General features: G+C 64.9%; 58 protein-coding genes and 1 other RNA gene (1 of these 59 running past the window's edge). 20 read left to right on the forward strand and 39 right to left on the reverse strand.

From position 1 onward, the window contains the following. On the forward strand, positions 1 to 566 hold the 3' portion of the coding sequence (locus AO684_RS00735) for an adenosylcobinamide-GDP ribazoletransferase (RefSeq protein ID WP_054300820.1). 199 nt of this gene lie to the left of the window's left edge; 566 of the gene's 765 nt are visible here — the last part of the coding sequence; its start codon lies beyond the left edge, outside the window; its stop codon occupies positions 564 to 566. 48 nt (positions 567 to 614) lie between these two features. Here the strand turns inward: AO684_RS00735 and AO684_RS00740 are convergent, their stop codons facing one another. From AO684_RS00740 to AO684_RS00760, 5 genes are all read right to left on the reverse strand, one after another. Beyond that, on the reverse strand, positions 615 to 1,124 hold the full coding sequence (locus tag AO684_RS00740) for a CarD family transcriptional regulator (RefSeq protein WP_054300821.1): 510 nt from the start codon (positions 1,122 to 1,124) through the stop codon (positions 615 to 617). 294 nt (positions 1,125 to 1,418) lie between these two features. Continuing rightward, the gene (gene fdxA, locus AO684_RS00745) at positions 1,419 to 1,757 is read right to left on the reverse strand and encodes a ferredoxin FdxA (RefSeq protein WP_054300822.1); all 339 of its coding nucleotides are present in this window, start codon (positions 1,755 to 1,757) and stop codon (positions 1,419 to 1,421) included. Positions 1,758 to 1,812: 55 nt separating this feature from the next. Beyond that, positions 1,813 to 2,178, reverse strand: a complete 366-nt coding sequence (locus tag AO684_RS00750) for an RNA-binding S4 domain-containing protein (protein ID WP_235451184.1) — start codon at positions 2,176 to 2,178, stop codon at positions 1,813 to 1,815. After that, the gene (locus AO684_RS00755; protein ID WP_054300823.1) at positions 2,179 to 5,061 is read right to left on the reverse strand and encodes a helicase-related protein; all 2,883 of its coding nucleotides are present in this window, start codon (positions 5,059 to 5,061) and stop codon (positions 2,179 to 2,181) included. It lies immediately after the preceding gene. A gap of 12 nt (positions 5,062 to 5,073) precedes the next feature. Beyond that, on the reverse strand, positions 5,074 to 5,646 hold the full coding sequence (locus AO684_RS00760; RefSeq protein WP_108128841.1) for a tetratricopeptide repeat protein: 573 nt from the start codon (positions 5,644 to 5,646) through the stop codon (positions 5,074 to 5,076). Positions 5,647 to 5,728: 82 nt separating this feature from the next. Between AO684_RS00760 and AO684_RS00765 the strand changes: the two genes are divergently transcribed. Then, positions 5,729 to 6,013, forward strand: a complete 285-nt coding sequence (locus AO684_RS00765; protein WP_054300824.1) for an SCP2 sterol-binding domain-containing protein — start codon at positions 5,729 to 5,731, stop codon at positions 6,011 to 6,013. A gap of 2 nt (positions 6,014 to 6,015) precedes the next feature. After that, positions 6,016 to 6,954 carry an alpha/beta hydrolase gene (locus AO684_RS00770; protein WP_054300825.1) on the forward strand — a complete coding sequence of 313 codons (939 nt, stop codon included), beginning with the start codon at positions 6,016 to 6,018 and terminating at the stop codon, positions 6,952 to 6,954. Here AO684_RS00770 and AO684_RS00775 read toward each other — a convergent pair. Continuing rightward, positions 6,951 to 7,847, reverse strand: a complete 897-nt coding sequence (locus tag AO684_RS00775) for a ketopantoate reductase family protein (protein ID WP_054300826.1) — start codon at positions 7,845 to 7,847, stop codon at positions 6,951 to 6,953. The two genes, AO684_RS00770 and AO684_RS00775, sit on opposite strands and share 4 nt — an antisense overlap. A 57-nt stretch (positions 7,848 to 7,904) precedes the next feature. Continuing rightward, entirely contained in the window at positions 7,905 to 8,648 is a 744-nt protein-coding gene (locus tag AO684_RS00780) for a DUF1013 domain-containing protein (protein ID WP_054300827.1), read from the reverse strand. A 127-nt stretch (positions 8,649 to 8,775) separates the two neighbouring features. On the opposite strand from AO684_RS00780, the gene AO684_RS00785 reads away from it, so the two are divergent. After that, a complete protein-coding gene (locus tag AO684_RS00785) occupies positions 8,776 to 9,414 on the forward strand; it encodes a ribonuclease T2 (protein ID WP_054300828.1) in 639 nt (212 codons plus the stop codon). 239 nt (positions 9,415 to 9,653) lie between these two features. Here AO684_RS00785 and AO684_RS00790 read toward each other — a convergent pair whose 3' ends face one another. Then, a complete protein-coding gene (locus AO684_RS00790; protein WP_054300829.1) occupies positions 9,654 to 10,646 on the reverse strand; it encodes an adenosine kinase in 993 nt (330 codons plus the stop codon). Further along, positions 10,643 to 11,287, reverse strand: coding sequence for an endonuclease III (gene nth, locus AO684_RS00795; protein ID WP_054300830.1), 645 nt, complete (start codon positions 11,285 to 11,287; stop codon positions 10,643 to 10,645). The genes AO684_RS00790 and nth overlap by 4 nt, the downstream gene beginning before the upstream one ends. Positions 11,288 to 11,396: 109 nt before the next feature. Here nth and AO684_RS00800 point away from each other — a divergent pair, with 109 nt between their 5' ends. From AO684_RS00800 to AO684_RS00810, 3 genes are all read left to right on the forward strand, one after another. Then, positions 11,397 to 12,275 (forward strand): methylated-DNA--[protein]-cysteine S-methyltransferase, encoded by an 879-nt coding sequence (locus AO684_RS00800; RefSeq protein ID WP_054300831.1) that lies wholly within the window; start codon positions 11,397 to 11,399, stop codon positions 12,273 to 12,275. A 106-nt stretch (positions 12,276 to 12,381) separates the two neighbouring features. Then, on the forward strand, positions 12,382 to 13,032 hold the full coding sequence (locus AO684_RS00805; protein ID WP_054300832.1) for an OmpA family protein: 651 nt from the start codon (positions 12,382 to 12,384) through the stop codon (positions 13,030 to 13,032). A gap of 95 nt (positions 13,033 to 13,127) precedes the next feature. Next, positions 13,128 to 13,895 (forward strand): FadR/GntR family transcriptional regulator, encoded by a 768-nt coding sequence (locus tag AO684_RS00810; RefSeq protein ID WP_054300833.1) that lies wholly within the window; start codon positions 13,128 to 13,130, stop codon positions 13,893 to 13,895. 53 nt (positions 13,896 to 13,948) lie between these two features. On the opposite strand, the gene AO684_RS00815 is transcribed toward AO684_RS00810, so the two are convergent. The 5 genes from AO684_RS00815 to AO684_RS00835 all read right to left on the reverse strand — a co-directional run bounded on the left by AO684_RS00815 (position 13,949) and on the right by AO684_RS00835 (position 16,522). Beyond that, positions 13,949 to 14,506, reverse strand: a complete 558-nt coding sequence (locus AO684_RS00815) for a F0F1 ATP synthase subunit B (protein ID WP_054300834.1) — start codon at positions 14,504 to 14,506, stop codon at positions 13,949 to 13,951. Positions 14,507 to 14,510: 4 nt separating this feature from the next. After that, positions 14,511 to 15,044 carry a F0F1 ATP synthase subunit B' gene (locus AO684_RS00820; RefSeq protein ID WP_054300835.1) on the reverse strand — a complete coding sequence of 178 codons (534 nt, stop codon included), beginning with the start codon at positions 15,042 to 15,044 and terminating at the stop codon, positions 14,511 to 14,513. A gap of 77 nt (positions 15,045 to 15,121) precedes the next feature. Next, positions 15,122 to 15,355, reverse strand: a complete 234-nt coding sequence (locus tag AO684_RS00825; protein ID WP_054300836.1) for a F0F1 ATP synthase subunit C — start codon at positions 15,353 to 15,355, stop codon at positions 15,122 to 15,124. Between the two features lie 49 nt (positions 15,356 to 15,404). Beyond that, positions 15,405 to 16,175: a F0F1 ATP synthase subunit A gene (locus tag AO684_RS00830; protein ID WP_255349790.1), complete on the reverse strand. Its 771-nt coding sequence runs from the start codon at positions 16,173 to 16,175 to the stop codon at positions 15,405 to 15,407. Continuing rightward, on the reverse strand, positions 16,172 to 16,522 hold the full coding sequence (locus AO684_RS00835) for an AtpZ/AtpI family protein (RefSeq protein WP_054300837.1): 351 nt from the start codon (positions 16,520 to 16,522) through the stop codon (positions 16,172 to 16,174). Before AO684_RS00835 ends, AO684_RS00830 begins: the two co-directional genes overlap by 4 nt. A 204-nt stretch (positions 16,523 to 16,726) precedes the next feature. Here AO684_RS00835 and AO684_RS00840 point away from each other — a divergent pair, with 204 nt between their 5' ends. After that, a complete protein-coding gene (locus AO684_RS00840) occupies positions 16,727 to 17,092 on the forward strand; it encodes a metalloregulator ArsR/SmtB family transcription factor (RefSeq protein ID WP_054300838.1) in 366 nt (121 codons plus the stop codon). Positions 17,093 to 17,269: 177 nt separating this feature from the next. Here AO684_RS00840 and AO684_RS00845 read toward each other — a convergent pair whose 3' ends face one another. Continuing rightward, positions 17,270 to 18,778 (reverse strand): malonyl-CoA synthase, encoded by a 1,509-nt coding sequence (locus AO684_RS00845; RefSeq protein ID WP_054300839.1) that lies wholly within the window; start codon positions 18,776 to 18,778, stop codon positions 17,270 to 17,272. Positions 18,779 to 18,962: 184 nt separating this feature from the next. Here AO684_RS00845 and AO684_RS21700 point away from each other — a divergent pair, with 184 nt between their 5' ends. After that, the gene (locus tag AO684_RS21700; RefSeq protein WP_161805970.1) at positions 18,963 to 19,130 is read left to right on the forward strand and encodes a hypothetical protein; all 168 of its coding nucleotides are present in this window, start codon (positions 18,963 to 18,965) and stop codon (positions 19,128 to 19,130) included. Here the strand turns inward: AO684_RS21700 and AO684_RS00850 are convergent. The 12 genes from AO684_RS00850 to ffh all read right to left on the reverse strand — a co-directional run bounded on the left by AO684_RS00850 (position 19,099) and on the right by ffh (position 27,640). After that, positions 19,099 to 19,908 (reverse strand): division plane positioning ATPase MipZ, encoded by an 810-nt coding sequence (locus AO684_RS00850; RefSeq protein WP_054300840.1) that lies wholly within the window; start codon positions 19,906 to 19,908, stop codon positions 19,099 to 19,101. The genes AO684_RS21700 and AO684_RS00850 overlap by 32 nt on opposite strands. A gap of 219 nt (positions 19,909 to 20,127) precedes the next feature. Beyond that, positions 20,128 to 20,349, reverse strand: coding sequence for a 50S ribosomal protein L31 (rpmE, locus tag AO684_RS00855; protein WP_054300841.1), 222 nt, complete (start codon positions 20,347 to 20,349; stop codon positions 20,128 to 20,130). Between the two features lie 11 nt (positions 20,350 to 20,360). Beyond that, entirely contained in the window at positions 20,361 to 20,735 is a 375-nt protein-coding gene (gene rplS / locus AO684_RS00860; RefSeq protein ID WP_054300842.1) for a 50S ribosomal protein L19, read from the reverse strand. A 254-nt stretch (positions 20,736 to 20,989) separates the two neighbouring features. Continuing rightward, positions 20,990 to 21,808 carry a tRNA (guanosine(37)-N1)-methyltransferase TrmD gene (gene trmD, locus AO684_RS00865; RefSeq protein WP_082400619.1) on the reverse strand — a complete coding sequence of 273 codons (819 nt, stop codon included), beginning with the start codon at positions 21,806 to 21,808 and terminating at the stop codon, positions 20,990 to 20,992. Positions 21,809 to 21,850: 42 nt separating this feature from the next. Then, on the reverse strand, positions 21,851 to 22,690 hold the full coding sequence (locus tag AO684_RS00870) for a sulfotransferase (protein ID WP_054300843.1): 840 nt from the start codon (positions 22,688 to 22,690) through the stop codon (positions 21,851 to 21,853). Continuing rightward, positions 22,662 to 23,570, reverse strand: a complete 909-nt coding sequence (locus tag AO684_RS00875) for a hypothetical protein (RefSeq protein ID WP_054300844.1) — start codon at positions 23,568 to 23,570, stop codon at positions 22,662 to 22,664. Before AO684_RS00875 ends, AO684_RS00870 begins: the two co-directional genes overlap by 29 nt. A gap of 96 nt (positions 23,571 to 23,666) precedes the next feature. Beyond that, positions 23,667 to 24,179, reverse strand: coding sequence for a ribosome maturation factor RimM (gene rimM / locus AO684_RS00880; protein WP_054300845.1), 513 nt, complete (start codon positions 24,177 to 24,179; stop codon positions 23,667 to 23,669). A 1-nt stretch (position 24,180) separates the two neighbouring features. Next, on the reverse strand, positions 24,181 to 24,813 hold the full coding sequence (bluB, locus tag AO684_RS00885) for a 5,6-dimethylbenzimidazole synthase (RefSeq protein ID WP_054300846.1): 633 nt from the start codon (positions 24,811 to 24,813) through the stop codon (positions 24,181 to 24,183). A 10-nt stretch (positions 24,814 to 24,823) separates the two neighbouring features. Next, positions 24,824 to 25,177 (reverse strand): 30S ribosomal protein S16, encoded by a 354-nt coding sequence (gene rpsP, locus AO684_RS00890; protein ID WP_054300847.1) that lies wholly within the window; start codon positions 25,175 to 25,177, stop codon positions 24,824 to 24,826. A gap of 57 nt (positions 25,178 to 25,234) precedes the next feature. Further along, a complete protein-coding gene (locus AO684_RS00895) occupies positions 25,235 to 25,534 on the reverse strand; it encodes a chorismate mutase (RefSeq protein WP_054300848.1) in 300 nt (99 codons plus the stop codon). Next, positions 25,531 to 26,085: a GNAT family N-acetyltransferase gene (locus AO684_RS00900; RefSeq protein WP_054300849.1), complete on the reverse strand. Its 555-nt coding sequence runs from the start codon at positions 26,083 to 26,085 to the stop codon at positions 25,531 to 25,533. The genes AO684_RS00895 and AO684_RS00900 overlap by 4 nt, the downstream gene beginning before the upstream one ends. A 52-nt stretch (positions 26,086 to 26,137) precedes the next feature. Further along, complete coding sequence (ffh, locus tag AO684_RS00905) at positions 26,138 to 27,640, reverse strand: signal recognition particle protein (RefSeq protein WP_054300850.1); 1,503 nt, start codon at positions 27,638 to 27,640, stop codon at positions 26,138 to 26,140. 388 nt (positions 27,641 to 28,028) lie between these two features. Here ffh and AO684_RS00910 point away from each other — a divergent pair, with 388 nt between their 5' ends. The 3 genes from AO684_RS00910 to AO684_RS00920 all read left to right on the forward strand — a co-directional run bounded on the left by AO684_RS00910 (position 28,029) and on the right by AO684_RS00920 (position 30,944). Further along, positions 28,029 to 28,910, forward strand: a complete 882-nt coding sequence (locus tag AO684_RS00910; RefSeq protein ID WP_054300851.1) for a LysR family transcriptional regulator — start codon at positions 28,029 to 28,031, stop codon at positions 28,908 to 28,910. Then, entirely contained in the window at positions 28,907 to 29,815 is a 909-nt protein-coding gene (locus AO684_RS00915; RefSeq protein WP_054300852.1) for a DMT family transporter, read from the forward strand. The genes AO684_RS00910 and AO684_RS00915 overlap by 4 nt, the downstream gene beginning before the upstream one ends. Before the next feature lie 103 nt (positions 29,816 to 29,918). Next, positions 29,919 to 30,944, forward strand: coding sequence for an LLM class flavin-dependent oxidoreductase (locus tag AO684_RS00920; RefSeq protein ID WP_054300853.1), 1,026 nt, complete (start codon positions 29,919 to 29,921; stop codon positions 30,942 to 30,944). A 52-nt stretch (positions 30,945 to 30,996) separates the two neighbouring features. On the opposite strand, the gene AO684_RS00925 is transcribed toward AO684_RS00920, so the two are convergent. Further along, positions 30,997 to 31,845: a LysR family transcriptional regulator gene (locus tag AO684_RS00925; protein ID WP_054300891.1), complete on the reverse strand. Its 849-nt coding sequence runs from the start codon at positions 31,843 to 31,845 to the stop codon at positions 30,997 to 30,999. 118 nt (positions 31,846 to 31,963) lie between these two features. Here AO684_RS00925 and AO684_RS00930 point away from each other — a divergent pair, with 118 nt between their 5' ends. Beyond that, on the forward strand, positions 31,964 to 32,182 hold the full coding sequence (locus AO684_RS00930) for a DUF1127 domain-containing protein (protein ID WP_054300854.1): 219 nt from the start codon (positions 31,964 to 31,966) through the stop codon (positions 32,180 to 32,182). A 119-nt stretch (positions 32,183 to 32,301) separates the two neighbouring features. Next, on the forward strand, positions 32,302 to 33,081 hold the full coding sequence (locus tag AO684_RS00935) for a Bax inhibitor-1/YccA family protein (RefSeq protein WP_054300855.1): 780 nt from the start codon (positions 32,302 to 32,304) through the stop codon (positions 33,079 to 33,081). Between the two features lie 20 nt (positions 33,082 to 33,101). Here AO684_RS00935 and AO684_RS00940 read toward each other — a convergent pair whose 3' ends face one another. The 9 genes from AO684_RS00940 to AO684_RS00975 all read right to left on the reverse strand — a co-directional run bounded on the left by AO684_RS00940 (position 33,102) and on the right by AO684_RS00975 (position 39,375). Next, the gene (locus AO684_RS00940; RefSeq protein ID WP_054300856.1) at positions 33,102 to 33,644 is read right to left on the reverse strand and encodes an AAA family ATPase; all 543 of its coding nucleotides are present in this window, start codon (positions 33,642 to 33,644) and stop codon (positions 33,102 to 33,104) included. 70 nt (positions 33,645 to 33,714) lie between these two features. Beyond that, positions 33,715 to 33,882 carry a 50S ribosomal protein L33 gene (rpmG, locus tag AO684_RS00945; RefSeq protein ID WP_011750518.1) on the reverse strand — a complete coding sequence of 56 codons (168 nt, stop codon included), beginning with the start codon at positions 33,880 to 33,882 and terminating at the stop codon, positions 33,715 to 33,717. Positions 33,883 to 34,004: 122 nt separating this feature from the next. After that, positions 34,005 to 34,715: a DUF533 domain-containing protein gene (locus AO684_RS00950; protein WP_054300857.1), complete on the reverse strand. Its 711-nt coding sequence runs from the start codon at positions 34,713 to 34,715 to the stop codon at positions 34,005 to 34,007. 90 nt (positions 34,716 to 34,805) lie between these two features. Continuing rightward, positions 34,806 to 35,216, reverse strand: an RNA gene (rnpB, locus tag AO684_RS01020) — RNase P RNA component class A. A gap of 12 nt (positions 35,217 to 35,228) precedes the next feature. Beyond that, positions 35,229 to 35,918 (reverse strand): N-acetylmuramoyl-L-alanine amidase, encoded by a 690-nt coding sequence (locus tag AO684_RS00955; RefSeq protein WP_054300858.1) that lies wholly within the window; start codon positions 35,916 to 35,918, stop codon positions 35,229 to 35,231. Positions 35,919 to 35,922: 4 nt separating this feature from the next. Then, on the reverse strand, positions 35,923 to 36,582 hold the full coding sequence (locus tag AO684_RS00960) for a hypothetical protein (RefSeq protein WP_054300859.1): 660 nt from the start codon (positions 36,580 to 36,582) through the stop codon (positions 35,923 to 35,925). Between the two features lie 61 nt (positions 36,583 to 36,643). Further along, on the reverse strand, positions 36,644 to 38,125 hold the full coding sequence (gene gatA, locus AO684_RS00965; protein ID WP_054300860.1) for an Asp-tRNA(Asn)/Glu-tRNA(Gln) amidotransferase subunit GatA: 1,482 nt from the start codon (positions 38,123 to 38,125) through the stop codon (positions 36,644 to 36,646). Continuing rightward, positions 38,122 to 38,409, reverse strand: a complete 288-nt coding sequence (gene gatC, locus AO684_RS00970; RefSeq protein ID WP_054300861.1) for an Asp-tRNA(Asn)/Glu-tRNA(Gln) amidotransferase subunit GatC — start codon at positions 38,407 to 38,409, stop codon at positions 38,122 to 38,124. The genes gatA and gatC overlap by 4 nt, the downstream gene beginning before the upstream one ends. Positions 38,410 to 38,478: 69 nt before the next feature. Further along, the gene (locus AO684_RS00975) at positions 38,479 to 39,375 is read right to left on the reverse strand and encodes a hypothetical protein (RefSeq protein ID WP_054300862.1); all 897 of its coding nucleotides are present in this window, start codon (positions 39,373 to 39,375) and stop codon (positions 38,479 to 38,481) included. 131 nt (positions 39,376 to 39,506) lie between these two features. Here AO684_RS00975 and AO684_RS00980 point away from each other — a divergent pair, with 131 nt between their 5' ends. Next, positions 39,507 to 40,202, forward strand: coding sequence for a metal-dependent hydrolase (locus tag AO684_RS00980; RefSeq protein WP_054300863.1), 696 nt, complete (start codon positions 39,507 to 39,509; stop codon positions 40,200 to 40,202). Between the two features lie 30 nt (positions 40,203 to 40,232). Here AO684_RS00980 and AO684_RS00985 read toward each other — a convergent pair whose 3' ends face one another. Both AO684_RS00985 and AO684_RS00990 read right to left on the reverse strand, forming a co-directional pair. Continuing rightward, positions 40,233 to 40,691 (reverse strand): DsrE family protein, encoded by a 459-nt coding sequence (locus AO684_RS00985; RefSeq protein ID WP_108128861.1) that lies wholly within the window; start codon positions 40,689 to 40,691, stop codon positions 40,233 to 40,235. Positions 40,692 to 40,760: 69 nt separating this feature from the next. Further along, positions 40,761 to 41,201: a nucleoside deaminase gene (locus AO684_RS00990; RefSeq protein ID WP_054300864.1), complete on the reverse strand. Its 441-nt coding sequence runs from the start codon at positions 41,199 to 41,201 to the stop codon at positions 40,761 to 40,763. A 140-nt stretch (positions 41,202 to 41,341) separates the two neighbouring features. On the opposite strand from AO684_RS00990, the gene AO684_RS00995 reads away from it, so the two are divergent. The 5 genes from AO684_RS00995 to AO684_RS01015 all read left to right on the forward strand — a co-directional run. After that, positions 41,342 to 42,472, forward strand: a complete 1,131-nt coding sequence (locus AO684_RS00995) for a pseudouridine synthase (RefSeq protein WP_082400620.1) — start codon at positions 41,342 to 41,344, stop codon at positions 42,470 to 42,472. Between the two features lie 205 nt (positions 42,473 to 42,677). Then, complete coding sequence (locus tag AO684_RS01000) at positions 42,678 to 43,586, forward strand: 5-bromo-4-chloroindolyl phosphate hydrolysis family protein (protein ID WP_054300865.1); 909 nt, start codon at positions 42,678 to 42,680, stop codon at positions 43,584 to 43,586. An 84-nt stretch (positions 43,587 to 43,670) separates the two neighbouring features. After that, positions 43,671 to 44,855, forward strand: a complete 1,185-nt coding sequence (locus AO684_RS01005; RefSeq protein ID WP_054300866.1) for a toxic anion resistance protein — start codon at positions 43,671 to 43,673, stop codon at positions 44,853 to 44,855. Positions 44,856 to 44,864: 9 nt separating this feature from the next. After that, complete coding sequence (locus tag AO684_RS01010) at positions 44,865 to 45,830, forward strand: DUF2927 domain-containing protein (protein ID WP_054300867.1); 966 nt, start codon at positions 44,865 to 44,867, stop codon at positions 45,828 to 45,830. Between the two features lie 144 nt (positions 45,831 to 45,974). Beyond that, positions 45,975 to 46,911, forward strand: a 937-nt coding sequence (locus AO684_RS01015; protein WP_054300868.1) for an SPFH domain-containing protein, incomplete at its 3' end; no start/stop codon positions are given.

Consider the following 46,911-nt stretch of genomic DNA (forward strand, 5'->3'; position numbering starts at 1 on the left):
TGCCCGCCAGCCTTGCAGCAGCTGTCTTCCTCGGGCTGGGCACGCTGATGACGGGCGCGCTGCACGAGGACGGGCTGGCCGACAGTTGTGACGGGCTCTGGGGCGGCTGGACGCGCGAACGGCGGCTGGAAATCATGAAGGACAGCCATATCGGCAGTTATGGCGTCATGGGGCTGGTGCTGGTGACGCTGGCCCGGTGGAGTGCAGTCACCGCGCTGATCAGCACCGGGGCCTGGGGCGCGATGATCGCCGCCGCCATCCTGTCACGGGCGCCGATGGTGGCCCTGATCAGCTTTTTGCCCAATGCGCGTGGCAGCGGGTTGAGCCAGTCCGTCGGTCGCCCCGATGCCACGGCGGCCCTGCTGGCCATGCTCGTCGCATTCGTTCTGGCGCTGGGGGTGGCCGGGGGCCAGGCCCTGATCATGGCACTTTGGGTCGTGGCCATGACACTCGCGCTGGCCGTTCTGGCCTGGCGCAAGATCGGCGGGCAAACCGGCGATATTCTGGGGGCCAGTCAGCAACTGGGGGAGCTGGCCGCGCTGGCCGCCGCCTGCACACTGCTGTAACGCAAAAGGCCGCGCATCAGCGCGGCCTTTCAACGGATTTCAGGCAGGTCAGGCCGCGCGCGAGGTCAGCACCTGATCAACGGTCTTTTGCGCCTGCGCTTCGTCAACACCGGAAACGGCGGCGACTTCGCGGGTCAGACGCTCCAGCGCGGCTTCATAAAGCTGACGCTCGGAATAGCTTTGTTCGCGCTGGTCATCATTGCGGTGCAGGTCGCGCACCACTTCGGCAATCGACAGCAGATCGCCCGAGTTGATCTTCTGGTCATATTCCTGCGCCCGGCGCGACCACATGGCGCGCTTCACCCGCGCCTTGCCCTTCAGCGTGTCCAGCGCCTTGTTCACCACATCCGGCGTCGAAAGCTGACGCATCCCGATTTCGGTCGCTTTGTGCGTCGGCACACGCAGCGTCATCTTGTCCTTCTCGAACGAGATCACGAAGAGTTCGAGATGGATACCGGCGATTTCCTGCTCTTCGATCGAGATGATCTTGCCGACACCATGGGCCGGGTACACAACAAACTCGTTCGGGCGGAACTCAGGCTTCTTGGTCTTGGTCATTCCAGCGGCTTCCTCATGCGCAGGGCCAACCCGGGCGCAACAAATTCCCCCGCCGGATGCCAGAGCATCGGCAAAATGGGGGAATGTCACATGGATAACCGTCTCAGGCGAGCAGTCCCGAGGCGGAAAGCGGGCAACCGTGCTTTGTTTGTTTCAGAGATATAACACAAAAACGACCTGATTCCAACTGCGACCATACACGCAGCAGGTTCGCCGACGCGCCCAAACGCACAAAAAGGCGCGACCTTACGCCGCGTCACCCCTTCCGTTTGCGAATCGGGGGCCGTCGCCGGATCAGGAGCCTTCGCCCGGATTCGGCGAGAAGTATTTCTCCAGCTTGCCGCTTTCGCCGTCGCGCGCCTCGGCCTCGGGCAGCGGATCGCGCTTCTGGGTGATCACCGGCCAGAGTTCGGCATATTTGCGGTTGAACTCGACCCATTTGTCCATATCCGGCTCGGTATCCGGGCGGATGGCATCCGCCGGGCACTCCGGTTCGCAGACACCGCAGTCGATGCACTCATCGGGGTGAATCACCAGCGTGTTCTCACCCTCGTAGAAGCAATCTACCGGGCAGACCTCGACACAGTCGGTGTATTTGCAGGCGATGCAGTTGTCAGTCACCACATAGGTCATGACTCAAACCCCGGTCAGTCGTTTCTGGGCTGTTGCTCTAGTCCAACGCGCCCGCTCATTCAAGCGACGAAGTGTCATCCCCGGCAGAAGCGTCCTCCGCTCCGGCGGGTTGCGGGTCAAGATCGAGGTAAAGCGTCTGCGCCTCGGTCGCAGGTCCGCGCCGCTGGCCGGGGGCAAGTACCCGGATCAGACGGATGCGGCGGCCCTGCGGGAAGGTGAGCGTGTCGCCCTCCCCCACCTGCTGCCCGGGTTTGAGACAGCGATTGCCATTCAGCCGCAGGTGCCCTTCGGCGATCACGGCACAGGCAAGCGGGCGCGATTTGAAGAATCGCGCCTGCCAGAGCCACTTGTCCAGCCGGATGGTCACACGCGGCGGTGCCGCATCGGCTTTCCGGGCCGCTTCGGAACGGTGTTTGGCCAATCAGACCTTGCCCTTCAGCGCCAGCAATGCCGCAAACGGATTGTCGGGGTCGATGGGCTTTTCAGCCCGGGGCGGACGCGCCTCGTAGGATTTGGGCTTGTGGCCCTGGTCCTTGCCGGGTTTGCCGCCCTTGCGATGCTCGTCACGGCGGCCTTCGGGCTTACCGCCCGGCTTGCCTTCGCGACGCGGCGCATCACCACGCGGACGATCCTCGCGCTTGCCGCCCTCGCGGGCTTCCCGCGGCGCACGTTCAGGACGGTTGCCCTGCGTCTCGCCCGCCTCGCGGCGCGGACCGCGATTGCCCTGCCCCTCGCGGCGCGGACCACGGTTTTCATTCCGCGGACGCGGTGCCCAGGTGAACGTGTAGAACACTTCCATCTCGGGAGCAGCTTCGCCTTCCACCGCCTCGGGGGCCGTGGTGTCCTCGGCAGGTGCGAGAACCGAAACTTCTTCGGGAATCGGCGCCACGCTGCCTTCGGTCACCTGAGCCGGAGCTTCGGCGCGGCGCTGCTTGGCACGTTCGCCCTTTTCGCCCTTGTAGCCCAGACCGCCCATCAGATCCGCGAACTGTTCCAGCGTCATGCCGGTGATCGACAGCATGTCGGGCGTGGCCTCAAACCCCGCACGGCTGTCCTTGGCGCGCAGCAGATCTGCCAGACGCTCCAGCATGTCGATGCGAATGGCACGGGTGCCCGCCGGACGATAGCCGGCCAGCGTATAATGCTCTTTCGGCACATCCGGGATGTTCGGAATGGTCACAAGGCCCGGCGGCGGGCTTTCAGGAAACTCCTGAAGCCCCTTGGCCAACGACCACAGAACCAGACGCAGCCGGGTCGGCGCGGGTTTCAGCAGCAGCGGCAGGAAGATCGTATATTGCCCGAAGCGCACGCCATGCTTGCGCAGCGACGACCGCGCCTCCTGGTCCAGCGCTTTCACATCATCGGCCACGCTTTCGCGGCTGACGATGCCCAGCCCTTCGACCAGACGGAAGGCAAAGCCGCGCGCCAGCCCTTGCAGGCTTTCGTCGCGGTTGAGGTTCGTGAGCGGTTCGAACAGCGCAGCAACCTTGCGGTCGATGAAATGCTGAAGACGACGCTTGACCTTCTCGGTCACCTCCGGCCCGGCCTCTTCGTCAACGAAGGCCTCGACCTGCGGTTTCATCGCATCCGAACCCGCCACCAGCTTGCCGACGGCAGCGCTGCCCCACATGAGGCCACCCTGTTCGGTGAAATCCATCTCGGTATCGGGGGCGTTGTAGAAGCGATCCGCCCGCAGATGGAACTCGGGGCGCAGCGCCTCGTAGGCGGCCTGCCGCATCACCCGCGCCTCTTCACCCGAAGCCGAGGCATCCTGACCGAAGCGGAAACCCTCCAGACGGCCGACGAATTCGCCCTCCACCGTCACTTCACCCTTGTCATTCACCTCAGCCACAAGGCTCTCCTTCTGTTTCAACCGCCGCATCAGGACCGATGTGCGGCGGTCGACAAATCTCTGCGTCAGCCGCGCGTGCAGCGCATCCGACAGGCGGTCTTCTACAGCGCGCGTTTCGTCGCGCCAATGGGATTCATCCTCGACCCACCCTTTGCGCTGCGCAACGTAAGTCCAGGTGCGGATATAGGCCAGACGTTTTGACAGCGCGTCAATATCGCCGTCGCTGCGATCAATGCGCGCAACAGCTTTTTTCAGCCAGTCAGCCGGGATACGCCCATCCTGAAGGAAGCCGAACAGCCGGTGCAGCAGCCCCACATGATCGGAGCCGGTGGTCGAGCGGAAATCGGGGATGCGGCAGACATCCCACAACAATTTCACCGCACGCGGCCCGGCGCGCAGCCGGTCGGCCATGTCGGGCATCTGCGTCAACGCCTTCAGCGCCATCAGATCGTCGGCCTCGCGCGTGCGCATCAGCCATTCATTGCCGGTCGGCGCCTCCAGCGAGGCGATCAGCCGCTCGGCCGAGCCGAAGTCCAGCGCGTCGTTTCGCCACATCAGCTTGCGGACAGGCGCGAAGCGGTGCTCCTCGATGGCGGCGACCAGATCCTCGTCCAGCGGGCTGGCCTCGCCCGTCACGCCAAAAGTGCCTGCCTCCATATGCCGCCCGGCACGACCGGCGATCTGCCCCATCTCATGCGGGAACAGATGCCGCATCCGGCGGCCATCGAACTTGTGGGTTGCAGAAAAGGCGACATGCTTGATGTCGAGGTTCAGCCCCATGCCGATGGCATCGGTGGCGACCAGGTAATCGACCTCGCCATTCTGATAAAGCGCGACCTGCGCGTTCCGGGTGCGCGGCGAAAGCGCGCCCATCACCACTGCACAGCCCCCCTTCTGGCGGCGGATCAGCTCGGCGATGGCATAGACATCATCAACAGAAAACCCGACGATGGCCGAGCGTGGTGGCATCCGGCTTATCTTTTTCGAACCTGTATAGCTGAGCGTCGACAAACGGTCACGCCGCACGAACTGTGTCTGCGGGATCAGCGCGGCAATCGCCGGGCGCATCGAATCGGACCCGAGGAACATCGTCTCCACCAGTCCGCGCGCATTCATCAGCCGGTCGGTGAAGACATGGCCGCGCTCGGGGTCGCCGCAAAGCTGGATCTCGTCGATGGCCAGGAAATCAGCGCCGATGTCCGTCGGCATCGCCTCGACCGTGCAGACCCAGTATTGGGTCCGTTCCGGCACGATGCGTTCCTCGCCGGTGACCAGCGCCACCACCGAAGGCCCGCGCGCCTTGACGATACGGTCATAGACCTCGCGCGCCAGCAGGCGCAGCGGGAAGCCGATGACCCCCGTCCGATGCCCCAGCATCCTTTCAATGGCGTAATGCGTCTTGCCGGTGTTCGTCGGTCCCAGGACCGCCGTGACCCGTCGCTGAAGGACCATAGGTTCGTTGTCTCAGATGCTTTGCCCGGAGGTTTCGGTTTCCAGACGTTTCACTGCTTCCAATACCGCCTGCATATGCGGATGTATAGCAAGAGCCGCCCGATAGACTTCCAGCGCCTGAGGTTTTCGGTCAAGCTGCTCAAGAATCATCCCAAACCCGGCCAGCGCGCCGAAATGGCGCGGGTTCAGCGCCAGAACATGCCGGATGTCACTGACCGACTGCCCGTAGCGACCGGCCAGAAAATAGGCCGTGGCCCGTGCGTTCCAGCCTTCGGCGAAATCGGGCGCATGATCGGTCAGCGCGGTCAGATGGTCGATGGCAGTTTCCGCATCGCCCTGGTCGATGGCCTTGCGCCCGCGTTCCAGCAGCAGATCCATCGAAGCCGAACCGGAACGCGACCAGATCCGCTGGATATCGCTTTCGATGGCACGCGCCCCGGCATCATCCGTCGTCTTCAGATCGGCAAACAGCCGGTCTAGCGTCGCTGCATCCTCGGCAGGCCCCGCCTGCGCCGCAGCGTCACCAAGCGCCAGCGCGAAAACTGCCGCCACGGCAAGATTGAGAAGCGTCAACAGGACTTTCATATCTACACTCTATCCAAGGCACGGGGAAATGCCATAACCCTCGGGTCACATTCCGGGGATGGCACAGCGAGGAGGCAAGAATATGAGCGACGTGATCAATGCAGCGGTCGAGGCCCTGTCAGCCAAAGTATCGGGCTTCGACGGTGTGGCGAAGTTCGTCATTCCGGGGGAAGGCGCCATCATGATCGACGCGACGGGCGTCCACGCGGGCGATGAAGAGGCCGATGTTACCCTGACCGCGAATACCGAGGTGTTTCGCGCCATTCTGGACGGCGAGATGAACCCGACCACCGCCTTCATGACCGGCAAGCTGAAGGTCGACGGCAGCATGGGAATGGCCATGAAACTCGGCTCCGTGCTGAGCTGACCATGACCGCCGCGCCGTTTTACGCCGATATCGCGCAGGGCCCTGAAAGCGGCCGTGCGGTCTGGCTCGCGGCGGGCGATGGCACAAAACTGCGCGTCGCCCATTGGGCACCCTTCGGGGCGGCGCGCGGCACGGTCCTGCTGTTTCAGGGCCGGTCGGAATATGCCGAGAAATATGGGCCTGCCGCCGCCGCACTGACGGATGCGGGCTGGCATGTGCTGGCGCCCGACTGGCGCGGCCAGGGCCTGTCGCAGCGCCGCCACCCCGATCCGATGCTGGGCCATGTCGAGGATTTCGACGAATACCAGCAGGATGTCACGGCGGTGCTGGATTTTGCGCGGGCCGAAGGACTGCCTGAACCCTGGCATCTGCTCAGTCATTCCATGGGTGGCTGCATCGCGTTGCGGGCGCTGTTACGCGGTTTGCCGGTGAAAAGCGCCGTGTTTTCCGCCCCGATGTGGGGCATCCGGCTGTTTCCGACGGTGGAACCCGTTGCCGTCACCCTGTCGCGTGTGCTGCATGAACGCGGGCATGGCCATCTGTTGACCCCCACGACCACACGGCAGACCTATGTTTTGCACGCGAAATTCCGCGGCAACATGCTGACCCGCGATCCCGCGATCTGGAGCTGGATGCGCCAGCAGGCCACGGCCCATCCCGATCTGGCACTTGGCGGCCCGTCGCTGACCTGGCTGCATGCCGCGTTCCGCGAGATGCAGGCGCTGCAAGCCCTGCCCGCCCCCGCCACACCCGCGTTCACCGCGCTTGGCACCTCGGAACGCATCATCAGCCCCCGCGCCGTGCGCCGTCGCATGGCCGCCTGGCCGCAAGGCCGGCTGGAGCTTTTCGCGAAGGCGGAACATGAGGTTATGATGGAGCTGCCAGCCCATCGCGGCCGCTTCCTGGCCGAGACCAGCGCCTTCTTCGCCGCGCAATCCTAGACGGCCGGCGCCTCGGCCAGTTGCACCAGCACCGTCATGGCCGCATTCAGCGGAACCGGAATGCCCAGAAGCCCGGCGCGCCGGACGATCTCGCCATTCAGAAACCCGATCTCCGTCGCACGCCCGCGCGCCATATCCTGCGCGGTCGAGGACATTTGCCCCGCCATCGTCTCGGCAATGCGACGCACATCGTCCTCCAGCCCTTCGGGCAGGGTGATCCCGCTGGCGGCCGCCACCGCCCGGCATTCTGCAACGAGGCCAGAAACCACCCCCTCGGCCCCCGGTGCGGCGAGGATGCGGCCATAGGGCTGCTGGGTCAGCGCAGAAATGGCGTTCCAGGCACAGTTGATGGTCAGCTTGACCCAAAGCGCGGTTTCGGCACCTGCGGAGACTTCGGTCGGAATGCCCGCCGCCGCGAACCACGTGGCCAGTGCCGCACTTTGCGGCGCATCGCCCAGCACCAGATCACCACGTCCGTGGTGGCGCAAATGTCCCGCCGCCGTCATCCCGACCGCGACATAGACCACCGCCGGAATCACAGGCCGCCCCAGAATCGCCGCCAGCCTCTCTGCATTTCCCACGCCGTTCTGAAGGCTCAGCACCACCGCATCGGGCGCCAGATGCGGCGCGATCTGCCGTCCCGCCGCCTCGGTATCCTGAGATTTCACGCAAAAGAGCACAAGTTCAGCCCCGGCTATCGCCCCCGGATCGGTCGCCACCGGCAGGTGCACCACCTCGCGCCCCGTCGCCCGGTCGATGATCAGCCCCTGACCTGCAACAGCGCTGGCCAGCGCGGGACGGCCGATCAGCACAACCTCCTCGCCCGCCTGCGCCAGCATTGCGCCATAATAGCAGCCGACAGCCCCCGCCCCCATCACCGCGATCCGGCCCATTCCTGCCTCCCTGTCCGCAGAAACGAAAACCCCGGCACCTTGGCCGGGGTCTCACGATCAGTTGTCGTCTTCTTCTTCGTCGTCATCGCCATGTGGCAGATTGAAGAAACTGTCCGCATCCGAGTAATCGGCGGGGTTTTCCTCTTTCTCCACCTGCGTGAAGGCCTCCAGACCGGCCAGCGACCCCGGCATCTTCGGCTCGGGCGCCATGCCCAGCGACTGTTCGGTCGACACGAGCTTGCGACGCTCGTCGTCGCTCATCACGCCACCCTCGGCCGCTTTCTTGCGCACGGCGGCCTGCACGGCGGCATCCAGTTCAGACTGACGGCAAAGCCCCAGCGCGACCGGGTCGATCGCCTGCATATTCTGGATGTTCCAGTGCGTCCGCTCGCGGATCGACTGGATGGTAGGCTTGGTCGTACCGACCAGCTTGCCGATGGCGCCATCCGAAAGCTCGGGATGGAACTTCACCAGCCACAGGATCGCATTCGGACGGTCCTGGCGCTTCGACAGCGGGGTGTAGCGCGGCCCGCGACGCTTGTCCTCGCCCACGGCAGCAGCGTTGAACTTCAGCTTCAGCTTGTAGAAGGGATCTTTCTGCCCCTTCTCGATCTCGATCGGGTCCAGCTGGTTGTTCGCCACCGGATCGAACCCCTTCACGCCGGTCGCCACATCGCCATCGGCAATGCCCTGCACTTCCAGCTCGTGCATGCCGCAGAAATCGGCGACCTGCCTGAAGGTCAGCGTCGTATTGTCGACCAGCCAGACCGCGGTCGCCTTGGCCATAAGGGGTTTCGACATGAGGATCACTCCTTTACAAATCTTTCCCGCGCCGGGAAAACGGCTGCGGGCGAGGCCCGCGATTTCCACGTTTTCGGGGAAGTCTGGCGCGCCTTATAGTGCGATTTTACTGCGGGGGAAAGAGAAAATGCGCATCTTGCTCGGGGCCACTCTCGCTTCCCTGATCTCCACCGCCGCGTTTGCCGGGGGCGAGAAAGCCGGCGACTTCGACTACTACGTCATGTCTCTCAGCTGGTCGCCCAACTGGTGCGCGCTGGAGGGGGACGCCCGCGGCGCCCCGGAATGCCGCAAGGGCGCGGGACGCGCCTTCACCCTGCACGGGCTCTGGCCGCAATATGAGGAAGGCTGGCCCAGCTACTGCCGCACCACCGAACGCGATCCTTCCCGCGCGGAAAGCGAGACGATGGCCGACATCATGGGCGCCTCGGGACTTGCGTGGTATCAGTGGAAGAAACATGGCCGCTGTTCCGGCCTGTCTGCGCGCAGCTATTACGACAGCCTGCGCCGCGCTTTCGCCACGGTGAAGATTCCAAAGGTCTTCCCGATGATCGACAAACGCCTGAAAGTCCCCGCCGATGTGGTGGAAGGCGCATTTCTGGAGGCCAACCCCGGCCTTTCCCCTGACCAGATCACCGTCACCTGCGACAGCGGCATGATTCAGGAAATCCGCATCTGCCTGACCAAGGATCTGCGCCCCCGTCGCTGCGGCGCTGACGCGATCCGTGACTGCCGACTGAAGGATGCGGTGCTGGAACCCATCCGCTGACCAGCCCACCTGCGCAGCGTCGACCGGGCAAGACGAGTATTTCTGCAAGAAACAAGGCAAGGCGGACAAGGGGATGCCAAAACGGCTCTCTGCGTCCTGTATTGCTTCTTGATCAAATACTCAAACTCCTCCCGCGCCGTCGCTGAAACGCTGTATCGAAAGCACCAGCGGCACCACCGCCCATGGAAATGCCGCATGACGATGGCCCCGCCGGGGCCTGAGGAGGGCGGCACTTGTGTTCAGATCAGCCCGTGGCTGCGGAACATTTCCTTCAGGTCAGCCTCGGGACGTGCGCCGATGTGGCTGATGACCTCGGAGGCGGCAAGGCAACCCATGCGGCCCGCCATTTCATAGCCATGGCCGTTGGTCAGCCCCCAGAGGAAGGCCCCGGCAAACAGGTCGCCCGCGCCGGTCGCGTCGACAATCCGCGTCGGGTACGCTGGCGCGTGCCAGCGCTGGCCCTCGGCGAGGATATGGGCGCCCTTCTCGCTTTCCGTACAGGCCACGATGGCGACATCGGCAGCGGCGGCTTGCAGGGCAGTCTCGAAATCGTCGGTTTGATACATCGACATGATCTCGGCCCGGTTGGCGAACAGCAGGTCAACGTCATCGTGGATCATCTTGCGGAAGGCATCGCGATGGCGTTCGACGCAGAACGGGTCCGACAGCGTGACCGAGACGCGGCCCCCTGCCCCCTTGCAGGCACGGATCGCCTTGGCGAAGGCCGCGTGGCTTTCCGGGCCATCGAAGCGATAGCCTTCCAGATAGATCCAGTCCGCCTCGGCCATCTGGGCCTCGTCGATGTCGGCGGGGGTCAGGAACTCGGACCAGCCAAGATAGGTATTCATCGAGCGTTCCCCGTCCGGCGTCACCAGAACGATGCAGCGGCCGGTTTCCTGTTCGCTGTCCGCCGGGGCCAGCGCGGTTTCATAGACCGCGCCCTGCGCCCGCAGGTCGTGGGCGAAGATGCGGCCAAGCTGGTCGTCCTTCACCTTGCCGACATAGGCCGTCCGCCCGCCCAGTGCGGCGATGCCCGCAATGGTATTGGCCGCCGATCCGCCCGAAATTTCCTTGGCCGGGCCGATCCGGTCGTAAAGCGTCACCGCACGCTCCATGTCGATAAGCTGCATAATGCCCTTGCCGATACCGTTCGTTTCAAGAAACGCCTCTTCGGCATGGGACAGCACATCGACCATGGCATTGCCGATGCCGACGACCTGAAACTTCTTCATGCAGTTTTTTCCTCGTAGGGGCACAGATCGCGGATCAGGCAATCGGCGCAGCGCGGTTTGCGTGCGGTGCAGATGTAGCGGCCGTGCAGGATCAGCCAGTGATGGGCGTGTTGCTGGAACTCCGCCGGAATATTGTCTTCGATCGCGCGTTCGACCTGATCGACATCCTTGCCGGGGCAGATGCCGGTACGATTGCCGACACGAAAGATATGGGTATCCACCGCCTGAGCAGGCACATGCCACCACATGTTCAGCACGACATTGGCGGTCTTGCGCCCCACGCCGGGCAGGGATTGCAGCGCCGCGCGGGACGAGGGCACCTCGCCGCCATACTGGTTGACCAGAATCTCCGACAGGCGGATCACGTTCTTCGCCTTCTGGCGAAAGAGGCCGATGGTCTTGATCGCCTCGGTCAGCCCCTCAAGCCCCAGATCCAGCATCTTCTGCGGCGTATCCACGGTGGCGAACAGGGGCCGTGTGGCCTTGTTCACCCCGGCATCAGTGGCCTGGGCGGACAGCGCGACCGCCACCAGCAGGGTATAGGCATTGACGTGATGCAGCTCGCCCTGCGGTTCGGCCTCGGCGGCCTGAAACCGGGTAAAGATCGCGTGGATCGTATGATAATCGAGTTGCTTCGCCATGCCGCCCTCCTAGCGCGCCCTTGGTCTGCTGCCAAGCGAAGCCGCATATTCCGGGTCGAAGGGTGTTGCATTGCCGCCTATTGTGACAGTTGATCCGTTGGAGTGTGCCATGAACGACCAAAGCCAGAGCTATCATTACCGCGTCATTGCCCGTGCGCTGGCCGAGATTGACGCGATGCAGGTCACGGGCGGTCCGGCACCCACCCTGGACGGGCTGGCGGCGCGGATGGGGATGAGTCCCGCGCACTTCCAGCGCACTTTCTCGCAATGGGTGGGTGTCAGCCCGAAACGGTATCAGCAATATCTGACGCTGGATCATGCCCGTCGCCTGCTGGCGGAACGGCATTCGGTGCTGGAGGCCTCGCTGGCCAGCGGGCTGTCCGGCACCGGGCGGCTGCATGACCTGTTCGTCAAATGGGAAGCGATGACGCCGGGCGAATTTTCCCGCGGCGGCGAGGGGCTGACCGTCTATTGGGGCTGGTTCGAAAGCCCCTTTGGCCCGGCGCTCGTCATGGGGACGGATCGTGGCATCTGCGGCATGGGCTTTGCCGCCGAACAGGACGAGGCCGAGGTGATGGCCGATCTAATCCGCCGCTGGCCCAAGGCGGATTTCGTCGAAGATCCGATGATGCTGCGTCCCTGGGTACTGGATGCCTTTGGCGCCACCGGCACCGCGCCACTGTATCTGATCGGGGCGCCATTCCAGATCAAGGTATGGGAGGCGCTGCTCGCGGTGCCCACCGGCCATGTCACAACCTATTCCGACATCGCCCGCGTCATCGGCCATCCGGCGGCGGTGCGGGCCGTAGGCACGGCGGTCGGGCGCAACCCGGTCAGCTTCCTCATCCCCTGCCACCGCGCGCTCCGCAAATCAGGGGCGCTTGGCGGCTATCACTGGGGCCTGCCCGTGAAGCGGGCCATGCTCGCATGGGAGGCCGCCCGCGCGGATGCAGGCGGTGCCGCGCCGGTTCCGGTGCCGCAAACGTGATGCGCGGAATACTGCGCATGCGCACGCAACCAATTCCGGCCTCATGCGTTGCTGCGGTATGGTGGAGCGAGGCTGGCCCGGTGCCGGCAAAGAGAGAGGCGAGAAAATGACCTTCAGAACCCCGGTTATCCTTGGCATCGCGGGTATTGCCCTGCTGGCAGGCTGTGTGCAGGACCCCTATCGCTATGAAGACCCGAATGCCCGCACCAAGGGCGGCGCGGTTACCGGCGCGGCTATCGGTGCGCTGATCGGCGCCAAGTCGGGTGGCGATGACAAGCTGGCGAAAGCCGTGGTCGGCGCGGCTGTCGGCGGCGCCCTCGGCGGGGCCATCGGCAATGCGATGGACCGTCAGGCCGCCGAACTGCGCGCGCAGATGAGCCCCAACACCACCATCACCAACACCGGCAACGCGCTGGTTGTGACCATGCCGCAGGACATCCTGTTCGCGACCGACAGCGCGAACCTGCGTCCCGACCTGCAAGGCGACATCCGCGCCGTGGCCGCCAACCTCGTGCGCTATCCCAACAGCCGCGTCGAAGTCGTTGGCCATACCGACAACACCGGCTCGGCAGCCTACAACCAGGACCTGTCAGAGCGCCGCGCGCGTTCGGTCGCGGGTGTCCTGATGTCCGGCGGTGTGCCCGGCTCGCGGATTTCGGCCTATGGCCGGGGCGAGGATCAGCCCATCGCCTCGAACCTCACCGAGGCGGGCAAGGCGCAGAACCGCCGGGTCGAGATCATCATTCGCCCGAACTGAGCGGCACTTGTGTCGGAAAGGGCGGCCTGCTGGCCGCCCTTTTTCATTGCTGAAACCGACAGTTGGTCATATTTTCTGACCAGTCGGGGGAAGCCATGCCATTCGAAAAGATCGTGTCCGAGAAACTGTCGCAAAGCGTTGCCCGCCAGATCGAACTCCTGGTCCTGCGGGGCATCCTGCGGCCGGGCGAGCGTTTGCCTGCCGAACGCGATCTGGCAGAACGCATGGGCGTGTCACGCCCCTCGCTACGCGAAGCGCTGGAGGCGCTGGAACTGAAGGGGCTGGTAATCAGCCGCCCCGGCTCGGGCGTGTTTGTTGCCGATGTGCTGGGCTCGGCCTTCTCGCCCGCGCTGATCGAGCTGTTTTCCAGCCATGACGAGGCCGTGTTCGACTACCTCGACTTTCGCCGCGATCTGGAAGGACTGGCCGCCGAACGCGCCGCCCGGCTGGGATCGGATACCGACCTTGCGGTGATCGCCACGATCTTCGGCAAGATGGAGGCCGCGCATCAGAAGCGCGACCCGACCGACGAGGCGCAGCTGGATGCCGAATTCCACATGGCTATCATCGAGGCCAGCCACAACGTCGTCATGCTGCACATGATGCGATCCATGTTCGATCTGCTGAAACAGGGCGTGTTCTTCAACCGCATGATGATGTTCCGTGACCGCATGACCCGTGACCGGCTGCTGGACCAGCACCGCGCCATCAATACGGCGATCCAGTCCCGCAATCCGTCCGCCGCGCGGGCGTCGATCTGTCATCACATGGATTACGTCGAACAGGCCCTGAAAGAACAGCAGCGCGCCGCCCGGAACGAGGCAGTGGCCCGCCAGCGTATCGAACACGAACGTCAGCGCTGAAACGCAAAAACCCCGGCAGCGCCGGGGTTCCGCGTCACCGATCCGGGATCGGATCAGTGAAGTTTGGCTTCGACCTGCGCAATCGCCTCGTCGATGGAGGCTGCGGTGGTTTCGGCCGACATCTGCTTGGTCAGCACGTCACCGGCCGCCGCAATCGCCACATCCACCGCGCGCTCGCGCACTTCACGCACCGCCGCAGCTTCAGCCGAGGCAATCCGCTCTTCCGCCGCAGCCAGACGGCGTGCGATGGAAGCCTTGAGATCGGCCTTGGCCTGCTGGGCCGCTGACAGCGCCTCTTCCTTGGCCGCGGCCACGATCCGCTCCGACTGCTCCATCATCTCCTTCTGCTTGCGCTCGTAGGAGGCGAGGATGGTCTTGGCTTCTTCACGCAGCAGGCGCGCTTCTTCCAGTTCCGCCTTAATCAGCGCGGCCCGGTTGTCGAGCAGCGCACCCAGCTTGGCCGGAACCTTCAGGAACAGAAGGATGCCGACAAAGACGAGGAAGGCCAGCAGAACGATGAAGTTCGAGTTGCGCAGCGAGACGAACGGGCCGTCCGCCGCCAGCGCGGGGCTGGCCGCCAGGGCTGCAACGATCAGGATCAGCTTTTGCATGATCTTATCCTTTCAGCCGGGCGTTGATTGCCGCCGTCACGCTGCGCGCGTCGGCCTTGCCGCCAAGCGCCGCAACCAGTTCCTTCGCCGTATCCTTGGCCACTTCGGTCACGCTTTCCAGCGCGCCCGCACGGATCTCGCCGATCCGGGCTTCGGATTCCGCCGTCTTGGCCGCGATTTCGGCATCGGCCTTCGCCGTCGCCTTGTCGAGATCAGCCTGAATTTCGGCCTTCGCCTCGGCCACGATCCGGCCGGCTTCAACCCGTGCCTTCTCGAGCGCCTCGTTGTAAGCCTTTTCGGCGGCCAGCGCCTTCTGCTTCAGCTCTTCGGCTGCCGCGAGGTCGTTGGTAATGGTGCCGCTGCGTTCGGCCAGAACCGCCCCGATCCGGGGAAGGGCCACGCGCCACAGCACGAGAAAAATCACGACAAGCGCGACCACGAGCCAGAAGATCTGGTTGCCCCAGGTCGAGACGTCGAGTTGCGGCATACCGGCGGAATGACCCGCCGCGCCAGCCGCTTCATGCGCTTCGGTCGCCATGTGATGTCCTCACGTCGTCAAAAACCTGGCCGGGGGACGAAGCGCCCTCCCGGCCGAGAAGATGCGAAGCGTCAGGATCAGACGGCGAACATCAGCAGCAGGGCGATCAGGAACGAGAAGATGCCCAGAGCTTCGGCAAACGCGATGCCGACGAAGAGGTTCGCGGTTTGCGAAGCAGCAGCCGAGGGGTTGCGCAGCGCGCCGGCGAGGAAGTTGCCGGCGATGTTGCCCACGCCGATGCCGGCGCCGCCCAAACCGATGGCCGCCAGGCCAGCACCGATGTATTTGCCCATGAGCGCGAGTTCGACCATTTGAGTTCTCCTTGGTGGAAAGTCAGATTGAAGGGTTGAGGTCCGGACCTTAGTGGTGGGCGCCGCCCACCGCGTCTTTCAGATAGACGCAGGTCAGAATGGTGAAAACATAGGCCTGCACGACCGCGACAAGCAGTTCCAGACCGTAGATCGCGGTCACGGCGCCCACCGCCACCGGCGAGATGACAGCCATTGAGGCAAAGCCCGCGAACACTTTCATCACAGCGTGGCCCGCCATCAGGTTGCCCGCAAGACGAATGGAATGGCTGACCGGACGCACGAAGTAGGAAATCACCTCGATCACCGCCAGCACCGGGCGCAGCGCCAGCGGCGCCGACGAGACCCAGAACATGCCGAGGAAGCCAATGCCGTTCCTCACGAGGCCCAGGATGGTCACGAATAGGAACACGAGCAGCGCCAGCGTCACGGTCACCGCGACATGGCTGGTGGTGGTGAAGCTCATCGGGATCAGACCGAGCAGGTTCGAGAACAGCACGAACAGGAACAGCGTCATCACGAAGGGGAAGTATTTCACCCCGTCATGGCCCGTCACATCCTCGACCATCTTGTAGATGAAGCCGTAGATCATCTCGCCGACCGACTGGATGCGCGAAGGGATGATCGCCCGACCGCGCGAACCGAACACCATCAGCGCGATGATCACCAGAACCGTCGCAGCCATCCAGACCGTGACATTGGTGATTTCGAACGCACCGATGTTCGAGGTGCAGTCCGCATGCGCGGGATCACAGAAAAACCGTTTCACGATGAACTGATCCATCGGGTGGATCGCAAATCCGGTCTCGGCCACGTCTGTTATCCTTCGGTTCCGGCGGAACGTTCCGCCTGTGTCTCGGTCGCCTGTGCCCGCAACTGGCGCTCCTGCATGTCACGGGCGGTGCCGATGACGGTGCGGATACCAGCCGCAAAGCCGAGCAGGAGGAAGACGATCAGCAGGATGGGCTTGGTGCCGGACAGATAGTCCAGCCCGTAACCGATGCTGCCCCCGATCATGATCCCCGAGGTCAGCTCCAGCACCATCCGCCAGGCCACTTCCGCCTGCGAAAAATCCTTGCCTGCCGCAGCGGGCTTCGCCTTGCTCCCCTTCGCCTCGGCCAGACGCGCTTCCAGCGCGCGAAGCCGTTCCGGATCGGGTTCATGAGCCATGCGGTACGCCCCCTGAACAGTCGGCGCGAACCTACGCAGAGGCGGGCATTGAGTCAAGCAACACCGCGCCCATCAACTCATTGATAAAGAATGATTTTGCAAAATCATTCAGGCCCCGCCGAGGCCGTTTGCGCTCTCACGGCGGCGTGAGACATATTCAACCCCGCAGTTGACGATCACGCGCCCCTCCGCCAAGGATGCGCCATGACCGACCCTCTGTCGCCCATCTTCTCGGCCCTCGCCGACCCGACGCGCCGCGCCATTCTCGGCATGCTGCTGGAGGATGACATGGCCGTCACCGACGTGGCGGAACCCTTCGCTATGTCGCTGGCCGCCATCTCGAAACATCTTCAGGTGCTGGCGGATGCCGGGCTGATCAGCCGCGAGAAACGCGGCCGCGTGATCTGGTGCAAGCTGGAACCCGACGCCATGCGCACTGCCTCGGTCTGGATGCAGGGCTTCGGCCAGTTCGAACCCGTGGATCTGGATGCGCTGGAACGGTTTCTGGAAACCGAGCTGCGTGATGTGGTCCCTGCCCCGCCGGATCAAGGGACGCCCGAAGTTGATTGAGTATTTTTACAAGAAGCAGGGCACATCGGTTTGCTCTTGCTTCTTGCCCAAATACTCAAAAGCCTCAAGCGATGCCGCGCGAAGGCCCAAGGGTGGCGACACCTGTCAGCCTCCCATGGCAATGCCGAATGACGATGGCCCCAAAGGGGCCTGAGGAGGGCGGCGCACGTTTGCGGGTCAGGCTGTGAACCAGCCGCTATACTGGTCGCGCAGCAGGTTCTTCTGCACCTTGCCCATGGTGTTGCGCGGCAGGGCCTCGACCACGACAGCGGCTTTCGGCTGCTTGAAGCGCGCCAGACGGTCGCGGATGGCCGCAAGTGCGGTCTCGACCTCCAGCACCGCCCCCTTCTGCGGCACAAGGACCGCAAAGACCGCCTCGCCGAAGTCCGGGTGCGGCAGGCCGATCACCGCGCTTTCCAGCACACCCGGCACCTCGTCGAGCAGCAACTCCACCTCTTTCGGATAGATGTTGAACCCGCCCGAGATCACCAGATCCTTGGCGCGGCCAACGATGGTGACATAGCCGTCCGCGCCCTGCACGCCCAGATCGCCAGTGATGAACCAGCCATCCTCACGCAGTTCCTCGCGGGTTTTCTCGGGCATCTGCCAATAGCCCTTGAAGACGTTGGGGCCGCGCACCTCAAGCGTGCCGACCTCGCCGCGCGGCACTTCAACTCCGTCCGCCATCACCCGCAGTTCCACCCCCGGCAGCGGCAGGCCGACGGTGCCGGCGCGGCGCTCGCCCTCATAGGGGTTCGAGGTGTTCATGTTAGTCTCGGTCATGCCATAGCGCTCAAGGATCCGATGGCCGGTGCGGGCTTCGAAGTCGCGGTGCGTTTCCGCCAGCAGCGGTGCGGAGCCCGAGATGAACAGGCGGAAATGCCCGACGAGATCGCGGGTGAAGCGCGGATCATCCAGCAGGCGGGTGTAGAAAGTCGGCACCCCCATCATGGTGGTTGCTTGTGGAAGCAGACGGATCACGGCCTCCTGATCGAAACCGGGCAGGAAGATCATCTTGCCGCCAGTCAGCAGGACAAGGTTAGAAGCCACGAACAGCCCGTGCGTGTGGAAGATCGGCAGCGCGTGCAGCAGCACATCCTCAGCCGTGAAACGCCAGAGGTCGCGCAGCACTTTGGCGTTGGACAGCAGGTTGAGATGCGTCAGCATCGCGCCTTTCGAGCGGCCTGTGGTGCCCGAGGTATAAAGGAAGGCGGCCAGATCCTCGGGACCACGATCCACGGGGGCGATGGTTTGGGGCTGTCCGGCTGCATGTTCCGTCAGGCTACCGCTGCCATCCGCGTTGAGGGTCAGCATCGTTGCGCCGTGGCGCGCCGCGACCGGCGCAAGCGCTGCCTCTTTCGTGCCGTCACACAGAAAGACCGCAGGCGTCGCATTGCCAAGGAAATAATCAACTTCATCAGGGGTATAGGCTGTATTCAACGGGAGGAACACCGCCCCCAGCGCCACTGCCGCGCCATAGACCGCCAAAGCCTCGGGGCTTTTGGCAATCTGCACTGCAATCCTGTCACCAGTTCCCAGACCGGCCGCACGCAGGGCATGGGCCTGCTGCGCCACCATTGCCAGAAACGCGTGACCTGTGATCTGGCGCCCGTCCGGCAAGATCAGAAAAGCGTCGTAACGATCCGCAAGCGGCGCGAAAAGGGCATCGAACAGCGTGTTTGGCATGGGCACCTCCGTCACCTTCCTGCCATGCGGCAGGCGCTGCCTCAAGGCTGTGGAGCGGATTGAGTCCGGTTCGGAAACGGTCCGTTTAACCCAATCTTGTGATTTTGCCGGGGCGGAGCGGCTTGCCGCCGCAATTTTGCCGCGAGTGCCCCTGAGGCTCAGGGCAACCAGAAAGGAGGATCACATGAGCTTCGTCACCCGCATGATCCAGATGTTCCGCAAGACGCCCGCGACGCAAGAGGCCGCGATGGATGACCTTTTCGATATCCGCATCCGCAAGATGCAGGGCCGCCAGCGCCTTGCGCCGCGCGCCACCCCGTTCAGAAATTCACGGCTACATTCGGCAGCCTGAGTTCAGCCACCAGATCGCGCAATTCCTGCCGGGCCGCGATGTTCGACAGGTTCAACTGCTCGACCCCGGTATCCTTGAGGTCCAGCAGGGTCAGCCCGCGCGGAAAAAGTTCGCGGAAGATCACGCGTTCGGTAAAGCCGGGCGCCACGCGAAAGCCGATGCGGCGCGAAAGATCGGTCAGCGCCGCACCAACCTTCTTCTTGTTGTGCATCTGTTGCGCGCCCAGACGGTTGCGCAGCACGATCCAGTCGATCGGCTTCAACCCGGCCTGCGCCCGAAGCTGACGTGCGTTCCACACCATCTCGGCATAGATTGACGGCCCCTTCACCTTGTTGGTTTCCGGGTCGATCCGCGCCAACAGGTCGAAATCCACGAAGGAATCGTTCAGCGGCGTGATGAGCGTATCGGCCAGGCTGTGCGCGACCTGGCTCAGCCGGGTATGCGAGCCGGGACAGTCAATGATGATGAAATCACTGATCGGTTCCAGCGCCGAAACCGCGACAGACAGCCGGTGGTCATAGGTATTCTCGCCCGGCGCAAGGGTTTCGGCATCGGCCTCGGGCAGTTCGCGGTAATCCGGTGTGGGAAGGTCCACCCCGTTCGCCGCCATCCAGGCGCGGCGGTTCTCGACATAGCGGCCAAAGCTGCGCTGCCGCAGATCAAGATCCAGCGCGCCGACGCGATGACCCATCCGCGCAAGGGCCGTGGCGATATGCATGCAGGTGGTCGATTTGCCCGAGCCACCCTTTTCATTGCCCACAACGATAATATGCGCCATGGCCCGCTACCCTTCCGCTGGTCTGTGTGGCGGCCTTCATAAGGCCTGTCCCCGCCAGAGGGAAGCGGGAAGCCGCCGATGTGACACGCTGCGCGCGAATCCTGCAAGACAGACACCATGTCACCGGGCGAGTTGCCCGCTGACGGGGCACTCTGATGACCGGCAAAGAAAAAGGCGCATCCGAAGATGCGCCTTTTCCGAAATTCGCAGAGACGTGGATCAGAAACCCAGGCCCGCGTATTTGTTCTTGAACTTCGACACACGGCCGCCGGTGTCCATCAGCTTGGCGGTCTGGCCGGTCCAGGCCGGGTGCGAAAGCGGGTCGATGTCCAGCGCCATCGTGTCGCCTTCCTTGCCCCAGGTGGTGCGGGTGCGGAAGGTGGTGCCGTCTGTCATCTTCACTTCGATGAAGTGATAGTCGGGGTGGATGCCCTGTTTCATGGCGCCAATCCTCACTCAGCTTTTTCTTTGTAGTTGGTGACTTCGGCGATACGGGCCGATTTGCCGCGACGCGAACGCAGGTAGTAGAGCTTCGCACGGCGCACACGGCCACGACGCACCACCTCGATCGAGTCGATGTTCGTCGAATAGAGCGGGAACACACGCTCCACGCCTTCACCGAACGAGATCTTGCGAACGGTGAACGAGGCCGAGATGGTCATGCCGCCCTTGCGGCCGATGCAGACGCCTTCATAGTTCTGCACACGCGACCGGGTGCCTTCGGTCACTTTGTAGCCGACGCGGATGGTGTCGCCGGCTTTGAAATCCGGGATCTTCTTGCCGAGGGCAGCAATCTGCTCGGCTTCAAGCTGCGCGATCAGGTTCATGCGCAAGTCCTTTCGTTGCTTGCGGTTGTTCCGCAAAGGTGATGCCGTGTCAGAGCTCCTGGCCTTCGATCGGGTCCCCGCGCATCCGCGCAAGCCCGCCGGAGATGAACCGACGCATTTTGTGCCGCCCCTGTCGCCGAAATCCGGTGAAGAAGCCGGGCCTGTGGCAAAGGGAATCGGGCCCTGCGGGCATTTCGCCCCCGGACTGCGCGCGTATAGGGGGAAGGCGCGATCCGGTCAAGGGCAGCGGGGGCTCAGCCGCCCTTCTTCGCCTGATGTGCGGCCCACAGATCGGGGCGGCGCGCGGCGGTCAGTTTCTCGGCCTCGGCCCGGCGCCATTTCGCAATCTCGCCATGATGGCCGGATTGCAGCACCGCCGGGATTTCGTGCCCTTCCCAGACCGTCGGGCGCGTGTATTGCGGGTGTTCCAGCAGCCCGTCGGCAAAACTTTCCTCCTCGGTGGAGGCCATGTTGCCCAGAACACCGGGAATCAGCCGGACGGTGGCGTCGATCATCGCCTGCGCAGCGATTTCGCCCCCGGTCATCACGAAATCGCCAAGGCTGATTTCCTCGATGCCATAAGCGTCAATCACGCGCTGGTCCACGCCCTCGAACCGACCACAAAGCAGGGTCAGCCCCTCGGTCGCGGCCCATTCATGCGCCTTGGCCTGGGTGAACGGTCGCCCGCGCGGGCTCAGGAAGACGATGGGCCAGCGGGCACGGTCGCGCGGTGCGCCCTGCATCGCCTGATCGAGCGCCCGCGCCACCACATCGGCGCGCAGCACCATGCCCGCCCCGCCCCCGGCCGGGGTGTCATCGACGTTGCGGTGCCTGCCCTCGCCAAACGGCCGCAGGTCGATTGTTTCCAGCGACCACAGCCCCATATCCAGCGCCTTGCCCGTCAGCGACAGGCCCAGCGTGCCGGGGAAGGCATCGGGGAACAGCGTCACGATCTTTGCGCACCATGCCCCTTTCACCCGCTGCGGCGCCATCAGGTCGCGCGGTTGCAGGCTGGCCGAAATGCTCAGCCGGCCATGGCTTTTCGGCTTCGGGGGGATGGTCGGTTCGCTCATGCCCCCGCTTTTAGGGCAAAGCCTGTGCGGCGCAAAGGGGCGTTACAGCGGCAGGCCCGCGCGAAACTGCGCCAGAAGCGCATCTTTCGCCGCCTGCCGGTCCTCCCGCGGCATCGTCTGTCGGTTCAGCGCGACGAAGGCCGCCACCAGTTGGGCCGGGGCGCCGCGATTGGCGGCAGGCACGGGCGCAAGATGCGCGCGCAGATCCGCTCCCAGCCCCGCCGCATCATAGATTGCCTCCACCGGGCCAAGGCCCCGCTGTGCCTGCTCTTCCAGCGGGGCTGCATGGACGGGTGCGCCAGTCGCACGGGCCACGGCCTCCAGCACCGGGCCTGTGCGCACCGCGCCCGCCATGCGATCCGCGAAAGCGGCGGCATCCTCCAGCATCGTGTGCCGCTTGGCCTGCTGCCAGTGGAGCGAGGCCAGCCAGGCCCCCGGCGCGCGCGTCCCCAGCACGACGCGCAGATCGGCGCCGGGAAAGGCTGCGCGCAGACCCCGCGCAAGCTCGGCCAGCAGGCGGGGCGCGGCCCCGTAATCCGTGATACCGAAATCGCCGGGCATATGCCCCGCCAGATCCTCGCTCGACACGATCAGCCCCTGCCCCGCCGCCAGATCGAGGCCGCCGAGCCATTGCGCCAGCGCCTGGCGGTAAAGCCGCATCGCCATCGGGCGCCGCTCTGCCGACCACAGACGCGCTGCCCGGGTCAGCGTTCGGAAGGCCGGGCCGCGTGGCAGTTGCAGCGCGAAGACGGGGGCCAGCGCCTCCCGATGCGCAGCCAGCGCGGCCTGAACCGATGTCGTGCCGGTCTTGTGAAATCCGGCATGGATCACCACCACCCGGTTGCCCGCAGGATCAGCCCGCCCGGACGACACCGCGACCATCGCCGTTCAGCGGCGCGAGCCGCAGGTTGAGCGCGGCAAGCGCGCGCAGGGTCCGGGCCGCCTCGGGACCGGACCGCGCCGCGACGGCCTCAAGCGCCGCTGCATTGGGGCAATCGCCCCAGACATCGACATTCTGCTGCAACAGCGCGGAACAGCGGGTGGCGAACAGTATCAGCAATGCGTCATCGCCTGCCGCGATCTGCAAAGCCCTGACCGGCGCCGCCTGCCCGGCGCAAAGCTCTGCCCCATGGGCATCGGTGGCCTGAAGGATGAAGGCCTGCCGCAGATGGCGCGGGGCCTCCGGGGCCTGGCCCCGCTCCCACAGGGCGCGCAGCAGAAGATCCGGCGGCAGATGCGGCGCCAGCGCGGCCAGATGCGCCTCGATCTGGCCAAGGGCGGTTTCCGCCGGAAGATCGGCCAGGGGTTGCGTCATGCGAAAGGCCAGATCCGGGTCGGACGACAGGGAGGCACCGCTGTCGCCCGCTGTCGGCGAAGCGTCAGGCGAGGCCCTGCGCGGCCCGGGCGTCCAGATCAGCCGCGCCAGCGGTATCGCAAGGAAGGACAGACCCACCGGCAACATCACGGGGATCTGCGGGGTGCTGCCCATGACACCGCCAATCCCCCGGCCCAGCCCGAACAGCAGGGCAACCAGCAGCACCTGCACCACCAGACGCCCACCCGCGTTCAGCAGGCTGTCCGGCGCCCGCCATTCCGCGCCACTGCGCGGCCAGTCCGCCGGGTTCATCACAAACAGCCAAAGCGCGAAGATCAGGGTGAATGCGGGCACGACCCGCCAGCCAAACCCGCCCAGACCTGCCAGCAGCGGCCCGAAATACATCAGCCCGTTGGCAAACTGCAAAAACCGCAGGCGGTTGGTCATTCCGGTGCCCCCTGACGTGGCTTCATGCCCTTCTTGACGCACAGATTGCGCCGACTTCCCCTGCACGTCCAGCCTGATGCGAGGGGCCTCAGCCCCTTACGCCTGCTCCTCTGGCGGATCGACCACCAGAATCCCGGCGGCAAGATCCACGGTCGGCACATTCGCGTGCGTGAACGGCAGCAAGAGACCCTGTTTCAGACCCGGCCCGGAGATTTCCAGAAAATCGCCCGCGCCATGGTTATGCACCGCCTGCACCCGGCCCAACACTGCGCCGCCGGTATCCTGCACCGTCAGCCCGACCAGATCGGCATAATAGAACTCGTCATCCGGCAGTTTCGGAAGGCGGGATTTGTCGGCGTAAAGATGTACACCCTTCAGCGCGTCGGCCTCTTCCTTGGTGGCCACGCCTGACAGCCGCGCGCCCAGCCCGCCCGCCAGAGGCCGGGTCAGGCGCAGCTTGAAGCTGCGGCTGCCATCCTCGGTATAGAGCGGGCCATAATCGGCGATGGCGGCGGGTTCGGCGCAGAAGCTTTTCAGCCGCACCTCGCCCTGCACCCCGAAGGCACCGGCGATGGCGCCCACACAGATCCGGTCAGCGGCGTCGGACATCTCAGCGTCTCTCCATGATCAGCGCGGGTGCGCGGGCCTCCCAGCCCTCGCGTTCCAGCTCGGGGGTATCATCGGTCGTTTCGGGCCAGCCGAGGCACAGATAAGCGATGAAGCGCCAGCCCTCGGGCACCGCCAGATCGCGGGTGAGCCGGTCGGGATCGAGGATCGAAACCCAGCCGAGGCCAAGCCCCTCGGAGCGCGCGGCGAGCCAGAACAGGCTGATCGCCCCCACCACCGACCAGGCACGGGTTTCAGCCATGGTTCCGGCCCCGAGACCCGCGCCCTTGGCGGTTTCCTCGTCGCAGAATACCGCCAGATGCACCGGCGCCTCGCGCATACCCGACAGCTTCAGCCGGGCATAAAGCGCGGCCTTGTCGCCATCGTAAGCCGACAGCGCGCCGGCATTGGTGCATTCGAAATTGTCAATCGCCGCCGCGCGCGCGGCTTCGCTTTCCACCCGGATCAGGCGCCAGGGTTCGGAAAGTCCAACCGAGGGGGCAAGCGCAAAAGCGCGAAGGCAGCGGTCAAGCACCGCTGCCTCCACAGGATCGGTGCGAAAACGGCGCACATCGCGCCGCCAGCGCATCAGATCCAGAAGCTCTGCCCGGAACTCCGGGCCATAGCTGCCCTGCATGGGCGGCCGATCACTCTTCCGCCGGGGCGGCGTTGCGGGCGGCTTTCTTCGCGGCGCGTTCCTGCGCGGCCTTGCCCGGCACGGCTGCCTTCGGGTTGTTGCGCACGGTTTTCGCCTTCAGGCCAGCGGCTTCGAGGAAACGCGCCACGCGGTCGGTCGGCTGCGCGCCCTGACCCAGCCAGTATTGCACGCGCTCGACATCCATCTTCACGCGGTCTTCGCTGTCCTTGGCCAGCAGCGGGTTGTAGGTGCCCAGCTTCTCGATGAAGCGGCCATCGCGCGGCATGCGCGAGTCCGACGCGACGATGGCGTAGTGCGGACGTTTTTTCGAGCCGCCACGGGCCAGACGGATTTTCATGGACATAGGTTTTCTCCTTCAAGTCCGGTTTGACGGGCGCATCAGCCCCCGCCGGGATGGGTGTTACTTTTGCAGTTGCTCGTGATGCCTGATGACTTCGGAAATGATGAAGTTCAGGAATTTCCGGGCGAATTCCGGGTCGAGATCCGCCTCTTGCGACAGCCGTTCCAGCCGCTCGATCTGCCGCGCCTCGCGCGTGGGGTCCGAAGGCGGCAGCGCATGCTCGGCCTTCAGACGACCCACCGCCTGAGTATGTTTGAACCGTTCGGCCAGCGTATAGACCAGGATCGCGTCCAGCCGGTCGATCGATTCACGATGTTCCTTCAGCACGGCGGCGGCCCGGGTCGCTGCGTCGGTCGTCATGCGTAAGCCTCCATTCCGCCATCGCTCAGCGTATCGGGCGCCGGGTGACGCCAGATGCCGCTTTCGCCGAATTGTTCATGCACGAATGTGCCGTCGGGCTCGCAGCCCATGCGCCGCGCCAGCGCCTGCGACCGCGTGTTGTTCGCGGCAATCAGGCTGATGACCGTGGGCCAGCCCAGAACGCCATAGACATATCCACGCGCGGCCAGTGCCGCCTCATATGCCAGGCCCTTGCCCTCTGCCTCCGTCGCCCAGACCGACCAGCCGATCTCCGGCTCAGGCCAACCCTCGGGGAACCATGGCCCACACATGCCCAGCGGTGCGCCGCTGGCGCGGTCGGTGAAGATGAACATGCCGTAACCGCGATGGACCCAATGCCCGGTCATATGACCAAAGGCCCGCCAGGCCAGCGCCCGGCTGATCGGCCCGCCGATATGGACAGAGCGGTCGGAGGCCATGAACTCCGCAAGAGCCTCGAAATCCGAGGTGACCGGCGCACGCAGGATCAGCCGTTCGGTTTCCAGCACCGGGGTGGGGCCATAGCTCAGCACGGCAGCCCCCTGCCCCAACGGGTCGCCCCAATGATATGGACGCGACTCCGGCTCATTTCTTCTTCATCAGCCCCGACAGGCCCGAAGGCAGGCCCATGCCACGCGGCAAGCCCGGCATACCACCCCCAAGGCCCGGCATGCCCGATTTCATCGCCCGCGCCGCTTCCTCAAGCTGCGCCGGGTCCATGTTCTTCAGGTCCGGCATGCCGCCGCCCTTGCCCATCATGGCCTTGGCGACCTGCTTCATCATGCCGCCCTTGCCCATCTTCTTCATCATGTCGGCCATCTGCTTGTGCTGCTTCAGCAGACGGTTCAGCTCAGCCACTTCAAGCCCCGCCCCTTGGGCGATGCGCTTCTTGCGGCTTGCCTGAAGAAGGTCCGGGTTTGCCCGTTCCTTTTTGGTCATCGAATTGATCAGCGCGATCTGGCGGCGCAGCATGCGGTCGTCAAAGCCCGCATCCTCGGCCATCTTGGCGGCCTTGCCCATGCCGGGCAGCATACCCATGACGCCCTGCATCCCGCCCATCTTGAGCATCTGATCCAGCTGCATCTTCAGGTCGTTCATGTTGAACAGACCCTTGGCAAAGCGCTTGGCCATGCGTTCGGCCTGCTCGGCCTCGAAGGTCTCGCGCGCTTTCTCGACCAGCGCCACGATGTCGCCCATGCCGAGGATACGGCCAGCCACACGCTCCGGCTCGAAGGCGTCCAGCGCGTCCATCTTCTCGCCCAGACCGACAAAGCGGATGGGCTTGCCGGTCACGGCGCGCATCGACAGCGCGGCACCGCCACGGCCATCGCCATCCATCCGGGTCAGCACAACGCCGGAGATGCCGACCTTGCCGTCAAACTCGGTCGCCACATTCACCGCGTCCTGCCCGGTCAGGCCATCGACCACCAACAGGGTTTCGCGGGGCTGGGCGATGTCGCGCACCGCCTGAACCTCGTCCATCAGCACTTCGTCGATGTGCAGACGGCCCGCGGTATCAAGGAACAGCACATCATAGCCGCCCAGATTGGCCTGGGTCTTCGCCCGTTTGGCGATCTGCACCGCCGACTCGCCCTTGACGATCGGCAGGCTGTCGACGCCGATCTGCCCGGCGAGGATCTGAAGCTGCTCCATCGCGGCGGGGCGCTGCGTATCGAGCGAGGCCAGCAGAACCTTCTTGCCGTTCTTTTCCTTCAGCCGCTTGGCCAGCTTCGCGGTCGTCGTGGTCTTGCCCGAGCCTTGCAGACCCACCATCAGGATGGTCGCGGGCGGGTTGTCGATCTTCAGCGCATCGGCGGCGCCATCACCCGACAGCACGCGCACCAGCTCGTCATGGACGATCTTCACCACCTGCTGACCCGGCGTCACCGATTTGGTAACCGACTGCCCGGTGGCCTTGGCCTTGACCGCCTTCACGAAGTCGCGGGCGACCGGCAACGAGACGTCAGCCTCCAGCAGCGCCACCCGCACCTCGCGCAGCGCGGTTTCCACATCCGCCTCGGACAGCGCGCCCTGACGGGTCAGCCGCTCGAACACACCTCCAAGGCGTTCCGACAGGTTCTCGAACATCGCGCGCCCTCCTTGGCCGTTGCGGTTCTGCCGGATATGGGTCCGGCGGCGGATGAAGCAAAGCCCAAGGGCACCCGTGGGCGCAACGCGCTGACGGATGGCGATCCCGGCTCATGCCATGGGACCGGAAGCGACAAGCCTCCGGGGAATTGGACCTGCCTCTAGGCCAAACCACACCCTGAGTCAACACAGAGCCCCCTTTTACCCTGGTCCCAATATCCCCGCCGGAGGCACGCCGCGCCGGACCGGCGCAGCCGGACGGCAAGACAAAGCCGTGCGGCCGCCAGGCCGCGCCGCCTGAAAACCGCCCGGAGCCGCTCTCATGCCGGTGCCCCTTGCCGCCGCGGCCCCAGCCGCTAATCTCGCACCGAACAGCAGGAGCCCGCGCATGGAAAACTGGGATGAGGTCCGCACCGCCTTTCAGGTCGCCCGGCTGGGCACCGTCTCGGGCGCGGCCGAGGTGCTGGGCGTGCACCATGCGACCGTGATCCGCCATATCGACGCACTGGAAAAGCGGCTGGGAACCCGGCTGTTCCAGCGCCACGCGCGCGGCTACACCCCGACCGAAGCCGGGCGCGACCTGCTTTCGGTTGCGCAGGCCACCGAGGAACAGTTCAGCCAGCTCGCCTCACGCATCAAGGGTCAGGGCGAAACCGTGACCGGAGAGCTGGTGGTCACCTCGATCACCGGCCTCGCCTCGCTGCTGACGCCGGTCATGGTGTCGTTCCAGAAGACGCATCCGGGGCTGATCGTGCGCTACCTCACCGACATGCGGCTGTTCCGGCTGGATTACGGCGAGGCGCATGTTGCGATCCGCGCGGGCGCCATCCCGGAAGAGCCCGACAATGTGGTGCAACCCCTGCTGCGGATGCGCACCGGGCTTTACGCGGCGCGCAGCTATGTCGAGCAGCATGGCCACCCCCGAAGCCCGGATGAATTTGCCGGACATCTGTTCATCGGGGCTGACAGCAATCTCAGCCGCGCGCCTTTCCACCGCTGGCTGCACGATACGGTGCAACCCGAACAGATCAGCTATCGTGCAACGGACAGCGCCGCACTGGAAGCAGCACTGCGCGAGGGCGCGGGCATCGGCTTCCTGTCGCATTACATCGCCGCCCGTGACCCCGGTCTGGTCGAGATCATGGCGCCGCGCGATGAATGGGCCGCCCCGCTGTGGCTGGTGACCCATGTGGATCTGCATCGCACCGTGAAAGTACAAAGCTTCCTGTCACATCTGAAAGCCGCTGCCGCAAGCTGGGCCGACGTATGACCTCGGCGGGGTTGAGCGCATTGAGCCCGGGCCAGCGCGGACATCTGGCGATGCTGGGGTTTTCAGCGCTGGTTGCCGGGTCGTTTTCGCTGGGCGCGATGGCAGCCCCCCATATCGCCCCCGCCGCGCTGACCGTGCCGCGGTTCGCGCTGGCTGGCGCGCTGGTGGGGATTGCGGCACATCTGACCACCGGCATTCCGCGCCGCGCCTTCGTGGCTCCCTGGCGCTACCTGATTCTCGGTGCGCTTCTGGCCGCCTATTTCGTGCTGATGTTCGAAGGGCTGCGCACGGCCGCCGCCGTTCCGGCCGCTGCCGTCTTTACCCTGACACCGCTGATGGCGGCAGGCTTTGGCTGGATGTTGCTGCGCCAGCGCACGACCCCACGCATGGCGCTGGCGCTGGCCATCGGGGCCGCCGGGGCTGTCTGGGTGATTTTCCGGGGCGATCCGGCCGCCCTGATGCAGATGCATGTCGGGCGCGGCGAGGCCATCTATTTCATCGGCTGCATCGCCCATGCGCTTTATGCCCCGATGATCCGCCGCCTGAACCGGAGCGAACCCGCCGTGGTCTTTACCTTCGGCATGATGCTGGCGGGCTTCGGCTTGCTATGCCTTTACGGCTGGCGTGACGTACTGGACACAGACTGGGCCGCGCTGCCCGCGATAGTGTGGATCTGCCTTGTCTATGTCGCGGTCGCCGCCAGCGCCGCCACCTTCGTTCTGCTGCAATACGCAACCCTGCGCCTGCCATCCGCCAAGGTCATGGCCTATACCTATCTTGTGCCAAGCTGGGTGCTGATCTGGGAGATCGCGCTGGGGCACGAGGTGCCGCCCGCCATCGTGCTGGGGGGCGTGGCGCTGACGATCATCGCGCTTCTTCTGCTGCTGAAGGACGAGGAAGGCTGAACCTTCTGTGCAAAGCAAGCGGCTGACTGTGCCCCCATGCAGGGCGACATTGACCGCCCGGCTGCTTACCTTGGCGGCAACGTGAAGGAACAGGAGGCAGACCATGGAATTCGGTCTCGATACTTTCGGTGACGTGACCCGTCGCCCCGATGGCAGCCTGAAGGCGCAGGACGAAGTTCTGCGCGATGTGGTGGCCGAGGCGGTCCTCGCCGATCAGGCGGGCGTTGATGTCATCGCCCTGGGGGAACATCACCGCGACGATTTCGCCATTTCGGCGCCCGAGATCCTGCTGGCCAATATCGCCGCCCGGACAAGCCGCATCCGGCTGGCAACCGGGGTCACGGTTCTGTCGACCGACGATCCGATCCGGCTTTACCAGCGCTTCTCGACGCTCAATGCCCTGTCCGGCGGTCGGGGCGAGGTCATCCTCGGCCGGGGATCGTTCACCGAAAGCTATCCGCTGTTCGGCCAGGACCTGCATGATTACGAGATGCTGTTCGAGGAAAAGCTGGACCTGTTCGCCGCCGTCAACAAGGGCGGCCCGGTGAACTGGAAAGGTCGTCACCGTGCGCCGGTGAAAGTTGGCGCGGTCTATCCTCCGGCCGGGCCGCAGGGCATCGCGGCCTGGATCGGCGTGGGCGGCAGCCCGGAATCGGTCGTCCGGGCGGTCCGCTATGACATGCCGATGATGCTGGCCATCATTGGGGGTGACGCGCGCCGCTTCCGCCCCTTCGTCGACCTTTACCATGACGCCTATGCGCAGATCGGCGGCACGGCAAAACCTCTGGGCGTGCATTCGCCCGGCCTGATCGCCGATACCGACGAGGCCGCCCGCGAGATCGCCTATATCGGCTACAAGGCGCTGCATGACCGGCTGGGCCGCGAACGTGGCTGGTCGCCGATCACCAAGGCTGCCTTCCTGCACGAGGTCGAACAGGGCAGCCAGTATGTCGGCAGCCCGGAAACCGTGGCGCGCAAGATTGCCGGGACGGTGAAAGCGCTGGGGCTGAACCGCTTCAGTCTGAAGTATTCGGCAGGCACGACCCCGCACGAAGACCTGATGCGCTCGGTCGAGCTTTACGGCACCCGCGTCATCCCTCTGGTGCGCGGGATGCTGGCGGAAGGCTGATCGGGAAAAGCGGGAAAGCCGGTGCGATCCCGGCTTTCCTTTTGTCCGGCGTTCAGCCGCAATAGGCCAGCCGCAGTTCCGCCATCAGCGCCTCCACCGCCTCGCCGCGCGCGGTCGGAGCGGCATAGAGGCAGACCGAAAGACTCCCCAGATCCGGCAACCCCTGCCCCGAAACCTCGACCGTGCCATCCGGCCAGCGGCCGCGAAGCCGGGCACTGACCGCCAGATCGGCAGCAACCAGCGCCTCAGCCGCCTGCTCGCTGTCGCCTTCGAAGGCAAGCTCCCACGGGATACCTGCCGCATCCAGCGCCGCCTGCGCAGTCGGGCGGAAGATGCAGGTATCCTTGAACCCCAGCCGCAACGGGCGCTGGCTGGCCGCCGTGCCGCCGTCGGCACCGATCCAGACCAGTTCCTGCCGCGACAGAACCTCGCCCCCCGGCCCGGGCCGATCCTCGGTCGTCAGCATCACATCCACCTCACCCTTGTCGAAGGCAGTGCGCAGCAGCGTGGTGAAAGATGAGGAGAGGTTGATCCGCAGCCGGGGATATTGCCCCGACAGCCGCTTAAGAATGCCGGGGATCGCAGGATAGACGATGTCATGCGGGACACCCAGCCGGATCTGGCCCTCGAACGCATCCGAGGCCAGGCGTGCCGTCGCCTCGTCATTCAGATCCAGCATCCGGCGCGCAAAGCCCAGAAGCTGCATCCCTTCGGGCGTAAGGCTCAGCTTGCGGGCGGCACGCTGGAACAGCGATATGCCCAGGCTTTCCTCCAGCCGCTTGATCTGCATGGAAACCGCGCTTTGCGTCAGGTTCAGCAGGCCCGCCGCCCGCGTCACACCGCCCGCATCTGAAACAGCAACGAAAGCACGCAGCGCCGTAAGGTCGAGATTTCGCGGCATATCACGATCCTTGATATGATTCCCAACGATCATTCGTTTCCATGAAGATGCCAGATCCCGCATGATCCATCAAGAGATCTGATTCATCTTGCCACTTGCATCAGGAAGGAAACTGAAAATGGCACAATCACAAAGCCTCCGCCGCGCCCGGCCCGCCCCGCGCCAACCCTTGCTGCGCCGTCTGTTCGCGCTTGCCCTGCTGTCGCGCCAGCGCCGGGCGCTGGCCCGCCTGGATGCCGCATTGCTGAAGGATATCGGCCTGACGCAGGACGAGGCGGCGGAAGAGGCCCGGCGGGCCATCTGGGACGTTCCGGCGCACTGGCGGCATCCGCTGTGAAACCGGCATGGTTTTCACTGCGAAGCGCTTGAAATCATGTGTGACACTTCCGATATTTGCGGCATAAGGCGCGGCTGGCAGCAATCGGCCGTGCCCCGATGTAACAACCGGAGGCACTCATGGCTGAATACGATACCATCCGAACCGTCGGCGCAGGCGCAAGCGCCGCGCGGATCGACCAGGGGCTTCGCGCCCATATGAACAAGGTCTATGGCCTGATGTCGGTGGCAATGCTGATCACCGGCGCGGCTGCCTGGGCCATTGCGGGTCTTGCTGTCACCACCGATCCCGCTGCGGGTGTCGCGCAGATCGGCGCTGGCGAGTATCTGACCAATTTCGGCGCTCTGCTTTACACCTCGCCGCTGAAATGGGTGGTGATGTTCCTGCCGCTCGTCATGGTCTTTGCCTTCAGCGCCCTGATCAATCGCCTGTCGGCCCCGGCCGCGCAGCTGTTCTTCTACGTCTACGCCGTGGCGATGGGCGTCTCGCTCAGCTCGATCTTCCTCGTGTTCACGGGCACGTCGATCGCGACCACCTTCCTGATCACCGCGATCGCTTTCGCGAGCCTCAGCATCTACGGCTATGTGACCAAGCGCGACCTGAGTGGCATGGGCACCTTCCTGATGATGGGTCTGATCGGGCTGTTTGTCGCGATGATCGTCAACATGTTCGTGGGTTCCGACGCGCTGCAATTCGCCATTTCGGTGATTGGCGTGCTGATCTTCGCGGGCCTGACGGCATACGACACGCAGAACATCAAGAACACCTACATCCAGCACGCCCAGTATGGCGATCAGGAATGGCTGGCGAAATCGGCGATCATGGGGGCACTGAACCTCTACCTCGACTTCATCAACCTGTTCATGTTCCTGCTGCAATTCCTCGGCAACCGCGAATAAGCGGCCCGACGGCACGGCAATCAGGGCCGGGGGAAACCCCGGCCCTTTTCATTGGCGACCTCTTGCAGAAACGCCGTGACGGCCCGGCGGCCTTGCAGATGACGGACTCGTTTGCCCGCCGGAGCCGAAGCAACCAGCCGCGCCATGGCCGCGCGGGAACTGCGTCGGGTGCGCCAGATGAAGCCCAGGAACTCCGGCAGGTTTGCAAGCCGTTCAGGGCATCCTTCGGGCAGGTCGGGGCGGTTGCGCCCCAGACCCATCAGCGTGCGGCGCAGGACACGCCAAAGCCGCAGCCACAGCGGCATATCAATCCAGATCAGCGTATCCGCCCGGTCCAGCCTGTTGGCCCATGTTGCCGAATGCCCGCCTTCGAAGATCCAGCGCGGCTGCGCCTCGACCTCTTGGCACAAGCGGGTCTTTTCCTCGCGTGTCCGCTCCTGCCAGCCGGAGCACCAGTGAATCAGGTCGATATGCACTACAGGCAACCCGGTCAGCCCACCAAGCTGGCGCGCCAGAACGGATTTCCCGGCGCCGGGCTGGCCGACAATCATCACGCGCTGCATCACACCCACCCCGCAAAAGCAAAAACCGCGCCGAAAGGCGCGGTTTCGATCCAGAAAGGAGCGGCAGATCTTACTTGATCTTGCCTTCCTTGTATTCGACGTGCTTGCGCACCACCGGGTCATACTTGTTGACCGTCATCTTCTCGGTCATGGTGCGGGCATTCTTCTTGGTCACATAGAAGTGCCCGGTGCCCGCCGTCGAGTTCAGACGGATCTTGATCGTCGTCGGCTTCGCCATAGTCGTCTCTCCTGCATCAGGCGAAACAGCGTCGCCCGCTCAATCCTTTGAAGCCTGCCTTTTAAGGATGCGGGCGGCAGAGTCAACAGCGAAAAGCCGGATTCCCTGCCGCTTTTGCAGGGTCAGACCAGCGGCTTGCCTGCGCCGGTGTGAATCGCCGTCACGCTTGCCGCATCCAGCCCCAAAGCGGTGGCCAGACCGCGCAGATAGGTGCGTTCGGCATCCGTATCCACGGTAATCGCCATCAAAGCCGCGGCATAGACCTGGCTGCGCGCGGCCTCGCCCACATCTGCGGCCAGCCCGGCATAATCGACCGGCGCATCAAGCTGCGCCTGAACGAAGGCAATCTCCTCGTCGCTGGCATCCGACAGATGCGAGAGAATCGCCGCCCGCTCCGCCGGATCAATCTCGCCATCGGACTTGGCGGCCTGAATCATCGCGCGGATCATCAGGCGGGCATTTTCCTCGGCCATCGGGCCAGCCGGGGTGGCGCCGGTCAGTGCCCCCATCATTTCGCCCATGTTCTTGGCGCCCGCCGTCGCGGCGCCGGTCATGGCGCCCATCAGGCTGCCAAGGCCCGCCTCGGCCTGCTCGGTCGCCTGTGCGGCGCCGGCGCCCCATTTGCCCATCATCTCGCGCATGGCAGCGCTGCCGCCGGGGATGCCCAGTTTGTCGGCCATGGCCCCCATCTGGTCAGCCATGCCGCCGGGCTGCCCCGCACCGCGCAGCGCGTCCTTCATGCCGGTCAGACCGCCGTTCTGCTGGAACTTCTGCACGCCTTTTGCGGCGGCGAAGCCCACGGCCAGCGTGGCGAGGGTGCGGATGAAACTCATGATGCGACTCCCTTCTGTTTCCCGCAGCATAGCGCGATTCGTTGAAAGGGAAGCATCGGATTGCCGCGAGGCGGGTCAAAGGGCAGAAAATTGCGCGGATAGCCTGTAAGCCGGATTCTGTCCAAGGCGTTACCGCCTCTGGATGACCATTCCTCTGCGCGCCGCGTTGCCACGGCGCTCTAGCTGCCAACCCGGGCGCTCTTGGGCTGAAGCGTCCCTTGCGGAGGTCTCCGACAGCCTTGCGGCTGAACGTCGGACCTTTCCGCGCGAGGCCCCTATTCGGCATTGCTCCGGGTGGGGCTTGCCATGCCGGTCCTGTTGCCAGTCCCGCGGTGGGCTCTTACCCCACCGTTTCACCCTTACCCTGCAAGCAGGGCGGTTTGTTTTCTGTGGCGCTTTCCCTGGGGTTGCCCCCGCCGGGCGTTACCCGGCACCCTTACTTCATGGAGTCCGGACTTTCCTCGCACGTCTTGCGACGCACGCGGTCATCCAGCCATCCGCGCGACAGGCGGCTTACGCCTGCGCCACGGGGGCGTCAACGGGAAAACGGGTGGCAAGGTCCATGACCATGGCCAGATCGGTGGCATCCACCGGACCGGAGGCATTGGGCCGGAACCGCGCACGGAAGGCTGCCAACAGCACATCCTCGGCCGCATCCGGGTAGCCAAAGCCCCGCGCCGCCGCCACGAAGGCGCCCGGTTCGGGGTCCGGCCCCGCCGTGATTGCGGGCCAGACCGACAGACCGCGCGCAGCAAAGCGCTGCCAGTCGAAGTCCGGACCCGGGTCGGATTTGCGCGCGGGCGCCATGTCGCTGTGGCCGATGACCCGCTCAGGCGGAATCTGCCAGCGATGCATCAGATCGGCCAGCAACACCTCAAGAGCCGCCATCTGCGCCTCGGGGAATGGCCCCGTGCCGGGATGATCCAGCTCGATCCCTATGGACCGCGAGTTCACATCGCTGACGCCCCCCCAGGCCCCTGCCCCGGCATGCCAGGCGCGCAGCTCCTCGGGCACCAGCCCGATGACCTTACCCTGTTCCGAGATCAGGTAATGCGCCGAAACCTCGGCACCGGGGTCGCAAAGCCGGGCCTGCGCCTCTGCGCAACTGGCCATTGCGGTATAGTGCAGCACGATCAGATCGGGCTGTGCCCCGTTGCGGCGCGGGCCGCAATTCGGCGAGGGATGATCGCCAAAGGCCAGCATCAGATCAGTTCACCGCCGCGCGGAACGGCGCAGGGTTCCACGAACAGGCATAGCCATCGCCATCGGGATCAAGCCCCTTGCGGTCCTTCTCGGGTCCGCCCGCCTGAAGGAAAGCGATCTGCGCCTGATCCGAGGAGGAGAAGGCGGCACAGGCGCGGTCGGCGTTCTTCAGTTGCAGTGAGGATCGCGGATACATCGGCGTGCCGACCGCATGCGAGGTGGACAGCGCGAACTGCACGATGTTCGGCCCGCTGGAACTTTTCTGCACCGGCAACGGCATGGTCACCGCCGGGGTCACGGGTTGCGGTGCGGGCGCCGGGGCAGCCACAGGAGCCGCGCCAATCATCGCGCCCTGCATCGGCTCGCTTCCGCCCGAGGCTCGGTCGATGGCCGCCCCCACACGCTCGGCCGAGAAGCCGGGCGAGGTTGTGGTGGTGGTGCCTCCCAAAGGCTGCCCCGCCGTCACGCCGCCCGGCATGATCGGCTGCGCGCCAGTCGCCACCATGGGGGTGCCGTTGTTCAGCGCCGCTTCGCGCCGCGCGGCATAGCTGCCGTAATCCTCAAATCCCACTCCGGCGTCGGAATCCGGCACGGAAGGCCCACCGCAGGCCGAAAGAATCAGGACAGGGGCACAGAGGATCAGGGCAGGCAGCGAGCGGCGCATGGCATCCTTCCAGAAAGACAGGACCGGCCCGAGGGGCCGGTCGCAAAGATTTCGCGGTGGATTACCACCATTTCCGGGGTTTTTCCACAAATCCCGCCGCACGCTCCAGCACATAGGCGTGATTGAGCAGATCGCCCTCTTCCCAGGGCCGCCCGATCAGTTGCAGACCCAGCGGCAAGCCCTCGCGGTCCAGCCCCATCGGGACCGACACGCCCGGAAGGCCGGCAAGGTTCAGCGTCACGGTAAAGACGTCATTCAGATACATCTCCACCGGATTGGCGCTTTGCATCTCGCCCAGACCGAAGGCCGGGCTGGGCGTAGTGGGCGCGAGGATTGCATCCACCCCGGCGGCAAACGCCTGTTCGAAGTCGCGCTTGATCAGCGCACGCACCTTGCGGGCACGATTGTAGTAGGCGTCGTAGAAACCGGCAGACAGCACATAGGTGCCGATCATGATGCGGCGCTGCACCTCGGCGCCGAAGCCTTCGGCGCGGGTCTTTTCATACATCTCGGTGATGCCGTCGCCCGCCCCCAGCTTGGCACGGTGGCCATAGCGCACCCCGTCATAGCGGGCGAGGTTCGACGATGCCTCGGCCGGGGCGATGACGTAATAGGCGGGCAGCGCGTATTTTGCATGGGGCAGCGAGATGTCGACCACCTCGGCGCCCGCGTCGCGCAGCATGTCGGCACCCTTCTGCCACAGCGCCTCGATCTCCGGGCGCAGGCCCGGCAGGCGGTATTCGCGCGGAATGCCGATCTTCTTGCCGCGGATATCGCCGGTCAGCGCCGCCTCGAAATCCGGCACAGCCAGATCGGCACTGGTCGAATCCTTCGGGTCGTGCCCCGACATCGCGCCCAGCAGGATCGCGGCGTCACGCACCGATTTGGTCATCGGCCCGGCCTGATCCAGCGACGAGGCATAAGCGATGATGCCCCAGCGGCTGACACGGCCATAAGTCGGCTTGATGCCGACGATACCACAGAAAGCGGCGGGCTGACGGATCGAGCCGCCGGTATCCGTGCCGGTGGCCGCGATGCACAGATCGGCCGCGACGGCGCTGGCCGAACCACCGGACGAGCCGCCCGGCGAAAGCTCGCGGTCATCAACCCGCCATGGGTTCACCGCAGGCCCATAGCAGGAGGATTCGTTGGACGAGCCCATGGCGAATTCGTCCATGTTCAGCTTGCCCAGCATCACCGCACCCGCATCGAACAGCTTGGTGGTGACGGTGGATTCGTATTCCGGCTTGAACCCCTTGAGGATGTTTGACGCTGCCTGAGAGGGAACGCCCCTGGTGCAGAACAGATCCTTGATGCCCAGCGGGATGCCGCAAAGATCGGGCGCATCCCCCTCTTTCAGCCGCACGTCGGCCGCTCGCGCCTGATCCAGCGCCATTTCCGGCGTCTTGTGGACATAGGCGCCCAGCGCATCGCCCGCATCCATCGCCGTCAGGCAGGCCATCGTCAGATCGGTGGCGGACAGATCCCCCTTGCGCAGCGCATCGCGCGCATCGGCAAGCGTCAGTTCGTTGGCGTTCGTCATTCCACCACCTTCGGCACGGCAAAGAAACCCTCACGGGCATCGGGGGCGTTCTTCAGAACCAGTTCCTGGATATTGCCATCCGTCACCACATCGGCGCGGCGCTTCAGGCGCATCGGCGTGACCGAGGTCATCGGCTCCACCCCAGTCACGTCGACCTCGTTGAGCTGCTCCATGAAGCCGAGGATATTCGAAAGCTCCCCGGCCAGCGCCGGCAGGTCGCTTTCATCCACCTGGATACGGGCGAGTTTCGCCACCCGCCGCGCGGTTTCAACGTCGATCGACATTGCCCGATCTCCCTTCGCATCTTTGCCCACCGTTTAACGGGGCCGGGGCAGGCGCGCAAGGCGCAGGGGTCAGACCAGGATGGTATCCTCGCTGGCCAGCAGGTCGGCCAGATCAATCCCCCGCAGAAGGATGCTGGCCTGCCGGATCGTCAACAGCGTGCCATTGTCCACCTGCTCCGGCCGGAGTTGCGCATTGCCGATCATGTCGATCACATCGACCCCGATCACGAAATCCATGACGACATCACGACCACCCCCCGCACGCAGCACGAAAGTATCGGCCCCGGCCCCGCCTTTCAGCACGTCATTGCCGGAGCCCCCTTCCAGCCGGTCGCGCCCGGCGCCGCCCTCCAGCCGGTCCCTGCCACTGCCACCGATCAGCGTATCATGCCCGCTCCCGCCAAAAACCGTATCCCGGCCCGCGCCAGCCCGTGCCACATCATTGCCGGCGCCCAGGCTGATACGGTTGTCGCCCGAAAGATCCAGCTGCGCGAAAGCCGAAAACAGGGAATGGTCGAAACGATCATTGGCCCGCGTCCCGTCGATCCGCAGGTCATCCTGCCCCAGCAGAAGCCGCGCCAGCCCGGCGCCGTCCTCGCTGTTGACAATGGACAACACCACATCCGCCGGATCAACCGACAGGCCATCAAAGCTGATGATACTCCGCCCGTTGAGCGCCGAAACCAGTTCGATGGCCTTGACCGAACCGGGGGCCTGGTTCGACAGGGCCTGCAAACCGCCCTTGTCGGCATCAAACCGGGTTGCCGTGCTGAACCGGCCGGTAATCTTCAGGTCGAACAGGCCGTCGCGGTCATAGGTCCATTCCCGCAAGCCGCCCTCCAGCACCTGCTCCGACGGCGCGGGCACATTCGGCCGCTCGCCCGTGCGTTCCAGGATGAATTGCATATCGTCGAAAAGACCCGCGAGCTTGCGGCCAAAAGACGCCGCGAAGGAAAGTCTGGGCATGAAATCTCTCCATCAGCTTCAAAATTGCTTGGCCCCGAAAAGTTAAACCCAAACACAGCTTCGGGCAACGAAACTTGCCAGCACGGCCGCAAACGCCCACATTCGGACAGATAGAAGAAAGGACCATCCCCATGAAGATCATCTGGCTCGGCCATTCCGGTTTCCGCATCGAGATCGAGGACGCGGTGCTCCTGATCGACCCCTGGCTGACCGGCAATCCGGTCTTTCCCGCCGACCGCCGGGCCGAGGCGCTGGCAGGGGCCACCCATATCCTGCTGACCCATGCCCATGGCGACCATGCCGCCGATGCCGCTACGCTGGGAGCCGGGCTTGGCATCCCGGTCGCCTGTATCCACGAAGTTTCCGAATGGCTGAATGCCGATGGCAAGGTGCAGACCATCGGCTTTGGCAAGGGTGGCACCATCCGCCTCGGCGGCGCGGCGGTGACCATGGTCAACGCCACCCATTCCGCCTCCATCGACTTCAAGACCGGCGGTTTGCAGCCCGCAGGCTCCGCCGCCGGTTTCATGATCGCAGGCGAAGGCCATACGATCTATGTCTCGGGCGATACCGACATCATGGCCGACATGGACTGGATGGGCGATTACCACAAACCCGACATCGGGATCCTGTCCTGCGGCGGCCATTATACGATGGACATGGCCCGCGCGGCCTATGCCGCCCGGCGCTATTTCAACTTCACGACCGTGATCCCCTGCCATTACAAGACCTTCCCGATCCTTGCGCAGGATGCGGCACCGCTGATCGAAGGACTGCCCGGCGTGCAGGTGATCGAGCCGCAGGTGATGACGCCCATCATCCTCTGACCCGGCGGCGCCCCGACGGGGCGCCCCGTTTCAGGGCTTCAGATAGGCATAGCCCTCGTATTGCAACTCCATCAGCCGCACCGCACCGGAGGGCACCACCTGCGCATCCTCCAGCAGCGGCACGTCCTTGTTGGTCCTCTGCCTGATGGATTCCACCGTGTTCAGACAGGCGGAAAAGGTCAGGTTCTCGTGCTGCAAGGCCAGATCCCCCACGCGTGAGGCGACCGGCGAAATATCCGACCGCAGCATGGTCAACCCCGGCCCGTAGGTCACGATCTCGACTACAGCCTCTTTGCCAAGCGCCTGATAATGCGCGATGATATTGACGGCATTGTTCAGCGCCATGTTCATCACAGCCGGATCGTCCTGATCGACATGGATCGCCACTTTCGGCACTTCGGGAACCTCCGCCTTCGCGCCGTGCGCCACAGGTGTAAACGCCAGAACCGCCGCCACGGCCAGACCGCGCAGCCCTTGCATGAAACGCATCCCACCCTCCCTTATGAGATTTTTCATATATATGAATATTGCGTTCATCCAGGCCGCGAGACAAGCCCTTTACGCGGAGCCTCGCCGCTGCGCGAAGAATCTCCGCAACAGCCCCTCCGCCTCGGCCCCGGCAATCCCGTCATAAACCTCGGGCACATGGTGGCATTGCGGATGCGCAAAGACCCGCGCGCCCACCGCCACGCCCCCGCTTTTCGGATCAGCGGCGCCATAATACAGCCGCGCGATCCGTGCCGCCGAAATCGCAGCAGCACACATCGGACAAGGCTCCAGCGTGACGTAGAGGTCATACCCCGTCAGCCGCTCCTGCTCCAGGGCGGCACAGGCAGCGCGGATCGCCAGAATCTCGGCATGGCCGGTCGGGTCACACAATTCGCGCGTCCGGTTCCCTGCCCGCGCCACCACCCTCCCTGAAGGCGCAACGACAACGGCCCCCACCGGCACTTCGCCCCGGTCACCCGCCGCCCGCGCCTCTGCCAGCGCCAGATCCATATACGACCGGAATCCGCTCACCGTTGCCCTTTCCCCTGCAAACCCGTAATTTGCATCTTGCAGAAATACTCTCGGGGGTCCGGGGGCAGACAGCCCCCGGGGCCGCCGCCCCCCGCCTCCTCCTACATGCCGGGAAACCCATGTCAGAACAAGCCAGGCCCAAAGCGCCGAAATCCGCGGCCCAGAAACCGGCGTCCGGGAAACCAGCCCCCGAAGGCGAGCGTATCGCCAAGGTGCTGTCGCGCGCAGGCGTCGCCTCGCGGCGCGAGGCGGAACGGATGATCGAGGCTGGCGAGGTCAAGGTGAACGGCAAGGTCATCACCTCGCCCGCCCTGAACGTGACCGCGAAGGACCGCATCACCGTGCGGGGTGAGCCGCTGGCCGAAAAACAACCCGCCCGGCTCTGGCTTTACTACAAGCCCGAGGGGCTGGTCACCTCGGCCGCGGATGAAAAGGGCCGCGACACGGTGTTCGACCATCTGCCGGAAGAAATGCCGCGCGTCATGTCTGTCGGGCGGCTCGACCTCAATTCCGAGGGGCTCTTGCTGCTGACCAACGATGGCGGGCTGAAGCGGCAGCTGGAACTGCCCTCAACCGGGTGGCTGCGCAAATACCGGGTCCGGGTCCATGGCAACCCGACCGACGCGGATTTTGAACCGCTCCGCAAGGGGATCGAGGTCGAGGGTGAACGCTTTCAGCCCATGCAGGTGACGCTTGACCGCGTTCAGGGGGCGAATGCCTGGGCCACCGTCGGCCTGCGCGAGGGCAAGAACCGCGAGATCCGCCGTGCCATGTCGGCCATCGGGCTGACGGTGAACCGGCTGATCCGGGTTTCTTATGGCCCGTTCCGCCTGAACGAGCTGCAACCCGGCGAGGTCGCCGAGGTGAAAGGCCGCATCCTGCGCGATCAGCTGGGCTTTGATCCCGACGGCGGCGAGGATCTCGCGATGCCCGAAAGGCCCCGCGCGAAACCCGCGCCCCGCCGCGAAGGGGCGGCGAAGGCCCCGGCAAAACCCACGCCACGATCCGCCGCCAAACCCGGCACCGCCGCCGCACGGCTGGCGCGATCCGCCGATCAGTGGCTGGATGCGGCAGAGGTGCGGGCGATCCGCGCCGGGAAGGCCGCGCCCGGCAAATCAGCAGCAGGCAAACCCCGTGCAACACGCCCCGAGGCCGGTGCCTCTGCCGAAGGTGGCGCCGCGCGCAAACCCGGCCCCGCCCGCAGCGGCGCGCCGTCAGGCAAACCCCGTCCGCCGCGCAGCCGCGGCTGACCGGCAGGGGATCAAGGGGGAATTTCGTGCAGCCGCAGCACTGGAATGCAGGCCCAGCCTTCCCTATAATCAGTGGCGTGGCGCCCGCCACGCTGGCTTGACCCTGCCCCCGGAGGCCCGATGCCCGCATCCGCCATCCAAAGCTTCAGCTTCATCCTGTTGATGGCGCTTGTGCTTTATGTCGCATTTGCCGGAGGCGCCTGAGATGGCGCAGCGTTTCGGTGGCAAATATTCCCCGACCGGCGAGGTGCAGCGCGATCACGCCACCGCCCCGTCGCAACAGCCCGCCAATCCGTTCGACAGCCGCCGCCCGGTGCGGGCCGGCGCGCGCTCGAACCTTCTGTTCGCGGTTCCGGTGATCTTTGCCTTCCAGGCTTTCCGCGCCGATCCGGCCGGGCTGGTGTTCGGCCTTGCCGCGACCGGGTTCAGCCTCGGCGCGGCCTGGCTGACGCGGGAAGGCATCCGCGCGCAGGAGGCCTATGACCAGCGCCGCGTCGCCAAACGCCCCGCCTTCCCGCGCAAGATCGCAGGCGCCGTGCTGACCGGGCTTGGCCTTGCCGCCGCAGGTATGATGACCACCGGCGCACCGCTGCTGGCAGTCGTGTTCGGCGTCATCGGCACTGCGCTGCATCTGGGCGCCTTCGGGCTTGACCCGCTGCGGGACAAAGGCGCCGAGGGGATCGATGCCTTCCAGACAGAACGCGTCGCCCGCGCCGTGGACGAGGCCGAGGCCTATCTGGCAGCCATGAAAAACGCGATCCTGCGCGCCCGCGACCGCGCACTGGAAGCGCGGGTGGATCGTTTCACAGCCGCTGCGCGCCAGTTGTTCCGCATGGTCGAAAACGATCCCGGCGACCTGTCCGCCGCCCGCAAATACATGACCGTCTATCTGATGGGCGCGCGCGATGCGACGGTGCGCTTTGCCGATCTTTACGCGCAGAACCGCGACCCGAAGGCGCGCGGCGATTACGAGGCGCTTCTGGCGGATCTTGAAACCAATTTCGCGGGCCGCACCAAGGCTTTGCTGGCAAATGACGCAAACGCACTGGATGTCGAGATTCAGGTGCTGCGCGAGAGGCTGGAGTACGAGACGCCCAAAGCGGACCGCGCCTGACGCAAGACCGTTGAGAAGCCGCGGCACCCTCCGTATAACCGCCACAGTAGCCCGTATCACCGTTTCAAACCCCGTGAGGCCAGAATGACCGAGACCGTTCGCACCGAAGCCGCCGCCGCCCTGGCGGAAGTGGAGAAAGTCACCGCTGTCGTCCTGCCCGAGCCGGGCACCGAGGTCGTTCCGCTGCAGGCCGCCCCCCCGGCCGAGGCCGCCGAAATCCGCAGACGGATGGACGAGCTGGACATGACCAATACCCAGTCCATCATCTCGTTCGGCTCGTCCGCGCAGGCCGAGCTTCAGGTCATCAGCCAGCAGATGCTGGCCGATGTGAAAAACAAGGATGTCGGCCCGGCGGGCGACGGGCTGCGCTCCATGGTTTCGACGTTGCGCGGCTTTTCGGTTTCGGAACTGGACGTGCGCCGTGAGCGCAGCTGGTGGGAGAAACTGCTGGGCCGCACCGCACCCTTCGCCAAATTCGTGGCGAAATACGAAGAGGTGCAGAGCCAGATTGACCGTGTGACCACCGACCTGCTGGAGCATGAGCACAAGCTGCTGAAGGACATCAAGTCGCTTGACCTGCTCTATGCCCGCACGCTCGACTTCTACAACGAACTCGCGCTTTACATCGCGGCGGGCGAGGCCAAGCTGGCCGAACTGGATGCGACTGTGATCCCCGCGAAAGAGGCCGAGGTTGCCGCCGCGCCCGAAAACGATCAGGTTCTGAAAGCGCAGGAACTGCGCGACCTGCGCGGCGCCCGTGACGATCTGGAACGCCGCGTGCATGACCTGAAGCTGACCCGTCAGGTGACGATGCAATCGCTGCCGTCGATCCGACTGGTGCAGGAAAATGACAAGTCGCTGGTCACCAAGATCAACTCGACGCTGGTGAACACCGTGCCGCTGTGGGAAACCCAGCTGGCGCAGGCAGTCACCATCCAGCGCTCGCGCGAGGCGGCGGGGTCGATCAAGGCGGCGAATGACCTGACGAACGAGCTTCTGACTTCGAACGCCAAGAACCTTCAGGAAACCAACCGCATCGTCCGCACCGAGATGGAGCGCGGCGTCTTCGACATCGAGGCGGTGAAACAGGCCAATGCCACGCTGATCGCCACGATCAACGAAAGCCTCGCCATTGCCGACGAGGGCAAGGCCAAGCGCGCGGCGGCCGAGGCCGATCTTCACAAGATGGAGGCGGAGCTGCGCGACACGCTGGCTTCGGCCAAGGCCCGGCGCGACGGGCTGGGCACCGCCACCGGCACTTCGGTCTGAGTTCACATTGTGGCAAAGGGGCTGCGCCGTTTTCTTCTGAACCGTTCCGGCCTCGCCGCGCTGGCGCTGGCGGTCCTGTCGGCTTGCGTGCAGACTCCTGTCACGCCCGCCCCGCCTGCCACCGGCCCGGCGCCACGCCCCGCCCAGCCCCCTGCCCGCCCAGAGGTTTCGGCGGAAAGCCGGGCGCTGGAACATTACTATGCCCAGGTGCAGGCCGATCTTCTGTCGCAGCATCTGCTGCGCACCGATGGCGGCGGGGTGGATACGCCCTTCACCGATACGATGCTGACGGAAAACTTCATCCGTATTGCCCTGTTCGATGAATACCGGCGAGGGCCGGGCGGGTTGGTTGCGCAGGAAACCGCCAGCCGGTTGCGCCGGTGGGATGCGCCGGTACGGATGAAGCTGGTGTTCGGCGCCTCCGTCGCGCCGGACCGCCGTGCCACCGACCGGGCGCGCATCGCCTCCTATCTGTCGCGGCTGTCCGCGATCACGGGCCACCCGATCGGGCTGGCAGACAGCAACCCGAATTTCTTCGTCTACATGGTGAACGAAGATGAACGCCGCGCACTTGGCCCCGTCATCAGCGCCACCCTGCCGGATCTGTCCGGCCCGGAGGTTGCGGGGCTGACCAATCTGCCGCGTTCGACCTATTGCATTGTCTATGCGCTGTCAGAGGGGCATTCCTCGACCTACTGGAGGGCTTTTGCGGTCATCCGGGCCGAACATCCCGATCTGCTGCGGCTGTCCTGCATCCACGAGGAAATCGCGCAGGGGTTGGGGCTTGCCAATGACAGCCCGTTGGCACGCCCGTCGATCTTCAATGACGACGAGGAATTTGCCCTGCTGACCCGGCAGGACGAGCTGATGCTGAAAATGCTCTACAACCCTGCCCTGCGGCCGGGGATGAGCGCGGCAGAGGCCCGGCCCATCGTGCGCGAGCTGGCGATGCGGCTGGTCGGCGGCCCAAGCTGAACCAGCAGGGCTGCGGGTGCGACGCAATTCCCCCGCAACCCCCCTTCAAACCTCTGTCGCCTCGGCTATGTTACCCTCATGCAGGACGGGCCCCGTGGCCCGCCCCGGCGCGGCTCTTGCGCCCGGTAACGGAAAGGTTTCGTCATGGTCTTCGATTTTCTGAAGGGCGAATTCATCGACGTCATCGCCTGGCTTGATGACAGCCGCGATACGATGGTCTGGCGGTTCGAGCGGCGCGGTCAGGCGATCAAATACGGTGCCAAGCTGACGGTCCGCGAGGGGCAGGCGGCGGTTTTCGTGCATGAGGGGCAGTTGGCCGACGTGTTTGGTCCCGGCCTTTACATGCTCGAAACCAACAACATGCCGATCATGACCACGCTCCAGCACTGGGACCACGGGTTCCAGTCGCCGTTCAAGAGCGAGGTCTATTTCGTCAACACCACCCGCTTCAACGATCTGAAATGGGGCACCAAGAACCCGATCATGTGCCGCGATCCCGAATTCGGGCCGGTGCGGCTGCGCGCCTTCGGCACCTATTCGATGCGCGTGTCCGACCCGGCGGTGTTCCTCAAGGAAATCGTCGGCACCGATGGCGAATTTACCGCCGACGAGATCAGCTTCCAGATCCGTAACGTCATCGTGCAGGAGATGAGCCGGGTTCTGGCCTCCTCGGGTATTCCGGTGCTCGACATGGCGGCGAATACCGCCGATCTGGCCAAGCTGATCGCCACAGCCATCGCGCCGAAGATCGCCGAATACGGGCTGATACTGCCCGAATTTTATATCGAGAACGTCAGCCTCCCCGAAGAGGTCGAAAAGGTGCTGGACAAGCGCACCTCGATGGGGATTGCGGGCGATCTGAACAAATACATGCAGTTCAACGCCGCCGAGGCAATGAATGCGCCGGGTGGTGCCATGGGCAGCGCGATGGGCGCCGGGATGGGCGCGGCACTTGGCATGGGCATGGCGGGCCAGATGCAACCCGGCCCCTGGGGCGCCGCTCCGCAGGGTGCGGCGGCGGCTGGAACGCTCTGCCGATCTGGTGATCCGTCTGGGGGACGGCACCGAGGAAAGCCGCGCG

It is taken from the genome of Gemmobacter sp. LW-1 (genome assembly GCF_001303875.1).
GTDB lineage: Bacteria > Pseudomonadota > Alphaproteobacteria > Rhodobacterales > Rhodobacteraceae > Gemmobacter > Gemmobacter caeni.

Excerpts from the sequence above, each read along its gene's own strand:
- AO684_RS00835 (WP_054300837.1), bottom strand. The coding sequence starts at position 16,522 with ATGGCTCATGAACCCGATCCGGAACGGCTTCGCGCGCTGGAAGCGCGT.
- rpmG (WP_011750518.1), bottom strand. The coding sequence starts at position 33,882 with ATGGCGAAGCCGACGACGATCAAGATCCGTCTGAACTCGACGGCGGGC.
- AO684_RS00805 (WP_054300832.1), top strand. The coding sequence starts at position 12,382 with ATGACCTTCAGAACCCCGGTTATCCTTGGCATCGCGGGTATTGCCCTG.
- rpmE (WP_054300841.1), bottom strand. The coding sequence starts at position 20,349 with ATGAAACAGGGCATCCACCCCGACTATCACTTCATCGAAGTGAAGATG.
- AO684_RS00815 (WP_054300834.1), bottom strand. The coding sequence starts at position 14,506 with ATGCAAAAGCTGATCCTGATCGTTGCAGCCCTGGCGGCCAGCCCCGCG.
- gatC (WP_054300861.1), bottom strand. The coding sequence starts at position 38,409 with ATGTCGATCGACGTTGAAACCGCGCGGCGGGTGGCGAAACTCGCCCGT.
- nth (WP_054300830.1), bottom strand. The coding sequence starts at position 11,287 with ATGGCGAAGCAACTCGATTATCATACGATCCACGCGATCTTTACCCGG.
- AO684_RS00915 (WP_054300852.1), top strand. The coding sequence starts at position 28,907 with ATGACCTCGGCGGGGTTGAGCGCATTGAGCCCGGGCCAGCGCGGACAT.
- AO684_RS00925 (WP_054300891.1), bottom strand. The coding sequence starts at position 31,845 with ATGCCGCGAAATCTCGACCTTACGGCGCTGCGTGCTTTCGTTGCTGTT.
- trmD (WP_082400619.1), bottom strand. The coding sequence starts at position 21,808 with ATGAGCGAACCGACCATCCCCCCGAAGCCGAAAAGCCATGGCCGGCTG.
- AO684_RS00770 (WP_054300825.1), top strand. The coding sequence starts at position 6,016 with ATGACCGCCGCGCCGTTTTACGCCGATATCGCGCAGGGCCCTGAAAGC.
- AO684_RS00950 (WP_054300857.1), bottom strand. The coding sequence starts at position 34,715 with ATGAGTTTCATCCGCACCCTCGCCACGCTGGCCGTGGGCTTCGCCGCC.
- ffh (WP_054300850.1), bottom strand. The coding sequence starts at position 27,640 with ATGTTCGAGAACCTGTCGGAACGCCTTGGAGGTGTGTTCGAGCGGCTG.
- AO684_RS00985 (WP_108128861.1), bottom strand. The coding sequence starts at position 40,691 with ATGCGTTTCATGCAAGGGCTGCGCGGTCTGGCCGTGGCGGCGGTTCTG.
- AO684_RS00810 (WP_054300833.1), top strand. The coding sequence starts at position 13,128 with ATGCCATTCGAAAAGATCGTGTCCGAGAAACTGTCGCAAAGCGTTGCC.
- AO684_RS00765 (WP_054300824.1), top strand. The coding sequence starts at position 5,729 with ATGAGCGACGTGATCAATGCAGCGGTCGAGGCCCTGTCAGCCAAAGTA.
- AO684_RS00800 (WP_054300831.1), top strand. The coding sequence starts at position 11,397 with ATGAACGACCAAAGCCAGAGCTATCATTACCGCGTCATTGCCCGTGCG.
- AO684_RS00790 (WP_054300829.1), bottom strand. The coding sequence starts at position 10,646 with ATGAAGAAGTTTCAGGTCGTCGGCATCGGCAATGCCATGGTCGATGTG.
- AO684_RS00825 (WP_054300836.1), bottom strand. The coding sequence starts at position 15,355 with ATGGTCGAACTCGCGCTCATGGGCAAATACATCGGTGCTGGCCTGGCG.
- AO684_RS00840 (WP_054300838.1), top strand. The coding sequence starts at position 16,727 with ATGACCGACCCTCTGTCGCCCATCTTCTCGGCCCTCGCCGACCCGACG.
- AO684_RS00935 (WP_054300855.1), top strand. The coding sequence starts at position 32,302 with ATGGCTGAATACGATACCATCCGAACCGTCGGCGCAGGCGCAAGCGCC.
- rimM (WP_054300845.1), bottom strand. The coding sequence starts at position 24,179 with ATGTCCGACGCCGCTGACCGGATCTGTGTGGGCGCCATCGCCGGTGCC.
- rplS (WP_054300842.1), bottom strand. The coding sequence starts at position 20,735 with ATGAACCTGATCGCGCAGCTTGAAGCCGAGCAGATTGCTGCCCTCGGC.
- AO684_RS00785 (WP_054300828.1), top strand. The coding sequence starts at position 8,776 with ATGCGCATCTTGCTCGGGGCCACTCTCGCTTCCCTGATCTCCACCGCC.
- AO684_RS00740 (WP_054300821.1), bottom strand. The coding sequence starts at position 1,124 with ATGACCAAGACCAAGAAGCCTGAGTTCCGCCCGAACGAGTTTGTTGTG.
- AO684_RS00875 (WP_054300844.1), bottom strand. The coding sequence starts at position 23,570 with ATGACCAACCGCCTGCGGTTTTTGCAGTTTGCCAACGGGCTGATGTAT.
- AO684_RS00820 (WP_054300835.1), bottom strand. The coding sequence starts at position 15,044 with ATGGCGACCGAAGCGCATGAAGCGGCTGGCGCGGCGGGTCATTCCGCC.
- gatA (WP_054300860.1), bottom strand. The coding sequence starts at position 38,125 with ATGACGAACGCCAACGAACTGACGCTTGCCGATGCGCGCGATGCGCTG.
- AO684_RS00895 (WP_054300848.1), bottom strand. The coding sequence starts at position 25,534 with ATGACGACCGACGCAGCGACCCGGGCCGCCGCCGTGCTGAAGGAACAT.
- AO684_RS00960 (WP_054300859.1), bottom strand. The coding sequence starts at position 36,582 with ATGCGCCGCTCGCTGCCTGCCCTGATCCTCTGTGCCCCTGTCCTGATT.
- AO684_RS00760 (WP_108128841.1), bottom strand. The coding sequence starts at position 5,646 with ATGAAAGTCCTGTTGACGCTTCTCAATCTTGCCGTGGCGGCAGTTTTC.
- AO684_RS00845 (WP_054300839.1), bottom strand. The coding sequence starts at position 18,778 with ATGCCAAACACGCTGTTCGATGCCCTTTTCGCGCCGCTTGCGGATCGT.
- AO684_RS21700 (WP_161805970.1), top strand. The coding sequence starts at position 18,963 with ATGAGCTTCGTCACCCGCATGATCCAGATGTTCCGCAAGACGCCCGCG.
- AO684_RS00910 (WP_054300851.1), top strand. The coding sequence starts at position 28,029 with ATGGAAAACTGGGATGAGGTCCGCACCGCCTTTCAGGTCGCCCGGCTG.
- AO684_RS00980 (WP_054300863.1), top strand. The coding sequence starts at position 39,507 with ATGAAGATCATCTGGCTCGGCCATTCCGGTTTCCGCATCGAGATCGAG.
- AO684_RS00955 (WP_054300858.1), bottom strand. The coding sequence starts at position 35,918 with ATGCTGGCCTTTGGCGATCATCCCTCGCCGAATTGCGGCCCGCGCCGC.
- rpsP (WP_054300847.1), bottom strand. The coding sequence starts at position 25,177 with ATGTCCATGAAAATCCGTCTGGCCCGTGGCGGCTCGAAAAAACGTCCG.
- bluB (WP_054300846.1), bottom strand. The coding sequence starts at position 24,813 with ATGCAGGGCAGCTATGGCCCGGAGTTCCGGGCAGAGCTTCTGGATCTG.
- AO684_RS01000 (WP_054300865.1), top strand. The coding sequence starts at position 42,678 with ATGGCGCAGCGTTTCGGTGGCAAATATTCCCCGACCGGCGAGGTGCAG.
- AO684_RS00850 (WP_054300840.1), bottom strand. The coding sequence starts at position 19,908 with ATGGCGCATATTATCGTTGTGGGCAATGAAAAGGGTGGCTCGGGCAAA.
- AO684_RS00995 (WP_082400620.1), top strand. The coding sequence starts at position 41,342 with ATGTCAGAACAAGCCAGGCCCAAAGCGCCGAAATCCGCGGCCCAGAAA.
- AO684_RS00755 (WP_054300823.1), bottom strand. The coding sequence starts at position 5,061 with ATGGTCCTTCAGCGACGGGTCACGGCGGTCCTGGGACCGACGAACACC.
- AO684_RS00990 (WP_054300864.1), bottom strand. The coding sequence starts at position 41,201 with ATGGATCTGGCGCTGGCAGAGGCGCGGGCGGCGGGTGACCGGGGCGAA.
- AO684_RS00940 (WP_054300856.1), bottom strand. The coding sequence starts at position 33,644 with ATGCAGCGCGTGATGATTGTCGGCCAGCCCGGCGCCGGGAAATCCGTT.
- AO684_RS00775 (WP_054300826.1), bottom strand. The coding sequence starts at position 7,847 with ATGGGCCGGATCGCGGTGATGGGGGCGGGGGCTGTCGGCTGCTATTAT.
- AO684_RS01005 (WP_054300866.1), top strand. The coding sequence starts at position 43,671 with ATGACCGAGACCGTTCGCACCGAAGCCGCCGCCGCCCTGGCGGAAGTG.
- fdxA (WP_054300822.1), bottom strand. The coding sequence starts at position 1,757 with ATGACCTATGTGGTGACTGACAACTGCATCGCCTGCAAATACACCGAC.
- AO684_RS00870 (WP_054300843.1), bottom strand. The coding sequence starts at position 22,690 with ATGGTCGCGGTGTCGTCCGGGCGGGCTGATCCTGCGGGCAACCGGGTG.
- AO684_RS00975 (WP_054300862.1), bottom strand. The coding sequence starts at position 39,375 with ATGCCCAGACTTTCCTTCGCGGCGTCTTTTGGCCGCAAGCTCGCGGGT.
- AO684_RS00920 (WP_054300853.1), top strand. The coding sequence starts at position 29,919 with ATGGAATTCGGTCTCGATACTTTCGGTGACGTGACCCGTCGCCCCGAT.
- AO684_RS00780 (WP_054300827.1), bottom strand. The coding sequence starts at position 8,648 with ATGTCGAAACCCCTTATGGCCAAGGCGACCGCGGTCTGGCTGGTCGAC.
- AO684_RS00930 (WP_054300854.1), top strand. The coding sequence starts at position 31,964 with ATGGCACAATCACAAAGCCTCCGCCGCGCCCGGCCCGCCCCGCGCCAA.